This window comes from Staphylococcus pettenkoferi, from assembly GCF_002902685.1.
GTDB classification, from domain to species: Bacteria; Bacillota; Bacilli; order Staphylococcales; family Staphylococcaceae; genus Staphylococcus; species Staphylococcus pettenkoferi.
The window spans coordinates 1-57671 of the sequence record NZ_PPRN01000064.1; the positions used below are offsets into that span (position 1 = coordinate 1).

Sequence of the window (57671 nt, forward strand, 5' to 3'; positions counted from 1 at the left end):
GTTTAATTATTTTAGCCCTTTTTCATTTTTCTATTTTGCTAAAAGTAAGACGAGCGTACGGATGAACGCGATAGTTCTTAATTTCACTTTCTCACTATGAATTAAACGCTATTATTTTGTTATAACTCTAAATTTACCAAATTCAGAGTTTTTCGACTAGAATTATTTTTACCATAAAATAGAAAAACTTCCCAAACGGAGACGAATTCGTTTGGGAAGTACGCTGAAATATAGAATTATTTAATGTCTACAATCTTAACGTTCATTTCTGCACCATTTGGTAGAGGCACACGAACTTCATCGTTAAGATGTTTACCAATCAAGCTTTGAGCCATAGGTGATTCGTTAGAAATCTTGCCGTTGAAAGCGTCTGATTCTGCAGAACCAACGATTTGATAACTTTCTTCTTCATCACCTGGTAGTTCAACGAATGTAACGGTCTTACCGATTTGAACGACATTGTTGTCACCCGTATCTTCAATGATTAAAGCATTACGAATCATATTCTCAATACGTTGGATATCTTGTTCGATGAAACCTTGTTCGTCTTTTGCTGCATCATACTCAGAGTTCTCTGAAAGGTCACCGAAAGAACGCGCCACTTTAATCTTTTCTACAACTTCTGGGCGTTTAACCGTCTTTAATTCTTCTAATTCTTTTTCAAGTTTGTCATAACCTTCTTGGGTCATAGGATATTGTTTTTGGTTTTCCATATTGTCATCTTCCTTTTCTAACTGTTCTATTGTTTACGTATAAGTGATTTAATCTTAGTTGTTAAAATATCGATAGCGACTTTATTACTGCCGCCTTCAGGAATAATTAAATCAGCATATTTCTTAGTTGGTTCAATAAATTGATTGTGCATTGGACGTACGACATTTAAATATTGTGTAATGACGGATTCCATCGTTCGCCCACGTTCAGCTGTGTCACGCATCAATCTTCGGAGAATGCGCAAATCAGCGTCAGTATCTACGTATACTTTAACATCCATCATCTCACGTAATGTTTGATTTTCCAAAGCAAAGATACCTTCAACAATAATTACATCTTTGGGTTCAAAAGTGATTGTAACATCACTTCGAGTATGATTTGTGTAATCATACGTAGGTATCTCTACTGTTTGACCGTCCTTTAGAGATTGTAGATTACTGATTAGTAAATCGTTATCAAACGCGAATGGATGATCGTAGTTCGTTTCTAAACGCTCTTCAAAGCTTAAATGAGATTGATCTTTATAATAATAATCTTGAGCGATGAGTGCAATACTATATCCTTCAAGTAAGGACATGATTTCACTCGTTACACTTGTCTTACCAGAACCTGATCCACCGGCTATACCTATAATCGTAGTACCACTCATCGTTTGAGTTCCTTTCTCATCATATTATTCTTATAAAGCGGTTGGTCCACTTTGATTTGAACGATTTGAAGTGGGTGACGAGCGGCATCAAGTTCATTGCCTTCTTCGTCATATATCGCGTCAACCACTTGTCTAAAGGTATCAATTTCAGGTCCGAAGAATTCGATTTCTTGACCAGGTTTAAAATGATTACGTTGTTGAATGGTCGCAATATGAGAGTCTTCGTCATAATCTAAGACCAGACCACAGAAATCATATGCCGCTTTCTTATTCTGCTCTGCACCAAACATCTGCTCTTCGTAACCAGGTGTACCTTCGAAAAAGGCTGGTGCAGTATCACGGTTCGCACATTTATCTAGCTCGACCAACCATTCAGGTTGAATTTGGAAGTGTTCTGGATCAGCTGCGTAGGCATCTATCACTTTACGATAGACTGAAACGACTGTCGCGATATAATGAATCGACTTCATGCGCCCTTCTATTTTTAAAGAGTCTATACCTATATCCATCATATTAGGGATTGATTCTATCAGTTTCAAGTCTTTCGGACTCATTGCAAACGGTGTGACGTTACCGTCTTTATAGAGTAAATCTAACTCACCGTCGTCTTCGATTTGTAAAAGATCGTAATCCCAACGACAACTTTGGCAACAACCACCACGGTTTGAATCGCGGGCAGTCATATGGTTGCTCAACGTACAGCGTCCAGAATAAGCGATACACATTGCACCATGGATAAAGGCCTCAATTTCGATATCGACTTTATCTTTCATTTCACGCATTTCTTCTGCGCCAGTTTCACGCGCTAATACGACACGATCTAAGCCTTCTTCTTTCCAGAATTCGACAGCCTTATAGTTAGATAATGATTGTTGCGTAGAAAGATGAATTTCTAAACGTGGCGCTACCTTTTTACATGTTTCAATAACAAGTGGATCAGCTACGATGATACCTGTCGCACCTGTGGCTTCTAGTGCTGACAGATAGTCATCTAAACCTTCCATATTCTCATCATGTGCAATAATATTCGTTGTTACATAAATCTTTGCACCGTAACGTTTCGCGAACTCAACGCCCTCTTGAATTTCTGCCATTGTGAAATTATCGGCATTTGAGCGTAGTCCATATTCTTGGCCACCTAGAAAGACTGCATCGGCACCATAATGCACTGCGATCTTTAATTTCTCAAGATTACCTGCTGGTGCAAGCAATTCAGGTTTCTTCATGCGAGGCTTAGCATCAGGTTGCACTTCTTCTAATACTTTCACAGCATGCATCCTCCTTTAATAAACAGTTTGTTTGAATAAGAATCCTTCATCGAATGGGCGATGATCAGGTTGAATGTCTTCAATAGGGTCAACAAGCATAAATTTCTCATCTTCATAGGCTTCAGGATCTTCGTTAAATAAATCGATAGCTTCACGATATTGCTCAGTACATACGTTGATATACTCTTCTGTATGTAACAAGCCGTCTATTTTTATCGCATCGATGTCTGCCTCAAGTAATGGATCTAATTCTTCGATTAGACACATATCATTTGGCGACATAATATGGGTACCATTGTAATCTTCATAGACAGGATATAAATTATCACGTTCTTCATCATAAAGTAATAAATCTTTATCATCGTTCTGACGTTGTATCTTCATCTGACGGTCTTGGAATGTATAATAATTACCGAGTAACATACGTTTAGATTGGAACATACAAGTCATACCATGAACTTGTACTTCAATTTCAACATTCGCATGTTCTTTAATGTTAAGGATTTCCTCTAAGTTTAGCTCACGCGCTAAGACGGCACGTTTCGCCCCCTTTTCTCCCCAATAATTACATTGAAAATAATTGGTTACAAGGGTTTCGGCATCCCAATTCAATGGAATGGGATCTTCCTGTTGTTTCACATACATCACAACTGCTGGATCACCGAAAATGATGCGATCCACTCTGACTTCATGAAGAAATGAGATGTAATCTTCTAACGCGCGTAAATGATAGTTATGGAATATACCATTCACTGCCACGTAGGCTTTTTTACCATGTTCATGAATTAATTGAACGGCCTCAACGAGCTGATCACGATTAAACTCGCCTGCTAAACGTAAGCCGAATTTCTGTTCTCCTATTACAAAGGCATCTGCGCCCTTCTCTATCAATGTTTCAATGTGTGAAATGGACTTGGGTGTGACCAGTAATTCAGTCATTTCAATTCTCCTTTTTTACGGAAATTGCTACTCCGTCATCAATATTAAGAAAGTTTGTCTCGTATCGTGGATGTTGAACCAGCCAATCGTTGTATTTCTGCAGCTTCTTCACCATTTGTCTTACATTTCGAGAATGCACCATGTCGATGTCGGCAACGAAATCGTGATAGAGAATATTATCAGTGATCACAACCCCGCCAAGCTTTAACAATGGCTCATAGGTTTCGAAGAAGCGTTGCGTTTGAGCTTTCGCTGCGTCGATAAATATAACATCAAATGTATTATCTTTAAGCGCTTCAAATTGTTCGCGTGCATCCCCTTTAATCATCGTTATCTGTTGTTGATAACCGAAATGCTCAATATTTTTAGAAGCCCGCGATTGCATCTCTGTATCACGCTCAATCGTCGTAATATGTATATCGGATGACACAGAGGCAAACTGCATTGCACTATAACCGATAGCAGTACCAAGCTCTAATATGTGTCGAGGTTGTTTGAGTCTCAACACCTGCTTAATCGCTTCTAAGCTCATCTTGTCGACAATAGGGACGCGATTCTCTTCGGCATATGTACGCAAACTTTCAATATCATTATTATTATGCTGCATTAATTCTAAGAGATATTCTTGATTCTTGTCCATATCGTCTCTCCCTTAGTTACTCCTCCATAGTTTAGGACGTTGTACGCATTACGTCCGCCCTTTGACTTTTTAAAATGGAGTTGAATTTAACTCAACACATTCTACCACATTTTAATAAAAATATTAAGTCTCTGTTCTTCAGTCGTAGTCGAAGTTATCTCTAATATCAAGTAATTCATATGATCTGTGCAGATTAGCTCAATCAGTGAGCTTAGAATGATAACAGAAAATAGCCCTAGCACCTACTTATGTGTCAATGACATAAGCTAACAGCTAGGACTATTTCGCACTTCATCGAATGATAGTACTAGAAGAATATAATTATTCTTCGTCGTTCATTTCAGTATTTACGATTTCTTCAATCATGTCCCATTCTTCATCAGATTCGACTGGTAAGAATTTGCCACCTTCACCATCTTCATCTGGTTCGTTAATCATTGGAACAAGTTCAACCATATCGTCATCATCTGACTCAGCACCTTCTTCAGCGAGGATGACATATTCTTTCTTGAATTCTGGGTGATAGAACTCAAGTACTTTGCGGTAAAGTACTTCGTTGCCCTCTTCATCGTAAAGTGTTAATAACTCTTCATTATTATTTACGTGTAATTCAGCTTCATTATGCTCTGCCATGATTATGCTCCTTTGTTATTGTATAGAATCCAAATAGCCTTGCAGAATAAATACTGCGGCCATCTTATCAATCACTTTTTTTCGTTTCTGTCTAGAGAGATCAGCTTCTAATAAAGAGCGTTCCGCTGCCATAGTACTTAAGCGTTCATCCCAAGTCTTAATTTCAAGATCAGGGCGTCTTTCTTGCAACGTCTCTTTGTAGTTTAACGAAGCTTCACCTCTAAATCCAATTGAATTATTCATATTCTTAGGGAGACCGATGATAACGGTCCCCACTTTTTCTTTATCAATAATGTCTACTAACTTTTCAATACCTAAATCGCCATTCTCTTCGTCTATGCGGAGTGTATCTAAACCTTGGGCAGTCCAACCCATCAAGTCGCTAATAGCTACACCTACTGTCTTACTTCCTACGTCTAAACCAATAATCTTATGCTTGAGCATCGTTAAACTTCTGAGTGCGCTTTAAGATAGTTTGATACGAGTTCTTCCATAATATCGTCGCGGTCGATGCGGCGAATCTGATTTCTCGCTTCATTGTGACGTGGAATATAAGCAGGATCTCCAGATAAGAGATAACCTACGATTTGATTTACAGGATTGTAACCACGTTCTTCAAGCGTGGTATAGACATTCTGTAGCACGGACTTGACATCTTCTTTCGGGATATCATCATAACTAAATTTCATCGTTTTGTCGAAGTTTTCCATTTTAAGACACGCCTCCCAGTTAGTATAGAATTGAACACACTCTCATTCTACACTACTCAGATGTTGAGTTATAGAGATTTAATATAATTTTTAATAAAACGTAAAGATTCTGTTATGTTCTCAGGTTCGCTGCCGCCACCTTGAGCCATATCAGGACGGCCGCCACCTTTACCGCCTACAACAGGTGCCATTTCTTTGATGATATCGCCAGCTTTCACTTGATCTGTTAGTGATTTAGGCACTGTAGCAATTAATGAAACTTTACCGTTCACATTGCTGACTAAAATGATAATCGTATCTTGTAATTTAGATTTGAAGTCATCCATTGTTTCACGAATCGCTTTAGGATTAGGTACTTCTACTTCAGTAGCTAACACTTTAAATCCATTAATGTCTTCTACTTGTTCAGTGATATCACCCATCTTCAATGAAGTGATTTCTTTGTTGAGTTGATCTACACGTTTATTTAATGATTTTTCTTCGTCGATTAATTGCGTCACTTTATTTACGACTTGGTCATCTGACTTCGCTTTTACTTGACCTTTGATCGTATTGAATTGAGATTGAATATCTTCTAGATACAAGAATGCTGCTTGACCTGTGAGCGCTTCGATACGGCGTACACCTGCACCTGTACCTGATTCACTTACGATTTTAAACAGGCCGATTTCAGCTGTGTTCGAAACGTGAATACCGCCACAAAGTTCAATAGAGAATGGTGCCATGTTGACAACACGCACGATATCGCCGTATTTTTCACCGAAGAGCGCCATTGCACCCATTTCTTTGGCTTCTTCAATTGGCATTTTTTGAATACTTACTTCAATACTATTCCAAATTTCTTCGTTCACACGACGTTCAACTTGTTCTATCTCTTCTTCTTTCATCGGTCCGAAGTGAGAGAAGTCGAAACGCATACGATCTGGAGCAACGAGTGAACCTGCTTGGTTAACATGATCGCCTAGCACTTCTTTTAAGGCTGCATGAAGTAAGTGAGTCGCACTGTGGTTCTTCTGAATTGCACGACGTTCTTTATGATTAACTGATGCTGAGACTTCTGCTCCGGATTTAACTGTACCGAATTGGACTTCACCAGTGTGTAAGTTCTGTCCATTTGGTGCTTTAATCACTTCAGTGACTTGAATTTCGAAATTCTCATTACTAATCGTACCGTGGTCAGCTACTTGACCCCCGCTCACAGCATAGAAAGGTGTTTCTGAGAGGATGAAATAGATTGTGTCACCCGCTTCTGCCTCTTCCACTTGTTCACCATTTGCAATGATATCCGTAATGGTTGTGACTTTATCCATCACATCGTAACCTACGAAAGTACTGTCAGTCGTAATATTCTTCAAAACTTCACTTTGTACTTGCATAGATTCTGAAGATTGACGAGCTTGACGTGCACGTTCACGTTGCTTACTCATTTCAGTTTCGAAGCCAGCCATATCCACAGAGAGATCTTCCTGCGCAGCCATCTCTTCTGTTAACTCAATAGGGAAACCATAAGTATCATACAGTTTGAATGCATCTTCCCCACTAATTTCATTCGTCTGGCCTTTCGCTTTAGCAATGAGATTGTTAAGGATAGACATACCTTCTACCAATGTTTCGTGGAATCGTTGTTCTTCTGATTTCACTACGCGTTTGATAAAATTAGCTTTCTCTTTCACGTTTGGATAGTAAGGTTCCATAATGTCTGCCACGATATCCACTAAGCGATACATAAATGGTTCGTGAATATCCAGTGATTGGCTGAAACGTACAGCACGACGTAACAGACGACGCAATACGTAGCCGCGACCTTCGTTAGCAGGTAATGCACCATCAGCAATCGCAAATGAGATAGTTCTTATATGATCAGCGATAACTTTAAATGCAACATCGTAGTCTTCCTGAGTTAAGTATTTTTTACCAGAAATAGACTCTACTTCATGAATAATTGGCATAAACAAATCTGTTTCATAGTTTGTGCGGACATCTTGTGAAATAGATGCCATACGCTCGAGACCCATACCAGTATCAATGTTTTGGTTAGGAAGTGGTGTATACGTATGATCTTTATTGTGATTGAACTCACTAAATACGAGGTTCCATACTTCTAAGTAACGTTCATTCTCGCCACCTGGATACATTTCTTCAGCTGGATCATCTTGACCATACTCTTCGCCGCGATCATAGAAGATCTCTGTATTCGGTCCAGATGGTCCTTCACCAATGTCCCAGAAGTTACCTTCGATACGGATAATACGGCTTTCTTCTAAACCGATATCTTCATTCCATAAACGGTACGCTTCTGTATCTTCAGGATGGATCGTTACATAAAGTCGCTCTGGCTCCATACCCATCCAGTCATCGCTTGTTAGAAATTCCCATGCAAATTCAATCGCTTCTTTTTTGAAATAATCACCGATAGAGAAGTTACCGAGCATTTCGAAGAACGTATGGTGACGTGCTGTAAAACCAACATTCTCGATATCATTTGTACGAATCGCTTTTTGAGAGTTCACGATACGTGGTTTACGTGGGATTTCACGACCATCAAAATATTTTTTTAACGTTGCAACACCAGAGTTTATCCAAAGCAATGAATCATCATCGATAGGGATCAGTGGCGCAGACGGTTCGACCATATGGTCATGTTCTTTAAAGAAATCTATAAATTTCTGACGTATTTCACTCGCTTTTAAATGCTTCATATTCAATCCTCCATTTTACTCTAATCATCTTTAAGATTATAGATAATACCGCTTCAACCTATAATATTTCTCTTAGCACGAAAAAAACGCTCATCCACAAGGGACGAACGTTTCGCGGTACCACCCTAGTTATAAATTGACGTTTCGCTAGCTATCATAACTCAACAGTCAATTTATCACTCAATAATCGTTATTCACTCTGACATAAAGTAGCGTTCAAACATGTTAGCTGTATCTCTCACCCAACGATACATCTCTGTATGCCTAACATGATTTACTCGTCTTTATGAATTTAATACTATTGTATGGGCTTTCGACTTTAAAGTCAATCACTGTTTCACGAAATCGTAAGGTGTGACTTGGCCCATGTTAATCATCGGATCGATTTGGTAGATCGTTTCTTCGGTAAGTACGACAGATGATGAGTCTTTCTGAAAAGATTCAGCCTCTTGTTGCGTGGAATCAGCTGCTGCACTTTCTGTCGCTGTTTGTGACGCTTGATCTGGAGCGTCTGATTCATTCTCATCCGTTTCTGTAGTGATATTAAAGTACGATTGCACGATGTGGCGTAGTTGGGTCAACCGTGTTTGTCCTTGAGTAGTCAATCCAATATGGAAAGCTTCAGGGTCACCTAATAGCACAAGGGATTGTTTCGCACGTGTAAGTCCAGTATAAAGGATTGGACGTTGTAACATGCGATAATATTGTTTCACCATAGGCATAATGACGATAGGAAATTCAGAGCCTTGTGATTTATGAATCGAAGTACAATACGCGTGTGTAAGCTCTAAGAAATCTTGTTTCGTAAAGATAATTTCGTTACCTTCAAAATCGACGATAATAATATCCTTATCGAGTTCGTTCTCTTTCGCCCAGAAGACACCAACGATGACGCCGATATCACCATTGAAGATATTATCGTTAGGTCGATTGACTAACTGTAAGACCTTATCTCCTTTACGGAAACTAACGTCCCCGAACGCGATTTCACGCTTATCATCAGATTTCGGATTGAGAATATCTTGTAGCACAGCATTTAATCTACGAATTCCTGCTGAGCCTTTATACATCGGTGCGAGCACTTGAATGTCGCTCATATCATAACCTTTTCGTACAGCACTTTGCGCGACTTTCTCAACGATATTTGGAATTTGTTCCGTACCACATTGGATAAAATTACGGTCATGAAACTTCTGCGTTATATCGATTTGTTGACCTAATTTGATACGGTGCGCCAACTCAATGATACTTGAGCCATCTTGTTGACGGTAAACCTCTGTTAGATTCACGCGAGGAATTGCTTGAGAATCAATGAGATCTTTAAATACTTGGCCAGGTCCTACTGACGGAAGCTGATCTTCATCACCTACGAAGATGATTTGCGCATCGAGTGGCACAGCATCCATAAACTGATGGAATAACCATGTATCCACCATCGACATTTCATCAATAATGATTAAGCTTGCATTGATCTCATTATCTAGAATGTCTTCAGGCTGTGTATCTTGATTCCAACCTATCAAGCGGTGAATTGTCATCGCTTCAAGTTGCGTCGCTTCAGCAAGGCGTTTCGATGCTCGACCTGTTGGCGCAGCTAGAACGATAGGATAATCATCTTCTTGATAGTCATCATAGTCTAATGACAGATCATGTATCTCTGCATAAAGTTCCACTATTCCTTTGATAACTGTCGTCTTACCTGTCCCTGGACCACCAGTGAGTAGCATCACTTTAGAATTGATTGCTGTTTCTAGAGCTTCCTTTTGAGATTTCGCATAACTCACGCCTTGGCGTTCTTCAATTTCACCAATGTGCATTTGTAAATCAGATTGTTCGAAGTGTTCGAGCTTTTGCGTGTAAGAGTAATTTCGGTAAAGGTTTTGGCTACTCTTAAGCTCGGAATAGTATAAGCTCGGTACAGCTAATTCCTCTTCCTGTTGAATCATTTTATTTTCTTCTACGAGTTCTTGAACCATTTTACTAATGTGGTCGGGAGTAATTTCGGCCTCTTGAGGATCAGTCAACATATCTATCGCTTCGTCATAAACTCTTGTCTTAGGCAAATATGTATGACCTTGCTTGATACAAGATTCCTCCAGCACGTAGAGAATTCCTGCTTTGAGACGCTCATCATCGTCATAAGCGATACCCATCTTACGTGCGAGTGTGTCAGCTTTGTTAAAACCAATCCCTTTAACGTCATATACCAGGCGATAGGGTTCTTTCTCTATGATTGCTAATGTTTCATCTAAGTAAGTTTGATAAATCGTCATAGCAAGTTTAGGTCCAAAGCCTAAATCATGTAAACGCACAATAATACGTTCTGTTTCTTGATTAGCTTGAATTTGTTCAGCAATTTGTTTACGTTTCTTCTTAGATAAGCCTGAAACCTTGTCTAAGACTGAAGCATCGTCAAGAATATCAGTAATAGCTGTTTCACCTAACGTATTAACGATATTCTGTGCGGTCTTTTTACCTACACCTTTAAACAATTCACTTGAAAGATAACTCACGATGGCTTCTTTCGTTTGTGGCAACTCTTTCTCAAAGGTATCTGCCTTGAGTTGCTTACCATACTTGGGATGAGAGACGACTTGCCCCTTAAAGGTATAAACATCACCCTCAACGATATCCGGGAAGAAGCCGACGACAGTAGCGAGATCATCTAAATCTTCATTCGTCTCAATCGTTTCCACTTTCAATACCGTATAGAAATTGTCCTTATTCTGAAATAAGATTGCGTCAATCGTGCCTTTAAGCATCGAATAGTTAAATAAAGTATCGTCAGCCATTCAAGTCGCCCTCCTTTCTCTTTAAAGTTGTTCAAAGGTTTGTAGTGCATGTTGACTCATGTGATGCTCAGGATTGATGTTAACTGCACGTTGGAAGTAATCCATAGCGAGCGCTTTATCTTCAGTGAGCATATACTGTGCGAGTCCAAGATTGTAAAGCGCATCCACATGTTTCTCGTCTAGTTCAAGCACGTGTTGGAGTTGAGTAACTGCTTGCTCATACAATTCCAAGTGACAGAGGACGAGTCCATATTGAAACTGAACTTCAACGTCTCCTTCGTCATCTAATTCAGCTGCACGCATGAGATATGGCATTGCTTCCTTATGTGCGCCAAGCTGATTAAATGACATGCCAATCATATAGTTGGTATCCACTTGGTGTACTTTAGGAGATTGAAGTGCTTGTTGATATAACTTAATCGCTTCGTTAAAACGCCCTTCGTTGTAGTAAACATTAGCAAGATTGTAAAATACTGCAGCATTCTCAGGGTCAAGTACGAGTGCACGCTGGAAAAATTTTTCTGCTTTTTCTACTTCCCCAGTTTCAGCGATGAGAATACCAGCATTAATGTAGTTCTCTATTTCTTTAGGATTACGTTCGATATTATTAAATAGCGCTTGTAAAGCTTGTTCTATTTCACCTTTTTTTATAAGTTCATAAATCTTTTCTTGTTCCACAAACACTACCTCATTTCATTAGGTCTTTGGTTCTATTCTACAATAACAATTTCATAAAAAGAAAGGGAGAGCAGGACAGAAATCTTTGATTTCGTAGTCCTGTCTCCGCAATTCAAAGATTAAGGTTCGAAAAAGTATTATGAACCTTACCTTTTCGAACCCAAATTTTAAAATATTAAGTACGTTTTTAACTTAACTTCTTAAACTACATAATCTAACTGACCACTATTTTTATAAACATCATCAATAGTAGCACCGCCGAGACAAACTTCACCGTCGTACAATACTACCGCTTGTCCTGGGGTAATTGCACGCACAGGTTGGTCGAAAGTCACGCGAATACTGTCGTCAGATTCACGTTGTACAAAGACCCCTGTATCTTTCTGACGGTATCTAAACTTGGCAGTACAGTGGAAGCCGTTCTCAAGGTCGACTGGATTGACGAAAGACACGTCAGAAGCGATGAGATAATCACTGTAAAGCGCATCGTTATCAAAACTTTGGCCGACATATAACACATTGTCTTCTAAGTTCTTACCTACAACGAACCATGGATCGCCGTCTCCGCCGATACCTAAACCGTGACGTTGACCGATAGTATAATACATTAATCCAGAATGTTGGCCTTTCACTTCGCCATCGAGTGTTTGCATTTCACCTGATTGAGCTGGCAAGTAATTAGATAGGAATTCTTTGAAATTACGTTCTCCGATAAAGCAAATTCCTGTAGAATCTTTCTTCTTCGCTGTAGCTAAGTTCTGTTCTTCAGCAATTTCGCGTACTTTAGATTTCTCAATATCACCGATTGGGAACATTACGTTTGCCAACTGCTCCTGAGAAAGTTGGTTTAAGAAATACGTTTGATCTTTATTATTATCTACACCACGAAGCATTTCTACATGACCGTCATCATGACGGCGTATACGGGCATAATGACCAGTTGCGACATAATCTGCACCCAAGTTTAATGCATGTTCTAGGAAAGCTTTAAACTTAATTTCTTTATTACACATCACATCTGGATTCGGTGTACGTCCTTTTTTGTATTCATCTAAGAAATACGTGAAGACTTTATCCCAATATTGTTGTTCAAAGTTTACCGCGTAATAAGGGATACCAATTTGGTTACAAACGGCGATGACATCGTTGTAATCTTCTGTAGCTGTACACACGCCATTTTCATCTGTGTCATCCCAGTTTTTCATAAAAATACCGATGACATCATAGCCCTGTTCTTTAAGTAAGTAGGCCGTCACGGAGCTATCGACACCGCCTGACATCCCTACGACTACTCTAATATCGCTGTTGTCCAACTAGACTTCCTCCTTTTTAAACTTATGATAAATCTTGTGAAGTTCTGCTACGACTTGTTTAATTTCACGTTCAGTCGTCATTTCGCTAAAACTGAATCGGATAGAGTGGAATGCGCGTTCTTTATCATACATGGCTGAGATGACATGGGAAGGATCAGTTGAACCTGCAGTACAAGCTGAACCTGAAGAAACATAAATATTCGCTAAATCTAATAAGGTAAGCAACGTTTCTACATCAATAAATGGGAAGTATAAATTGACGATGTGCCCTGTTGTTTCAACCATAGAACCATTGAGTTCAAATGGAATCGCACGATCTTGTAAAGCAACTAAAAATTGATTTTTTAAATTCATCAAATGTAGATTATTGTCATCTAATTCGTCCGTAGCCGTTTTTATTGCTTCACTGAGTCCGACAATTTGTGGAATATTCTCCGTACCTGCACGACGTTTAACTTCTTGTTCCCCGCCAAGTTGGCTAAACTGAATGTCCGTGCCATTTTTAACTAATAAAGCGCCGACGCCTTTAGGTCCACCAAACTTATGAGCAGTCAAACTCATCGTATCGATGTCTAGCTCGTGAAAGTCGACGGGTAAATGCCCTATCGCTTGTACAGCATCCACATGGAAATAAATATCTCTGTCTTGAAGTAAATGGTCAATATCAAACATTGGCTGAACTGTTCCTACTTCGTTGTTTACAAACATGATTGATACGAGAATCGTCTCTTCAGTTAAAGCAGATTCAAGTTGTTGTAAATCAACAAGACCTTCCTCATTCACGTCTAAATACGTGACCTTGAATCCTTCTTTCTCGAGTTGCTCAAACACATGCAGAACAGAATGGTGTTCAATCTTCGTTGTAATAAGATGATTCCCTTTATGTCGATTCGCATAAGCGAGCCCTTTGATTGCAGTATTATTAGATTCAGTGGCACCACTCGTAAAGATGACCTCGTTAGGTTGTGCGCCTAACTTCTCCGCTACTGTACGACGTGCGTCATCTAAATACTTACGTGCATCTCTACCTATATTATGGATAGAAGACGGATTACCATAATGATTCTGATAAATATCCATCATCGCTTCAACAACATTTGGCTTTACTGGAGTTGTAGCAGCGTAATCAAGATAAATTCCCATGTTTAAGACACTCCAATCTATATTCTTAACGCTACTATAATAGCACCTCTATACTTAAATTTCTACCGGCCTGTTTTAGTCATTATTGTAATATCTACCGTGTGTATAGGTAAAATGCTCTAACTTGAGCAAGTTAATATCTGAGTTATTGGGGAATTGTTAAAATATGTATATGCATTTAAATGAGGAGGATATCAATTGAAAAATATGAAACTATCCGCTTTAAACTTAGTGCCTATTCGTCAAGGTCAAACAGATCGCGACGCAATTAATGATATGGTGTCTCTAGGCCAACATCTTGAATCGCTTAATTATGAACGCTATTGGATAGCGGAACATCACAATGCGCCTAATCTTGTCAGTTCGGCGACAGTATTACTGATTCAACATATTCTAGAACATACATCTTCAATGCGTGTAGGTTCTGGCGGTATCATGTTACCGAACCATGCGCCACTTATCGTAGCTGAACAATTTGGTACGATGGAGACGATGTTCCCAGATCGCGTTGACTTAGGTTTAGGACGTGCACCGGGTACAGATATGATGACAGCTAGTGCTTTACGTCGTGATCAGCACAACGGCGTGTACGAATTTCCTGAAGAAGTCGAACAGTTAGAAACGTATTTCGGCCCTGCAAATCAACAAGCGTATGTTAGAGCTTATCCTGCTGTAGGTAAAAATGTGCCTTTATATATTCTAGGTTCTTCTACCGACTCTGCACATCTTGCAGCGCGCAAAGGTTTGCCGTATGTCTTCGCGGGACACTTTGCGCCACAACAGATGAAAGAAGCAATTGAAATTTATAAAGAGCTCTTTGAACCTTCCGAGCATCTCGCAGAACCCTATGTTATCGTGTGTCTGAATGCAATCGTTGCAGAGACTGACGAGCGCGCAGAGTACTTAGCTACGACACAAGCACAAACGATGATTAGCATCGTGCGCGGTCGTATGCAACCGGTTCAACCACCTACAGATGATTTACAAGGCCTACTCACTCCGAGAGAGTATGAAATGGCGAAACAGCGTTTAGCACAATCACTTATCGGTTCTGAAGAAACGGTTAAACAGAAATTTGAGGAGTTTGAAGCGACTTATGGAGAAGTTGACGAACTTATGGCAGTTAGCTATATCTATGACCAAGAAGCACAACATGAGTCGTATGAGCGCTTAATGAATATCTTTAATAGTAAAGATGACAAATAATAGTATATGTGTGAACGAAATGAAGTGGCTTTATTCACTTTAAACACAAAAACCGTCAATTTCCTGAGTTACGACTCAACAGAAATTGACGGTTTTTAATGTAAGAAGAAGCAATGATATAACCACTTCTTAAAACGTTTAGACGTTTGAAAGATTATTTATCTTTCTTGTCTTTTTTGTCGTCTTTTTTATCTTCACCTGTAACGGAATCAATTTTATCGCTTACTTCTTTCGCTTTATCATTGTCCGTTTTCTTTAAAGTGTCTGATACGTTTTTAGCTGCATCTTTGGCTTTATCTAAGAAATTTTCACTCATTATAGATAACTCCTTTCGATTAGTACATTACTTAGTGAATTTATCAATCACTTCAGTTGCTTTATCTTTCGCGTTTTCCACGAATTCTTTAGCTTTGCCTGAAGCTTTATCCTCTTTACCAGAATTCTCTAAGTCTTTGTTGTCTGTAGCGTTACCTACTGTTTCTTTGATGTTACCTTTAGCTTGTTCGAATTTACTTTCGTCTGCCATTGCGATGTCCTCCTTCGTTGGTGTAATTCTTTTATACCCCTATCTTTCAGATCTAAACATCTTGATTTGTAAAAAATAGGATTTCTTAGCGATTAATGTTGTTCTCATGTGAATTATTAGTTTTGTTTAAGGACTTATCTAGCTACTATTTCTTAAATATAGAACATATAGCCATCTAAATTGTTTGTTTCTTTATACTCTGCTAAATACTTTAATGTTGTGTTATCTAGAACTTCTCTCACGGCATCACGCATACGGATCCACAATTGCTTTTGTGCTGGTGGTTCTGATTCAATGCTTTCGACGAATGTAATCGGACCTTCAAGTAAGCGAATAATGTCACCTGCTTTAATTTCTTCAGCAGGGACACGAAGTTGATAGCCGCCTTTCGCTCCTCTCACACTGCGAATTAATCCCGCGTTACGCAATGGTCCGACTAATTGTTCTAGATACAAATCACTTAATTGATTCTCTTCTGCGATAGTTTTTAGAGAAACACAACCTTGGCCTTCTTTCTTAGCAAGGGAAATCATGAGTGTTAATCCATATCTGCCTTTTGTTGATATCTTCATTTTATTACCTCACTTAGTTCGAATACTGTTGCAATCTATTGTATCATCTCAAACGTATTATAACATTTATCAACTGTAAGTGTCTGTTTGTGTTATAAAATAAATAAAAAAATTAAACTGAACTCTAGGTCATACGGTTAATTTTACTCTACATAGCTGAACTTAAAATCATCTTCAACTCCCCTAGAGTATGTTAAAATCATAGCGAGAAAGGTGTGAATAACGTGGCAAACGAACCATTAGCTTCCAGAATGCGTCCGAACAATATTGACGAAATCATTTCGCAACAGCATCTTGTTGGAGAAAAAGGTATTATAAGACGAATGGTCAAGACGCGTCAATTATCATCCATGATCTTCTATGGGCCTCCAGGTATAGGAAAGACGAGTATCGCCAAGGCAATTGCGGGAAGTACGGAATATAAATTTAGACAGTTAAATGCGGTAACGAACACGAAGAAGGACATGCAAATGATTGTTGATGAAGCCAAGATGTCAGGCCAAGTCATCTTACTCTTGGATGAAATTCATCGACTAGATAAAGCGAAACAAGATTTCTTACTTCCTCATCTCGAGAACGGTAAAATCGTACTTATTGGAGCGACGACTTCCAATCCGTATCATGCGATCAACCCGGCGATTCGTTCGCGTGCACAAATCTTTGAACTCTATCCTCTCGATGAGGATGATATCTATCGTGCTTTAGAACGGGCATTGCATGATGAGACACGTGGATTAGGCAAATACAACGTTAAAGTTGATGACGAAGCGATGACGTATTTCGCTACGCAAAGTCAAGGTGATGTGCGCAGTGCGTTAAACGCTTTAGAACTCGCTGTCTTAAGTAGTGATGTTTCTCAGGATGATTTGCGTCATATTACATTACGAGATGCCGAAGACTGTTTACAACGTGGAGCGTTTCTAAGCGATAAAGATGGAGATATGCATTACGACGTGATGAGTGCCTTCCAAAAATCTATTCGTGGTAGCGATGTTAACGCAGCACTTCATTATCTTGCTCGTTTAATCGAAGCTGGCGATCTCCCTACGATTGTGCGTCGTTTGCTCGTGATTAGTTACGAAGATGTGGGGTTAGCTTCTCCAGGTGCTGGTCAGCGCACTTTGGCTGCGATTGAATCTGCTGAACGTCTCGGATTTCCAGAAGCTCGAATTCCTCTCAGTCAAGCGGTTATTGAGTTGTCGTTGTCTCCGAAGTCGAACTCCGCAATTACTTCGATAGATGCAGCACTAAGTGATATTAGAAAAGGCCAAGCGGGACAAATTCCAGATCATTTAAGAGATGGACATTATAGTGGTGCTAAGAAGTTAGGACGCGCGATAGGCTATCAATATCCACACAATCATGAAGGTGGCTTTGTTGCGCAACAATACCTTCCAGATAAGCTAAAAAATCGAATTTACTATGAACCTAAGACGACTTCGAAAAGTGAACAACAGTTTAAATCAGTACATGATAATATTCTTGCTGCTCAGAAAAAGTTGTGACAGTTCAATACTATGTTAGTTCTATGAGCCTGGGACATTAATGGAATTTAACTTTTGAGATAAATAAAAAGTAATCTTAAAATAAATTCTTGAGTAAATTTTCAATGTGTACTCGAGACGCTTGATGGAACTAGACCACAACGAAAATCCATTCTTCGAGCTCTTTGAGCGAAAAGAATTAGTTGAGTGTGGTCCTACGCAGTAGAGATCTGGATTCATAAGATGTTCAATTCTTATGAACCCTAGCTCTCCTTACGGGGGAAGCACTACGAAATCATAGATTTCTGTGCTTCTCCCAAGCAAGCGAGAGTTTTAACATTGAAAATAAATAAGTTTTAATTTTGTTCCAGGCGCTTATCTCTATTTGATATCTAAGCGTTGCTTTCCTAATTTTACAATACACGAATTATAAAATTGGCGTCGTTCATCCTCCCCTTTTATGAAAGGAATCAACCAATGTATTTTACACATAAGAAAGCCCTTACGCACTACAACCTATGGTATAATAAAGTTGTAAAAGATATATTCAACAACTTAAAGGGTGTGAACACACATGAGCAGAAAAAAGTATCAATTATTGGTGGCGGTAATACGGGAGCAACACTCGGATTTATTACTGCGACACACGAATTAGCGGATGTCGTACTCGTCGATATTCCTCAAGTCGAAGATCCGGTTAAAGGTAAAGCATTAGATATGTTAGAAAGTAGTCCGATCTTTGGCTTTGATGTCAATGTAACGGCAAGTTCAGATTACGAGAAGACGAAAGATTCAGATATCGTAGTTATCACTGCAGGTATTGCTCGTAAGCCAGGTATGAGTCGTGATGATTTAGTTCAAACGAACGAGAAAGTCATGAAAGAGGTTACGCAACAAATTGTTAAATATTCTCCAGACTGTACGATTATCGTGTTAACTAACCCAGTCGACGCGATGACTTATACTGTATATAAAACATCTGGTTTCCCTAAATCTCGCGTCATTGGTCAATCAGGTGTGCTCGACACTGCGCGCTATCAAACATTTATCGCTCAAGAGTTAGGTGTTTCTGTGAAAGATGTTCGTGGTCTAGTTCTTGGCGGACACGGTGATACGATGGTGCCACTCGTACAATCTACAAATGTAAATGGTGTGCCAGTGACAGAATTGATTGCTAAAGATAAACTTGATGCGATCGTTGAGCGTACACGTAAAGGTGGCGCTGAGATAGTAGGATTATTAGGAAATGGTTCAGCATATTACGCTCCTGCTGCGGCGATTTACAATATGATAGAAGCGATCTTAAAGGATCAACATCGTTTACTTCCAAGTATTGCCTTACTTGAAGGCGAATATGGTTTCAATGACATTTACTTAGGGGTACCAACGATTTTAGGTACAAATGGTGTAGAGCAGATCGTTGAATTAGATTTGAGTGAAGAGGAACAAACACAGTTGAAAGCTTCTGCAGAGGCAGTTAAAGAAGTTAAAAACGCATTAAGCTTCTAAACTCTAACGTGATTAAAAAGTACAAATATAAGGGTCACTTTCTCTTTGATGGGAAAGCGACCCTTATTTGATCTAGATACAAGATAGTTTATATCGTATTTCTAAGTTTCTTCATTATTCACAAATAGTTATGTGATTATTGTCCTTTATCTTTAATTCGGGTTACTGGAAAATCTTTCAGAATATCATTAACCACGTAACTTGCGCAGATAAGTCCTACTGTACTCGGTACGAAAGCATTTGAAGATGGAGGCATCTGCCCTTTTCTTGTCGCAGCATTCGCGTCGCCTACGACTTCTTTAACATCTTCACGAATAACGATTGGACTTTCGTCAGAAAATACGACTGGTACACCCTTTTTAATCCCATCCTTTTGTAATTTACGTCTAATGATACGCGCGATAGGATCAGTATGTGTTTCAGAAATGTCAGCAATCTCAAATCTCGTAGGATCCGTTTTATTTGCTGCTCCCATGCTTGAAATGACTTTAATATTGCGTTTCAAGCACTCCTTCATTAAATGCACTTTATACATAATTGTATCGCTGGCGTCTACAAAGTAATCGATATCATAATTATTAAATAAATCTTCGTACGTTTCTTCAGTATAGAACATATGTAATGATGTGACTTTGCAATTTGGATTGATGAGTTTAATTCGTTCTTCCATTAAAGAAACTTTACTCTGACCGATGGTTGTTGTGAGCGCATGAAGCTGACGATTGACGTTTGTGATATCGACATCGTCTTTATCAATCAAAATAATATGACCAATGTTTGTACGTGCGAGTGCTTCAGCTGCGAAAGAACCTACACCACCTACACCTAGTACGACGACAGTCTTGTCATGTAATCTCTCAATACCTTCTGAACCATATGCAAGTTCATTACGTGAAAATTGATGTTTCATGTTCAAACTAACTCCTATTCCTACCAACTTCTGTTATTAAAATCAAAAAAATACGCAAGGCGAACGCCTTGCGCATGATAGAATCCGTTCGTGCCGTAGTTGTAAAAAGCTTGATCATTCGGCCTGCTAAGTACAGGTGGGTGCCCTGTTTCTTGGTTTGCAAGTCCTCAGAACGAGGCATGTGCGCCGCAAGAAAACCTATTGGGCTCCCGGATCAAAGAGTGTTAGGCCCAAATAAAAAGCAAACTTTCGAACACAACAGGTTCTATCTCTATGGTTTAATAGTACCACATTGACTGGCGCATTGAAATTAATTAACTCAAGATTGGACACACTGCCTAGTAATCTTAAATTAATGTTTAATGCGTAGTGATAATTCGTCTAATTGTTTATCAGACACTTCGCTTGGAGCGTCAGTTAAGAGACATGTTGCTGATGCTGTTTTAGGGAAGGCAATTGTATCTCTTAAGTTAGTGCGACCTGTAAGTAACATTACGAGGCGGTCTAAGCCAAGTGCAATACCACCGTGTGGAGGCGCACCATATTTGAATGCATCGAGTAAGAAACCAAATTGTTCTCTCGCTTGTTCTTCAGTAAATCCAAGTACTTCAAACATTTTAGCTTGCAAGTCTTCGTTATGAATTCTGATTGAACCTCCGCCGAGTTCATAACCGTTAAGCACAATGTCATATGCATTTGCTTGTGCATTTTCAGGTTCAGAATCTAATTTAGCAATATCTTCTTCTTTCGGTGAAGTGAATGGGTGGTGAGCGGCTACGTAACGTTTAGCATCTTCATCATATTCAAGAAGTGGCCAATCTGTTACCCATAAGAAGTTTAATTTAGATTCATCGATAAGATCGAGTTCACGCGCAAGTTTCAGACGTAAAGCACCTAAACTTTGTGCTACTACTTTAACTGAATCTGCGACGAAGAAGACGATGTCGCCAGATTTCGCTTGAGTTAATTCGCTTAGGCGTGACACGTGTTCTTCTTCAAAGAAACGCGCAATCGGACCGTTGAGACCATCGTCTGTAACTTTAACCCATGCGAGACCTTTAGCACCGTAGATATTCACAAATTCCATGAGTTTATCAATATCTTTACGTGTATATTTGTCTGCAGCATCTTCCACGACGATCGCTTTAACTTGACCGCCACTGTTTACAGCATTGCTAAATACTTTAAAGTCCATTGTTTCACCGAGTTCAGATACGTCAATGAGTTCCATACCGAAACGTGTATCCGGTTTGTCAGAACCGTAACGTGACATCGCTTCAGCGTAAGTCATACGTGGGAATGCACCTTCAAGTTCAACGCCTTTCACATCTTTGACGATTTTTTGAAGAAGTTCTTCTCCCATTTCAATCACGTCTTCTTGGTCTACGAAACTCATTTCGATATCGACTTGAGTGAACTCAGGTTGACGGTCCGCACGTAGGTCTTCGTCACGGAAACATTTAACGATTTGATAGTATTTGTCGAAACCACTGATCATTAATAATTGCTTAAAGATTTGTGGTGATTGTGGTAAGGCGTAGAATTCACCTTCATGAACACGAGATGGAACGAGATAGTCACGTGCACCTTCTGGAGTTGATTTCGTTAATACTGGTGTTTCAACGTCATAGAATCGAGCACCATCTAAATATTCACGAATTGATTTAGTTGTTTGATGACGCATTTTGAAAGTTTGTGCGAGTTCTTGACGACGTAAGTCAAGGTAACGATATTTCAGACGTACGTTTTCGTCTACATTAATGTTCTCTTCGTTAATCGCAAATGGTGGCGTTTGAGATTTATTGATGATTTCAATGTTAGAAACTTGTACTTCTACGTTACCTGTTTTGATTTTAGGGTTGACTGTTTCAGGGTCACGCTTTTTAACTACACCTTGAACTTCTACGACATACTCTGAACGAACTGTTTCAGCCACTTGAAGGGCTTCTTCAGAGAATGAAGGGTTGAAGACGATTTGAACATGGCCTTCACGGTCTCTTAAATCTACGAAAATGAGACCACCAAGGTCACGACGGTTGTGTACCCACCCTTTCAATGTTACCTCTTGTTCTAAATATTCTTCTGTGATTAAACCACAATATGTTGTACGTTTAGACATTCTATCTACTCCTTATTTAGTAAAAAATTCAGCGATTTGATTTAAAGCTATTTCTTCAGATTCACCTGATTGCATATCTTTAATTGCAATGCGTTGTTGTTCTAATTCTTGATCTCCGATGACGACAGTGTAACGGGCATTCAGTCGATCAGCTTGTTTCATCTGTGCTTTGATTTTACGATTTAAATAATCTTTATCGACACTGATACCTTGCTTTCTTAAATCATTGAGCAAGCGTACAGCATAACGATCAGCTTCATCACCCATTGTCACGACGAAGAGATCTAGAGGTTCTTCGTCAACGAGCTCGATGCCCTCTTGTTCCAATGCCATTAACAAGCGTTCAATACTTAGTGCGAAGCCGATACCTGTTTGATCTGGTCCATCAAGTAATTGTAGTAGTCCATTGTAGCGACCGCCACCACAAAGTGTAGTGATCGCACCATCGTAATCAGGATCGTCAATCATCAATTCGAAAGCCGTATGCGTGTAATAATCTAAACCACGAACAAGGTTAGGATCTTCTTCGTAGCGAATATTCAAGTCATCTAAGTGAGCTTTCACTTGGTTGTAGTACGCTTGAGACTCGTCATTGAGATAATCTGTGATTCGCGGTGCAGTCTTCACTGCTTCTTTATCGCGATCCACCTTACAATCCAGAATACGCATAGGGTTAGTGTGTAGTCTTGATTGACAATCTTGGCAGAAGTCGTCGATTACAGGTTCAAAGTGTTTCACTAATGCTTGATTATATTCTTGACGAGAATCAATATCACCAATACTATTGATGACTAGTTTTAGATTTTTTAAGCCGAATGATTCGTATATATGTACGACCATAGCTAGTACTTCGGCATCAATGCTTGGATCTTCTGAGCCGATCGCTTCAACACCGAATTGAGTGAACTGACGATAACGGCCCTTTTGTTTGCGTTCATAACGGAACATGGGCCCTACATAATAAAGTTTCACGGGTTGATTCGCTTGCCCCTGCATTTTCTTCTCTATATAAGATCTCACTACGGCAGCTGTACCTTCTGGTCTCAAAGTAAGGTCGCGATCACCTTTATCTTTAAAATTGTACATTTCTTTCTGTACAACATCAGTGGAATCGCCAACACCTCTGGCAAAGAGATCTGTACTCTCAAAGATAGGTGTGCGAATCTCTTGATAGTTATACAGCTTCATTAATTTTTCAAGTCTGGATTCGATAAATTGCCATTTCTTCGTTTCTCCAGGAAGTATATCTTGCGTACCTCTTGGTATATTAATCATAGAATCTCTCCTCTTCTACATTAAAAAAGCCCTTGCGTGATACCATTAATCACACAAGGGACGAATTTCCGTGTTGCCACCCTCATTGGTTACATTTGACATATAACCCACTCTCGACGTTTATCGGACGTCACGCGCTTTACTCTCGTAAAGTACCTCTTCTTGTGTTCCACCTACAAGTTACTCAGCGTCTTCTTTCAGCTATGAATGACGTCTCTACAAGTTCTTCGATTAAAAAGCAATGTCAACATCTACGTTCATCGCATCAAAGAACTTTACCTCTTTCACATGTAGTTATCAAGAATATTAACGGTCAATACTATTAGATTCAATCTATATATTAAAGGCTTTCGTGGTTGTTTGCAAGTATTAGTTACTAAAATATATTTTTAGTCCATCAACGACTGCTTCTTCTACAACATGACGATGTAACTTATCAGTAATCATATCTTCGTCAGTGGGATTACTAATGTAGCCTAATTCTAGTAATACTGCAGGCTGATTGGTTTGTCTTAATACTTGGAAATTCTCTTGCTTGGCTCCTCGATTACTAAGCAAGGCTTTTTTCTGAATGCTTTGATTCAACGTCTCGGCTAAACTTTCTTGACTATCACGATACCAGTAGACTGTGCCTCCGTTGGCTTTCGTCGAATCGAGTGAGTCATTATGTATACTGATATACGCATCACCTTTTAAATTGCGGTCACTCAAAGAGACGTATGAGTCGTCTTCACGCGTCATTTTAACATGTGCGCCTTCACGCGTAAGTAGTGACTTTAACTCCTTAGCTGTTTTAAGGGTATAAACTTTCTCTAAGCTCTTTTTTTGAGTACGACTTGAAGCGCCCTGATCACTACCACCGTGACCAGGGTCGAGGACAATCGTCTTACCTTTTAAAGAATCTTTGCTCGCAGTGACATCTTTCTTAATATCTAGATTCGTATGCCAACCGGCGATCCAACCCTTTTCTTTCTTATTATGCGATTCAACTTGAATCCATTTACCAGATTTACCTATTTTATGAAAGTTATCACCTTTATGCACGGGATAAAGTTCTGGGTAAGCAGCATTCGGACCAGTGCGTAACTCAGCATCTTGCGTCACATAAATCGTACTACTATTCTCATCGTTGTGATTCATCACCATAAATAAGAAGATGACGAAGATTAGAAAAAGTACTAAGGCAATGAGTGTGGGCAGATTCCACATTCGATGTTTACTCAGCCATCTACGTACTCCTGTCATAGAATCTTACCGTCCTGACTTTCATAAATAACCGTTACAGGGCCATCATTAGCGATATCCACTAACATGTCTGTTCCGAATTCGCCTGTCTTAACGGTAATCCCATAACTTTCTAACGCTTGGTTAAACTTCTGATACATCTCTGTAGCCTCGTCTGGCGGCATAGCGTTAGAGAAACCAGGGCGATTCCCTTTTTTCACATCTGCATATAACGTGAATTGCGAAATAGATAAGATTTCACCTTCAACTTGCTGAATGTTTAAGTTAAGTTTCCCATTATCGTCTTCAAATAAGCGTGCATGCGCTATTTTTTTGGCTATTGCTTCTACGTCTGCTTGTGTAGATGCTTTGCCGAGACCTACGAGTAGACAATATCCTTGTTGAATCTCATTGTGTATTGAGTCATTTGAGACACTCGCATGTTTCACACGTTGTACTACTACTTTCATCTTTATATCACACCTCTAATTCCACACACGTGACACTGTATACACGTCACCGAGTTGCTTAATCTTCTCTACAACTTTGAAGACTTCGTTGACGTTCTTAACCATCACGCTTAAGTTAATAGTTGCATTCTTCTCGACATCAGATTTACCTGAGACTTTGACGAGATGACTCGTCGTTGAGTTAACTGCCTGTAAAACTTCGTTAAGTAGTCCGTTACGATCATATGCTGAAATCTCTAAGTCGACTTGGTAACGTTGCATAGCATCTTTTGATTTCACCCATTCTACATCAATTAAACGCTCTTGTTCGTTTCTGATATTTGGACAGTCAGAACGGTGAACTTTGATACCATGTCCCTTAGTGATATAGCCTACAATATCATCGCCAGGAATCGGATTACAACATTTAGAAAGTTTGATGAGTACGTTGTCTAAACCTTCAACATACACACCACTTTCTGTCGTAATACTATCTTTAATCGGCACCGTTTTGCTAACTTCTTGAGGGTCATTTAAAGCTTTCTGTTTGTCGAGTACCCGTTGTTTTTCAGATAACTTATTGACGATTTGTAAAGCAGTCACGCCACCAAATCCAACCGCGGCAAATAAATCATCACTGTTAGAGAAATTATATTTTTCGTTCACAACTTCGATATTTTCTTCAGTTAAAATATCTTCGACTCTATAGCCCTGATCTCTTATTTCAGCTTCGACCATGAATTTACCTTTTTCAATGTTAGATGAGCGATCTTGCTTTTTGAAGAAGCTTCGGATCTTACTTTTAGCACTGGAGGATTTTACGATTTTCAACCAGTCACGGCTCGGCCCATAAGAATGTTTACTCGTTCTAATTTCAACGATATCGCCGGTCTGTAACACGTAATCAATCGGTTCAATCTTGCCATTGACTTTCGCGCCGATCATCTTATTCCCTACTTCGCTATGGATAGCATAAGCGAAATCAATAGGGACTGCACCATAAGGTAGCTCGATGACATCACTTTGAGGCGTAAAAGCATACACTTTATCACTTTGTAAGTCGAATTTAAGGGATTCCATAAATTCTTGAGCATCTGAAGTCGTCTTGTCTGTTTCAGCAAGTTCCTTTAACCAATTGAGTTTATTCTGGAAGTCTTGGGTCTTGCTATTCACTTTCTTACCTTCTTTATAAGCCCAGTGTGCAGCTACCCCGTGCTCAGCAATTTCATGCATTTCGTAGGTACGAATTTGAATTTCTAGTGGATCGCCGTTCGGTCCTACCACAGTAGTATGGAGTGATTGATACATATTCTGTTTAGGCATAGCGATATAGTCTTTGAAACGACCTGGCATCGGTTTCCACAATGTATGAACCAAGCCTAATACTGCATAACAATCATTAATACTGTTCACGATGATACGAATAGCAAGTAAGTCGAATATTTGATCGAATTGTTTCTTCTGCTTCACCATTTTACGGTAAATGCTATAAATATGTTTCGGACGACCATTGATTTCGCCTTGAATATTCATTTGTTGCATTTCTGAATTGATGTGATCAATCGCATGCTCGATATAAGCTTCACGCTCACTCCGCTTTTTCTTCATTAAATTAACTATTCTGAAATATTGTACACTATCTATATAGCGTAATGCAGTATCTTCGAGTTCCCACTTGATCGTATTGATACCAAGACGATGTGCTAATGGCGCGTAAATTTCTAGCGTTTCCTTTGAAATACGGACTTGTTTATCACGCGGCATAGCTTTCAAAGTACGCACGTTATGTAAGCGGTCTGCAAGTTTAACTAAGATCACGCGCACATCTTTAGCTAATGCGATAAATAATTTGCGGTGATTTTCAGCTTGTTGTTCTTCTTTCGAACGATATTTGACCTTTTTTAGCTTTGTCACGCCTTCAACTATGACTGCGACTTCTTCGTTAAAGATATTTTTCACATCGTCGAAGGTATAAGGTGTATCCTCGATGACATCATGAAGAAAGCCAGCAACAATAGTTGGACCGTCTAAGCGCATTTCAGTCAGTATTCCTGCTACCTGGATGGGATGCATAATGAAAGGCAAGCCATTTTTACGGAACTGGCCTTCATGAGCTTCGTAAGCGATATGATAACTTTTAAGTACATATTCGTAATCATCTGGAGAAAGATACGATTTCGCTTTGGATAATACTTCGTCTACGCTGTATGGATATTCGTTATTCAAGTTAGACACCCCTATACCTTATTACTGAAATTCCTTATTGTACGTCATTTATTCTATATTGTAACTTACCAGACTGGCTTCACGTCAACTGTCCTCGTTCAATAGAATATTAGTTCTATCATACTACAACTTTTCACAGAAATAAATCACTTCAATTACAAGATAGATTGAGAAGTTAAAATACATTAGCGAACAGGAACCATTATGAGTGTTTAACCTCCCTTTTACCCTGACAAGCTAAAACAAACTCGCTCCAAAGTAGAATGAGTCTACCTTAAAGCGAGTGCTTATTATACGTATGGAATTCAATGAATGACGCAGATGCGCTTATTCATCATATGAAATTAAACGATAAACGTCATAGTCTTTAATGCGCTCAATACCATTTAAATACTTGAGTTCAATTAAGAAAGCGATACCCACGACGATGCCACCAAGTTTCTCGACTAAGCCAATCGCCGCCTCAATCGTACCACCAGTAGCAAGTAAATCATCAGTGATAAGGACACGTTGACCAGGTTTGATCGCATCCTCATGCATCGTTAAGACATTCGTGCCATATTCGAGTTCGTATTCATAACGGATGACTTTACGTGGTAACTTGCCTTCCTTACGAACAGGAGCAAATCCAATGCCCATAGAGTAAGCGACAGGACAACCGATGATAAACCCGCGAGCTTCAGGTCCAACGACCACATCTACGTCACGCTCTTTCGCATATTGGACGATTTGATCTGTAGCATAACCAAATGCTTCACCATTGTCCATTATCGTCGTGATATCTTTAAAGCTTACCCCTGGTTGTGGCCAATCTGGCACCTCTGATACGTATCTTTTTAAATCCATAAGATTTGCCTCCTAATTATTGTTCATTTCTGCTTTAATCCAGCTTTTTAGTTTATTAAAATCTTCATATAGAAGCAATTGTTCTACTTCAATTCGAGACTGACGTGCTTGGTATAGTGAGCTTGAGTCAATTGCCTTCGTTGTTGAATCAGGGTTAATCACGATGAGGTCTTCTTCATTTTTGATAAAATTCAAGTCGTAGAAGACGCGTAAAATAAATTTCAGATGATCGGGTTTGATTCTCAAGTACTCACATAATTGCATGCCTTCAGACGCTAAATTTAAATTTCCTTTTTGATAAATCGCTTTATAGCAAGCTTTAAAACTTTCTATCTTCGGAATACCTTCAAAGTACACAGAATGCTGGTGCGTTAAAACTAAATAAATTTGTGCATTATTAATCTGTTTCAATGTTTTTTGCATCGCTGATAGCGTTTCTGGCAACTCCATCAATACATATTTCTCATAAGGCTGTTGGAACGTTTCACCATAGTAGTAATGGTGTTCTGAAGGTTTATCTTGCTCACTTCGAATGATATAGGCGACTTCATTACTATTTTCAAAAGAAATATGCTTGTTTTTACTACGATAATCCAAGATTTGTAATTGATTGCTTGCTAAATCTTGAATCATCAATTGTGGAGATTGATGACCGTTCCACTCATTAATTTCAAGCGTACCAATTAAATCAAGTGGTTGGCTTTCACCGAGTTCCGATGCTAACTGGCCATGCTGCCAGTAAAGCGCTTGAAGACGATCTGCGCCAAGCGTCAGCTTTAAATGACGTTTCTCTTGACCGATGCCTTTCGCTTGAATCACGTTAATATCACTCAGTTTAAAGCACGGCATAGCAAAATCGGTACCGAATGGACGTAGTTTCTGTAAATCTCTTATATTATTAACCGAAATATCAGATTCTGCTATCTCAACATCGACTTTCTTCGTTGGAACGAGTGAGACTTGTTTAGCTAAAGCTTGCATTGTTTGATCTAGTGCTTGATGTAAAGGTTCAATATTCTCAATCGGTAAAGTCATACCCGCTGCCATGTGATGACCGCCAAATTTCGTAATCAAATCGGATTGTTCGCTCAAGATTTCAAACATAGAGACTTGATCAATACTGCGAGCAGAACCTTTCGCATGATTCTGAGCTTCATCGATATTTAAGATTAACGTCGGTAGATGATAGGTTTCCACTACACGAGAAGCGACGATCCCTAACACGCCCTCATGCCAATCTTGTTGGGCTAACAATAAGAACTTCGAGCCTTGTTCAACTTGCTCTTGCGCCATTGCCATAGCTTGATCAGCAATAGCTTGCACGATATCTTTACGTTCATTATTAAAATATTCAACTTGCTCAGCTAAAAATTGAGCTTCTTCCATTTCATCTGTCATCAATAACTCAGCAGCAAGACTCGCATCTTCTAATCGCCCTACCGCATTTAAACGCGGCCCGATAATAAAACCTATCGTTTCTTCTGTGATCGTTTGATCGAAACCCGCTTGTTGCAACAAAGCTTTGATAGGAACCGGAAGATGTTCATTGAGAACTGCTAGACCTTCTTTGACTAAAGTTCGATTCTCATCCGTCATCGAAACCAAGTCTGCAATTGTTCCTATTGCTACTAAAGCTTTGAAATAGCTAGGAGGATGCTCTAATAATGTTTGTGCCAGTTTATAAGCTACACCAGCACCACATAAGTATTTAAATGGATAATCGTAATCTGGATGCATCGGATGTACTATGGCATATGCTTCTGGTAACGTGGGCCCTATTTCGTGATGGTCAGTCACAATAACGTCAACACCTTGGTCTTGTACGAGTTTAATTTCGTGATGACCTTGAATACCATTATCGACTGTAATGATCAGTGAGACACCTTCATCAACTGCATTCTGGAAAGCTAATTCGTTAGGTCCATAACCTTCAGAGAAACGGTTAGGTATGTACCAACCGACGTGAGCACCTAATTCTCTCAGTGTTTTTACAAGAATGGTTGTTGAGGTTACCCCATCAGCATCATAATCCCCATAAACGAGGATGGTTTCATTGCGATCCAGCGCTTGATTAATCCGTTCGACCGCTTTAGTCATATCACTCATTGTTTCAGGATCATGAACAAATTGTCCTTTGAGCAAGCGTTCAATCTCTTCTGCTGTAGTGATTGCTTTACTTTCTAACACTTGTTTCATGATAGGAGTCAATTTAAATTGTTGTGCGATGTCGTCAGTAATTTGATTGTCGTTCGTTTCTGATAAAAGCCAATTGTATTTCGGTTTAATCATTTTTACGCCCTCATTTCCACAAGTCATTATACAAGACAACCGCGTAAATAAAAAGTATCTCTTCTTCGTTCAAACGATATTTCAAAGAGAATGCGCCTGGGATGTTAATAGAGATGATCTTCTGAGATCTATAAAAACTAAGCTTAAAATAAATTTTCAATGTGTACTCGAGGTTCCTGTAGTCCCTATGATTTCCGAATATATATTACAGTACGCTAGTAATGTCTTAAATATATTGCCTACCTCATTAATGGATAGAATCCATGTATGAAAGTATGATTACGTTCAAAAATAAGTTCTACCATAGAAACCAAAAAAGCCCGTAGACGAAGTTGTCTACGGACTCGATATCAAAGATTATACTAAAATCTTTTCATCATTTGATTTTTTCTCTTTGTGAACGACAAGTTTACCATTATTTTTCTTCAACTCGCGTTTTTTCATAATACCCCAAAGAGGTACGGCGATGAATACAGATGAAATCACACCTGAAACTAAGCCGATGAGTAATGCGAGTGAGAAGTTAAAGATACTTGTTGCACCAAAGATGAGTAATGCGATAACCACAACGACTACAGTGAGCACTGTGTTAATAGAACGTGTCATGGTTTGTCTAATTGATCTATTGACGATGTCGTCAATTTGTTCAGGCTCGCGAATGACTTTCACTTTCTGCAAGTTCTCACGTACACGGTCAAAGGTAACGATAGTATCGTTGATTGAATAACCGACAATCGTTAAGACGGCTGCGATAAATGTGATATCTACTTCTAATCTAAAGATACTGAATACCGCAACCATGATAAAGACGTCGTGGAGTAAAGCGAGAATTGCGGAAAGACCCATGCGCCACTCGAAACGTAGTGTAACGTAAATAATGATACCGATCGAAGCGAGTGCGAGAGCTTTCATCGCGTTCTTAGCTAACTCTTGACCAATGAGTGGTGAAACAGTATTGACTGTTGGATCATGGCCGAATTTATCATGAACCATATTTTTCAGTTTAGAAACTTGGTTTTTATTTAAGTCATCTTTGAATTGCACGGTAACATTTTTACCACTTTCGCCAATTGAGATTTGATCTGGCTTGTAATTCGCTTTATCAAATGTCTCAGTGACTTTATCTTGTTTCACTTTGTTATCTGTAGTGAAGTCCACACGTGTACCACTTGAGAAGTCGATACCTAAGTTCAATCTAAAGATGAAGAGAATGACTGCACCGACGATAACGATAAGCACACTTAGTGTTAATAGTGGTTTCGCTAATTTCATAAAGTCCAGACGTTCATAAGGCGTCTTGAGATCATGAACATCTTTACCTTCGTTAATATCGTGGCGATCTTTCTTAGACACACCGAATAGCCAGTATGATTTCTTGAAGTAGTTTGAAGAAATCAGTAATGACATTAGAATTCTTGATAAGAATACAGCAGTCACGAAGATCATCAAGATACCGAGTAAGAGTAACGTTGCGAAACCTTTAACTGAACTTTCCCCGAAGAAGAATAGTACAGCAGCAGCGATGACCGTTGTTAAGTTGGCATCGACAATCGTTAAGAACGAGCTCTTATTCGCTTTCTTATAAGCCTGTTTCAATGTTCGTCCGACTTTCAATTCATCTTTAATACGCTCGTACATGATAATGTTGGCGTCCACTGCCATACCTACACCGAGCACGAGGGCTGCGATACCTGGCAATGTGAGCACACCAGAAATAAAGTTGAAAGCGACGAGAGTTAAATAGATATATGCAGTTAATGCGATGTTAGCGACTAAACCTGGAAGTCTGTAGAAGCCAAGCATAAATAAGTACACTACTGCAACACCAACAAGAGATGCAAAGAGTGTCTTGTTCAACGCATCTTGACCAAATTGTGCGCCGACTGAGTTAGAGTAAATTTCTTTCAAGTCGACTGGAAGTGAACCTGCATTGAGTAAGTCAGCAATTTGTTTTGCACGTTCTACGCCTTCCTTACCATTGAAGCCACCAGAAATTTCAACACTATCACTGTTGATTGGTTGATCTACATTGGCTGCAGAAACGTACTTCGGTTTCTTACCTTCTTGTTCTTTCTTAGACTCTTTATGGTAAGAATCGCCTTTTTCATAGTCTAACCAAACGACCATGACATTCTCTTTTTTCTTAGAGATTTCTTCCGTAACCTTTCTGAACTTATCAGAATCTTTCACTTTGAAAGTAACGGTTGGTGAGTTTGTGTTTTGTTTAAATTCTTGTTTCGCTGTCCCTTGTTTCAAGTCTTTACCTGTAAGTTTGACGTTATCATCAGCGTCACGTACAGTGAGTTTCGCTTTAGAAGAGAGGATGTCTCGTGCTTGCGATTGGTTCTTGATACCAGCAAGTTGTACACGAATACGGTTCTTATCCTCTACTTGAATCTTCGGCTCGGATACACCGAGAGAGTTGACACGGTTCTCCAACGTTTTAGATGTGGATTTAACCGCTTTATCGTCAATCTTATCACCTTTGTCTAGTGGGTTAACTTGATAGAGGACTTCGAATCCCCCTTGCAAGTCTAGACCTAAGTTTACGTTTTTAACTACGCTCTTATATGTAAGTCCCATACCAGCGAATAATAATACGACTAACAGTATAAACGCAGCTATTCTACTTCCTTTCTTCACATGAACACCTCATTGTTAACTAATGTCTTAATCATACTTGATACGTATGCGTTAGTTCAAGCTATTATCGGTCTTTCTCTTTGTCTATGACCTACTTATAATAACATACAACATTTATAATCCAAACTATCAAAGTATTTCACAATCTATTATGTATCTTTGTTCAGTTGAAGTCACTAAATATCTATACGAATAGTAAGATTCCACTTTTAACCTTTCTCAATAGATTAAAAAAAGGATTCAAGTTGATACTGTCCAGTACATCTTGAACCCTTCCTCATTCCATGACGTTATGTCATAGTGATTAATTATGATGGATCAATTTGTTTGATCGCTTGTTTCTCTATAGCGAGTTCTTCGCCTTTATCGTTTAACACGAGAACGACAACATTGTCATCAACGCTACGTACTTTCGCTTTGATACCACCTAAAGTAGTCACATGTTGACCTGACTCGAGTTGTTTTAACATTTCACGATGTTGTTTCTGTCTCTTCTGTTGTGGACGTACCATGAACAAATACATCACAAGGAAGAGTACAACGATAATTATAATTTGCACAGTTAATTAACTCCTTTATTGATCAATATTTGTATAATTAAGACGGATCCACTTGCTTGATTGCAGGTTTTTCCATAGTAATTTCTGTGCCTTTGTGTAACTTGAGCACGACTGTTGTTTCATCAACAGAGTGAACAGTTCCTTTAATGCCACCAATTGTAGTTACTTTTTGACCTTCACTTAATTGTTGCACCATTTCACGATGTTTCTTCGCTCTTCGTTGTTGTGGAATAATCATAAACACAACTAAGACGATTAATAGAATAATAGGAATGATAAGACCCATTACTGAACCCATTGTTATATTCCTCCTCAGTATTATTAAAAGTTTTTAGGGTTATCTACATTGAGACCATATTGTTCAAAGAATTCTTCTTTGAAATCTAATAGTCGATCTTCTCTAATCGCTTGTCGAATTTGCTCCATCAATTTGAGAAGAAAATGTAAATTATGATAAGTAGTAAGACGGATTCCGAATGTTTCTTCTGCTTTTACTAAATGTCTGATGTAAGCACGACTATAATTACGACAAGTATAGCAATCACAGTTTGAATCAAGCGGTCCTAAATCATCTTTGTACTTGGCATTCTTAATGACGAGACGTCCGTTAGAAGTCATACAAGTACCGTTACGCGCTATACGTGTTGGTAGCACGCAATCGAACATATCCATACCACGAATACTACACTCAATTAATGCATCTGGAGAGCCTACTCCCATTAAATAGCGTGGTTTATCAAATGGCATAAATTGTTCGGTATACTCAACCATCTCGTACATTGTCGGCTTCGGCTCACCAACTGATAGTCCTCCAATCGCATAGCCTGGGAAATCAAGTGCAACGAGTTCTTCAGCACTTTGCTTACGTAAGTCTTTGTACTCGCCACCTTGTATAATACCAAACAATGCTTGGTCCTCTGGTCGTTGATGCGCTTCTAAACAACGCTTCGCCCAACGCGACGTACGTTCGATTGAATCCATAACATATTGATATTCAGCTGGCATGGGTGGACATTCATCAAAGGCCATCATAATATCGGAACCTAAATCATTCTGTATTGCCATAGATTTCTCAGGGCTCAAGAATAGTTTAGACCCGTTTTTATGGTGACGAAATGCGACACCCTCTTCAGAAATTTGTCTTAAATTACTCAAACTAAAGACCTGATAACCACCTGAATCTGTAAGGATGGGACCATCCCAATTCATAAATTGATGTAGTCCCCCACTCTTTCTGATAATATCATTTCCGGGTTGCAACCACAAATGATAGGTGTTCCCCAAGATAATCTTAGCCTCCATTTGATGCAACTCTTCAGGACTCATCGTTTTAACGGTAGCTTTCGTTCCCACAGGCATAAACATGGGTGTTTCAAATGAGCCGTGTGGAGTGTGAACGATGCCTAGACGTGCACCTGATTGTTTACAAGTCTTGATATGTTCGTATGTAACAGCAGGCATGACTGTTCCTCCCTATTAAATAATTAACATTGCGTCGCCGAAACTGAAGAAACGATACTGGCGTTCTACGGCTTCACGATATGCGTTAAGTACGTTCTCTCTCGTACTAAAAGCTGAGACGAGCATGACTAAAGTCGATTTCGGTAAATGGAAATTCGTAATGAGACCATCAATCGCTTTAAACTCATAGCCAGGATAAATAAAAATATCTGTCCAACCACTCGCCGCTACAAATTGATCGTGTTGAGATCTCACCGTTTCTAAAGTGCGCGTTGTAGTTGTTCCTACAGAAATGATACGGCCACCTTCACGTCGCGTTTTATTAAGAAGTTGTGCGGTATCTTCTGAGATTTGATAGTATTCACTATGCATTTCATGATCGTCAATATTGTCTACACTGACTGGACGGAATGTACCTAGTCCTACATGGAGCGTGATAAAGACAATGCGAATACCTTTCGCTCTAATTACTTCGAGTAACTCATCAGTGAAGTGTAAGCCAGCTGTGGGTGCTGCAGCAGAACCACTTTCCTTAGCATACACTGTCTGATAACGATCAGGGTCATCTAAACGTTCTTTAATGTAAGGTGGCAAAGGCATTTCACCGAGTTCGTCTAAACGCTCTTGTAAGATACCTTCATAATGAAGACGCATGATCCGACCGCCTTGATCAAGTTCCTCAATACATTCAGCCACGATCTTACCTTCACCAAACGACAAACGCTGACCGACTTTAATGCGCTTAGCTGGCTTTAATAAGACTTCCCAATCATTGTCCTCAAGATGCGTTAACATCAGCATTTCCACTTTAGCTCCAGTTTCTTCCTTGATACCGAATAGACGCGCAGGCATCACTCGTGTATCGTTGAGTACTAAAGTATCGCCCTCTTTGAAATAGTCAATCACATCCGCAAAGTGTTGATGTGTCGTCTTCCCAGATTCTCTACCCATGACGAGCAAGCGACTTTGGTCACGATGCTTTAATGGTGTTTGAGCAATGAGCGATTCTGGCAAGTCATAGTCAAATTCCTCAATATTCACTTTGGTCCCTCTTTTCTCCTTTTTGAAAATGCTTATAAGCTAATGCTGTCGCACGACGTCCCCGTGGCGTACGTTCAATAAAGCCTTTCTGAATAAGGAAAGGCTCATACACATCTTCAATAGTAATGCGTTCTTCGCCGATAGAAACTGCTATCGTGTCTAATCCTACAGGCCCACCGTTATATTGATCGATAATACAATTGAGCATCTTGTGATCGATATAGTCTAATCCATGATCGTCTACTTGGAGTAAATTCAACGCTTTCTTTGTCGTTTCGATATAGATTTGATCATCCTCGTTCACTTGTTGGAAATCTCTAACACGTTTTAATAAGCGGTTCGCTACACGTGGTGTACCGCGGCTACGTTTAGCTAACTCGAGTGCACTTTCCTCATCTATTGCAGTATCTAATACTTCAGCAGTGCGAGTAATGATTTCTTTCAATTCTTCTTCACGATAGTATTCAAGGCGTAGATGGACACCGAAACGATCTCTTAACGGCGCAGTTAAACTACCTGCACGTGTCGTTGCTCCGACAAGGGTAAAAGGCGGGAGATCAATACGAATACTTCGTGCTTCTTCACCTTTGCCAATCACAATATCTAAGAAGAAATCCTCCATAGCAGGATAAAGCACTTCTTCGACCACGCTACTGAGACGATGAATTTCGTCAATAAACAATACATCACCAGGTTGTAAGCCAGATAAAATAGCTGCCAGATCGCCAGGTCTTTCAATTGAAGGACCCGAAATTGTACGGATATTGACATCCATTTCATTTGCGATGATATTAGAGAGCGTCGTCTTTCCGAGCCCAGGTGGTCCGAATAGTAGGACGTGATCCAATGGTTCTTCTCTTAATTTAGCGGCTTTAATGAATACTTCTAAATTCGATTTAATCGAGTTCTGTCCGATGTACTGTCGTAATCGTGTTGGACGTAAGGATAACTCGAACGAAGATTCTTCGTTATGCATATATTGATCGACCATTCTGTCGTCCACTGAGGTACCTCCTTTCTATCTCACAAGAAACGTTTTAAGATACGAGCATTTGTAAGCCTTGGCGCACAGCGTCATCTACACTATCAGGTGTCTCAGCCACTAATTTTTTCTCAACTTTCTTAAGTTCACGTTTTGAATAACCTAAAGCTTCTAAAGCAAGTAACGCTTCTTTGACAATACTTTGTGATTCATCTTGAGATGCAGTTGGTTGTAATAAGTCCATTTGACTTTCATCTGTGATTTCAACTTTTCCTTTTAAATCAAGCACAATTTGTCTCGCTGTCTTTTTACCGATACCTGGAAATTGAGTTAAATAGGCATCATTCTCGTTCTCAATCGCGCGCTTCACGTCATTAGGTGAACTACTTGCTAAGATGGCAAGTGCAGATTTCGGACCTATACCTGTCACTTTGATTAAACTTAAAAACATCGATTTCTCTTCTTCATCGTGGAAACCATATAGCAACTGAGAATCTTCACGTACAATGAGTGAGGTATAGATCGTCACTTCTTGATCTAAATGACGTTGAAAGCGATATGAATTAGGCGTCTGGATTTCGTAACCTACTCCGCCCTGTGCTTCAACTACTACATGAGTAGGAAAGAGCTGCGTTAATGTTCCTTTAATATATGCGTACACAATTACACTTCCTCTTAAATCGTCATACTAATAAGTTCAACTTTGGTCACATTATCGATTTCTTTCAATAAATCGACAACATCATCAAGTTCAAGGTCTGTATCCGTCGCGTCGAGCGAAAGCGTAATCGTCGCTCGATTTTTCATCGGAATACTTTGATGGATAGTCAGTACCGATAGATGCCAAGTGGATAATTTGTTTAACACGTTTGCTAACATACCTACGACATCATTCACATATAGGATAAGTGTGAATTCTTTCGTCGTCTGCATCTTTTCTTCGACTGGGAAAATCGTGTCACGATATTTATAGAATGCACTTCTGGATAAATCAAATTGTTTCACTGCTTCAAAAATCGACATATCCGGATCCTGTTTGAGTGCTTCTTTAATTTTTAAAGTTTTCACTACAGATTCTGGCAGCACATCTTCTCGAATGAGAAAGAACTTTTTATAATCCTTATTGTTCATTTACGCCACCTCTATTCGACAAATTCAAATTCTCCACCTAGAATTCTAACGATATCACCGTTTTCACAACCACGTTCACGTAAAGCTTCGTCAATACCCATAGAACGCATTTGTCTAGCAAAGCGTCGTACTGCAGGATCACTGTTAAAGTCAGTCATCTTGAATGTACGTTCAATGGCTTTACCTTGAACCACATAAGCACCATCATCATCACGTGTAATCGTAAAGTGATCTTGACTTGGTGTATGTTTATAAAGCACACGGTTTACACCGAGATCTTCTTCTGTCTTGTAGAAGTCAATATCTTTCACTTCTTCAAGTTTATCCGCAATCGCAAACAAGAGTTGCTCAACATTGTAATGCGTAACTGTAGATAATGGAATGATTTGCACATCTTCGTGACCATCTTCCTTAAGTTGCTCTTTAAAGAGTTCTAATTGATCTTCAGCTTCTGGTAAATCCATCTTGTTCGCAACCACGATTTGTGGGCGATCTTCTAAGCGCTGTTCATAAGCCTTTAACTCTTTATTGATGATTTGGTAATCTTCGTAAGGGTCTCGTGCTTCTGATCCGCTCATATCAATCATATGAACAATTACTTTCGTACGTTCTACGTGTCTCAAGAATTGATGACCTAAACCGACACCATCGGATGCACCTTCGATAAGTCCTGGCAAGTCTGCCATAACGAAGCTACGTTGATCAGGTGTGGATACTACACCTAAATTAGGTTTAATTGTTGTGAAGTGATAATTACCTACTTTCGGCTTAGCTTTCGAAACGATGGATAGTAATGTAGATTTACCTACGCTTGGGAATCCAACGAGACCTACATCAGCTAACAGTTTAAGCTCGAGCGTAACTTCAATTTCTTCACCCGGTTCTCCATTTTCACTAAAGTCTGGTGCTGGGTTGCGGGGTGATGCGAAACGTGAGTTACCTCGGCCACCTCGACCGCCTTTAGCAATAACTGCTCTTTGTTTATGCTCCACTAGATCTGCTAATACTTCTCCATCTTCAACATCTTTGACGATTGTGCCTGGAGGTACGTGTAGCACGAGATCTTCAGCATTTTTACCATGCATGTTACTACTTTGGCCATTATCGCCTTTTTTAGCTTTAAAATGACGTTGGTATCTGAAATCCATTAACGTGCGCAGACCTTCGTCTACTTCAAGTACCACTGAGGCCCCATTACCGCCGTCACCGCCAGCAGGTCCGCCAAAAGGTACATATTTCTCACGACGATAGGCAGTGATTCCATTACCACCATCACCTGCTTTGAGTAGAATCTTTACTTGATCGACAAACATCGTCTCACCTCTTTTTCTTAAAATGTATCCTAACAATTATATCATTAACTTAGCACTTAGAAAATAAAACAAAAAATTAACACCAGTGGTCGAAACCTACTGGTGTTAACATAGACAAGTATTATTCAGCTGCTGCGTAAACAGAAACTTGTTTCTTGTCACGGCCTTTGCGTTCGAATTTAACAACGCCATCAATTTTAGCAAATAAAGTATCGTCTTCACCACGACCAACGTTTTGGCCTGCATGGATTTTAGTACCACGTTGGCGGAAGATGATTGAACCTGCAGTTGCAAATTGACCGTCAGCACGTTTAGCACCTAGGCGTTTAGATTCAGAGTCACGACCGTTTTTTGTTGAACTTACCCCTTTTTTAGAGGCGAAGAATTGTAAATTTAACTTTAGCATAGGGTTTACACCTCACTTATAATTTAATCTTATATTATCATGATATTCTTCTTCAATCGTTTGTAATGAAACGAGCATCGCTTGTAATATCAATTGAGCTTGTTCATTATTCGTATCAACACTTCGAACGTGGAAGTGTCCTCCATCATCATCGTAATCAATGTCAGGTTGTTCAGCTGTTAAGCCCATGATGGCATTCACACTGCCGAACACGACTGCAGAAGCACCGGCACACACGATATCATGTCCATATTCGCCGTGGTCTGCATGACCATCCATGACTACATCCGTCACTTGACCTTCATCATTCAAAGAAATATCAACAGTAATCATAATTAAGCGTTGATTTTGTCGATAGTTAATTTAGTGTACGGTTGACGATGACCTTTTTTACGTTTAGAGTCTTTACGACGTTTGTAAGTGAATACAGTGATCTTACGGCCACGGCCTTGTTTGTTAACTGTAGCTGTAACTGAAGCACCATCAACTGTTGGCGCACCAACTTTAACTGAGTCTCCACCTACAAATAAGACTTTATCAAATGTGAATGAGTCACCTTCGTTAGCATCTAATTTCTCAACGAAGATTTCTTGACCTTCTTCTACTTTGATTTGTTTTCCACCTGTTTCGATAATAGCAAACATACTTTGCACCTCCTATAATCTAAGTCACGCCAATTTCAGGTGACAGTCTTGTACTTAAACCTGAAATCGAGCGGTTGTATGTAGCTATAAACTACTCAACTTCTGCATTTTAGCATTACCCATGTAGATTGTCAATCTTACGTTGAATTTTTTTGAAAAACTTGTATAAGATCGGAAATAAAATAATCAGCAATATCAAGTTGAGAATTAGGGTTGGTATGATACGGAAAAAGATAAACGACACAATGTTAAAGTCGATAAGACCGAGTACACCGTAAATAATCGCTGAAAATATTTCAAAACCTAACGTACTGAGTAACACCAAAATAAACAGCATTGACTTGTCGCGATAGAATACTTTGAACAGCTGATCAAATAACACGACAAGCAGTAAGTATCCAAATAGATAGATACCATAAATCGTACCAATCGTCACATCTGTAATGATGCCAATAATGATAGATAATATCAAAGTTACGTTGAGACCGCGATAAATACAAATCATCACTAAATACATGAGCGTGAGATGTGGGACGAAAATAATACTTGTGTGACCGATATGCATAGGGATAACTAAACTGATAGCGACGTCAATATAGAAAAGTAAGAGACCGATTAAGAAGTAATAAAGCGCGCGCATTACTTATCCCCACTTTCGCTATCTGCTGAGCTCGCTTCACGTTTAGCCACGTAAACATGATTAAGATCACTAAGCTCTGAACCTGTCTTCACACGAACTTGTTTCGCTAAGCCGTAGCCATCGTTCTCCACTTTCGTTACCTCACCTATGTACAACTTACTAGGCAACTGATCTGCGAGTCCGCTTGTAACGACCTTATCTCCTTTTTTGACCGAATCTTTATTATTAATATCACTAATCACGAGTTCTCCAGTCTTATCATCATAATGATCGATTAATCCAAAGACGTTAGTGTCTTTATGTTGAATATTTACCGATAAACGATTATTTCGTGTATTTGTAGAGATGAGATCGACTTGTGAAGAGAATTGGTTCACTTTCGTAATACGACCCACAAGACCCTCTGAAGTCATGACAGCCATATTATTTTTGACGCCATCCTTTGCCCCTTTATTAATGACGATCGTGTTCATCCATTGATCTGGATTTCGTCCGATAACAGTACTTGAAATAGGATCATATTTAGAAATATCTTCAACATCTAACTCTTTTTTATATTTTTTATTTTCAGCTTCTAGGCTTTCGTTTTTAGCCTCGAGCTGTTTGATTTTATTTTTAGTTGCTTTAGACTCATCTCCAGAGAAGACCTTTCCGATTGAGCCTGCCACAAATTGAACAGGATAGCTGACTATACGTTGCCCTGCTGATGATGAGTCCCCTATGTATTGTTCAACAGAAGATTGCGACTGCGAACGTATAGACAAGCCGATAAGGGCGATAAATACGATGATAGAGCATAATATCACCACTAGCTTGTTATTCTTGAAAAACTTTGACAACCTAAACACCTCTAATATAACCCGAAATTTAATGTTCTTTATTTATTTTATCTAAATGGTGTTCCTAAATAAAGTACAAAGTCTAAAGTTTACGTGAAGTTTGAGAAGAGTGATTGACGATTCGAATTAATAAATACAAAGAAAGGGTTTAAGTTGAAGTTACTTCATCATCAACCTAAACCCTTGCAATCATATTCGAAGACGTTATTATGCTATTTTAGTCATCTTTATTTTGATTGTCTGAATCCGTTTCTTCTTTCTCATTATCTTTTTCGTCTTCTTTATATAAAGTTTCGTCTTTTCTCCAACGTGCGAATAAATTTTGAGCTTTTGCTTGTTCATCCGCTTTTTTCGCTTTAGATTGTTCACTCATTCTTAGACACCAACCTTTATTAGCTTAATACAATATTAGGCTAACGCATTTAATTGCGTATTTCAAATACTCTATTCAAAGCATGAAGCAGGTTTGAGCTCAATATCTTGGCCGAGCTGCTTTAAATCTTGTTTCATTTCAATTTCAGTAGCATAGACGCGCATCTCATCTGAACCAAATTTATACATAATGAACTGCTCGTCTCGCTGGCCGATGAGGAACTCATCATTATATCCCATCTTAGAAAAGCCAGTGACAGACATAAACTCTTTCTTATCTATCCAGTTGAAGACATTTTTAGTTTGACTTAATGGGACATTATTTAAAATATCATTCTTTTCTAGACTATACCGTTCACCGTGTTGAAGTTCTGGTGGATTATCACTCTGAATCATAGAGGGCGTATGATGATTCACAGGGTTCCAATCCTTGTCTTTTAAGAAGGGTGCGTATTTTAAAGCGACAAGAACAATTGCTATAATAAGCACAATTGCTATGATGTTTTTAATAATTGAAAAGATAAAACGCATGCGACACCCTCCTATATGATTACACTCATTATACCTAAAACGATATGAAAGTAAATCCGTCTTAAGCACGACATAAACAACTGCTCAAGACCGATGCACAACGAGTCTTCAACTATTATAATATATTATAAAGGAGTGAACTACATGAATGTACTTGCGATTATATTAATTGTTTTCCTCGCAATCATCTTATTTAAAATCGGCATACGTTTATTACGTTTCATTATATCGCTGGGTATTCTCGCATTGTGTATATATCTTATTTATCAAGGTATCTTGTGGATCTCCGAGAATTACCATCAATTTCTAAATTAGATATACGTATTGCAGTTCGATAATTATATATTATTTATGGTTCGACAGTCTGTTTAAGCACTAGTTATAGATTCTTAAATAGGCTGTTTATTTTGTTTAATTATACGCATGATAATACTATTTTCTTTCCACTACCCTTCCAAATAACCCTCTTCAACTAAACTTGTAAACTGATTATCACCTATGATGACATGGTCAAGGAGTTCGATGCCTAACAGCGCACCACAATGAATAAGTCGTTTCGTGGTTTCGATGTCTTCAGTTGACGGTCTTGCGTCGCCTGAAGGATGATTGTGCAGTACAACAATAGAGTTACAAGCAATTTTTACCGCTTCATTAAACACTTCTCTAGGATGCACAACTGAAGAAGTAAGCGTACCGCGAAAGATTTCTTTTTGTTTAATCACAATATTTTTAGCATTCAAGTACAGAACGACAAATTGTTCTTGTGAAAGATGCTGCATGCGTCCCATCGCAAATCTAGCCACGTCTTCCGGACTCTTAATCTGAAATTTCTCAGAAGTATCTGCCGAATGCATGCGTTCACCGAGCTCAAAGGCAGCTTTTAGTATGATCGCTTTATACATACCTATTCCTTTAATTTCCATGAGTTCATTAATCGATAACTGTTTTAACGCCTTTAAAGATTTCGTCTGTTTCAACAGTTCTCCAGCGATTTCAACGCTTGAGTAACCCTTTCTACCTGTGTTTAAAAGTATCGCCAGTAATTCAGTATGTGATAGTTTATCTGCCCCGTAATGTAATAAACGTTCACGAGGTTTTTCAGTGGGTGCGAGTTCTTTGATTTTCATAATAATTCTCCTCCAAATAAATAAGAATAAGTAGCCATTACAAAGCAGAAGGCACTAAAGATAAAAGGAACAAGTGGAATCATCAGGCGTCGGCGGTAGTAGCCACAAATGATGACGATAATCGCAAATAGCCCTGCAAAAACAAAAGTAAATAATAAAATGTAAGTAAATAAATAAAAAGGTAAAAATAAAGCGAGAAAATTGATTAACAGTATATCGCCATAACCGATACCGAAACGAAAGATAAAAAATAAAAAGTGAGAAATAAGTAGTACTATTAAAAATTGAAGCCAATCACAATGAAATAATACGACACACATCAACAAAAAAACAAAAAGTAGATTGAGTGAAATCGTTAAGCTTGCGAGATCACTTATAGCTGAAGTGAGTAACAACAAAAAAAGTGTGATAAATAGCGAGTGTGAAATCGGGAGTTCCCGAGCAAGTAAGAAAGCACCAGCTAAAGCTGAGCATTCTCCAATAAGGTAATAGACAGATAATCGTTCCCCACAGCATGAGGTTCTCCCTCTCTGTACACAAAAACTAAGTATAGGAACTAAATTAAAGAATTTTAAAGGTTGATGACAGTGGTCACAAGTAGAACGTTGAAGTAGATATTTGAACGATAGTTGTTCTTCAGTAGAGAGTTGATACAAGAAACTGAACAGTATAGGTAACATTATAAAAGCTGAAATCATGCGAACCTCCTCGGAACGATTATAGCACGACTTAATATTAAATAACAAATTTATATTTTTTATAAATTACACAATAAATCACAGTAAATTATAGAAAATACGCCTAATTGCTCACCAAACATAAAAAAGTAGTGCCATTTTCATCCAATAAAATGAAAACAGCACTACTAAAATTTTTTTGCCAAACCTCAGTTGATGATGAAGCTGATCTATCTATTAACCCTCAAAGTCGATCTTAGACTTCACTTCACTGATAAAATATAAACTTCCTGTAATGAGCAAGGCCTGATCTTGATAATTTTTAATAAAATTGACGTAATCCTCAACAATTTGCTTGTTCTCGCCTGGAACCGCTTCTATAATCTCTTCACTCGGCAAGGCTTTAGGAAAATCAAAATCAGTCACATAAAACTGACGTGCAATTCCTTTTAGTCGACTGACCATGTCGTCGATAGGTTTGCCTTTAATTGCTGAGAAGAGTACATCAATATCTTCAATATGATAATAATGTTGCAGCGTATCAATCAACGCATCAACACTCTCGCGATTATGTGCCCCATCGATAATAATCAATGGTTCATCTTGAACACGCTCAATACGACCTGTCCACTGCACATGTTCAATACCGTCAATCATTTTATTAAAATCAAGATTAACGTATCCCGCTTCGTTCAACTCAATCAAAGCGGTAATCGCAAGTGAAGCATTCTCTTTTTGATGCTCCCCGACCATATTTAACGCCAACGTTTCAAGTTCATAATCTTTATAGCGATAAGTGAATTCGTCGTCTTCAGACACAATTGTGATATCACGATCGAACTCGATACCTTTCGCCTCAAGCTGTTCAACTTGATCACGCATAATTTTTAAAGCTGCTTCGTTCTTCACGGCGTAAATCACGGGCGTGTGAGGTTTGACGATCGCACTTTTATCCTTAGCGATGTCCGTATAACTATCGCCGAGAATTTCAGTGTGATCGAGACCCACACTCGTTAGAATCGTCAAGATTGGATCAAAGACGTTCGTTGAATCATTCTTCACACCGAGTCCTGCTTCAATCACGACGAAATCAACAGGATGAAGTTCTCCGAAATAGAGATACATCATTGTGGTAATAATTTCAAATTCAGTCGCCGTACCGAGTTCTGTCTCTTGTTCTAGCTCTTCACTTACAGGTTTCACTTTCTGAACCAAGTCAACAATGGCGTCATCAGCAATGGGTTGCCCGTCGATACTAATACGTTCATTAAAGGTTTCAATAAATGGAGAAGTAAAGGTCCCCACTGTGTAGCCGTTGTCATTAAGAGCTGCTCTTAAGTAAGCAACCGTTGAACCTTTACCGTTCGTCCCACCTACATGGATGCCACGAATATGACGTTCAGGATGCCCTAAACGCTCTAACATCCACTCCATACGTTTCACACCTGGCTTGATGCCAAATTTCGTTCTTTCATGTATCCAATATAAGCTATCTAGGTAATTCATGATAAGGACTCCTACGATTTTAATTGTTTGATTCTAAGTTTCACACCATCATATTTATCTTGATAGTTCTCTTTCTTCTGACGCTCTTCGTTAATAATCTTCTCTGGTGCTTTATTGACAAAGTTCTCGTTTGCTAACTTGCCATTAACGCGATCTAATTCTTTCTGCCACTTGTCTAATTCTTTCTCAAGACGTGCGATCTCTTTATCCATATCAATTAATCCTTCAAGTGGAAGAACGACATCCCCTGCCGTAGTTACGGACGTCATTGCTTTTTCAGGGATATCAATTGTTGTTTCAATGACTAACTCGCTAGGGTGACAGAAACGATCAATATAGTTTGCATTCGCTTCAAGCGTAGATTTGATATTCTCATCTTTAGCTTGGATATAGATTGGAATGGCTTTAGAAATTGGCGTATTCACCTCTTGACGAGATTGACGTACAGATTTGATGATTTCTACAAGTTGTTCCATTGTTTCCTTACTTTCTGTAAAAGTCAACTCATCTTTAACTTCTGGCCAACTTGCAGTCACAATTGTTTCGCCAACATGTGGGAGGTTCTGCCAAATTTGTTCAGTAACGAAAGGCATGAATGGATGTAGCATGCGCATTGTATTATCTAACACATAAGTTAATACTGAACGTGTCACTTGTTTTTGCTCTTCATCATCACTGTTCATAGGGATTTTACTCATTTCAATATACCAGTCACAGAACTCATCCCAAATAAAGTTGTAAAGCGCACGACCCACTTCACCAAATTCATATTTATCGCTTAAATGAGTGACAGTTTGAATCGTTTCGTTTAAGCGAGTAAGAATCCATTGGTCTGCAAGAGATAAGTTGCCTGATAAGTCAACATCTTCTACTTTAAAGTCGTCACCAATATTCATAATACTGAAGCGTGCTGCATTCCAAATCTTGTTAATAAAGTTCCAAACTGATTCGACTTTATCAGTGGAATAACGTAAATCTTGACCTGGTGAAGATCCTGTAGCTAGGAAGTATCTTAAGCTATCTGCACCATATTCATCGATTACATCCATAGGATCCACACCGTTACCAAGAGATTTACTCATCTTACGTCCATCTTCTGCTCGTACTAGACCGTGAAGTAACACATCATTGAATGGGCGATGATCTGTAAACTCAAGACCTTGGAAGATCATACGTGCAACCCAGAAGAAGATGATATCGTAACCTGTCACTAAGGCATTTGTTGGATAATAGCGTTGGAAATCCTCATCACTAACATCAGGCCAGCCTAGTGTTGAGAATGGCCACAATGCACTAGAGAACCATGTGTCGAGCACATCTTCGTCTTGTGTCCAGTTCTCAGCATCTTCAGGTGCATCCATACCGACATAAAGTTCGCCCGTTTCGTTATGATACCAAGCTGGAATTTGGTGGCCCCACCATAGTTGTCTAGAAATCGTCCAATCACGAATTTCTTCCATCCAACGATTAAATGTTTTTTCAAAACGTGGTGGAACGAAGTTTACACGATTATCAGTATCTTGGTTATTTAAAGCTTGTTCAGCGAGCGGTTTCATCTTCACGAACCATTGTGTTGATAAGTAAGGTTCAACAACCGCACCAGAACGTTCTGAATGACCTACAGAGTGTTCGTGATCTTTGATATCAATCACTAAGTCTTCCGCTTTAAGATCTTCAACGAGTTGTTTACGACATTCGAAACGATCTAAGCCCTCGTATTTACCTGCTTCTGCATTCATTTTACCTGCTTCGTCCATCACGACAATACGTTCAAGATCGTGACGATTACCAATTTCGAAGTCGTTAGGGTCATGAGCTGGCGTTACTTTCATCGCCCCACTACCGAACTCCATATCAACGTATTCGTCAGCGAGAATAGGCAATTCACGATTAACGATTGGCAGTACTACTGTTTTACCAATCACGTCTTGGTAGCGCTCGTCATTTGGATTAACCACAATTGCTGTGTCCCCGAGCATCGTTTCTGGACGCGTCGTCGCAATTTCGATGTAGCCATCACCGTCTGTGTAAGGATACTTGAAGTGATAGAACTTACCTTGCACATCTTCGTGAATAACTTCAATATCAGATAACGCGGTTTGCGCTTCAGGGTCCCAGTTGATGATGTATTCACCACGATAAATAATGCCTTTATTGTACAAGTCAACGAAGACTTTACGCACAGCTTTACTGAGCCCTTCATCTAGAGTGAAACGCTCACGGCTATAATCTAAACCTAAGCCGAGTTTCGCCCACTGCTTACGAATAAATGTTGCATATTCTTCTTTCCAGGCCCAGGCTTTTTCTAAAAATTTCTCGCGGCCTAAATCATGACGAGAAATTCCTTCCTCGCGTAATTTCGCTTCAACTTTAGATTGTGTCGCGATACCCGCATGGTCCATACCTGGTAAATATAATGTGTCATAACCTTGCATACGTTTCATACGCGTAATAATGTCCTGTAGCGTTGTATCCCATGCGTGGCCTAAATGCAGTTTACCCGTAACATTTGGGGGCGGAATTACAATCGTATAGGTTTCTTTCTTATCATCTTCAGCCGCTCTGAAATAGCCTTTATTCACCCACTCTTCATAGCGGCCTTGCTCCACTTCACGTGGATTATATTTAGGTTTCATTTCCATAGCATTTCCTCCTTAACGTAAAAAAATCCGTTCTATTAACTTAATAATAGGACGGATCTTCCGTGGTACCACCTAACTTCGTAAGGTCACGATGTATCGTCGCAATAACTTACGCACTTGTTTGCATGATTAACGCTCAATTCACGCTTTAGCCTAGTGGCGACATTCGCTTTCAACTAAAGTTTAATCGGGCTACCTTCACTACACTCATATGTATACTTTCAGCTCATGTATACTCTCTGGAAATATGAAGTCGTAGTTACTCTTCCCACTTACGTTATTATATTTACTTTAATTATAGTATAATGGAACGCACAATAAGTCAATGTACTGGAGGGAAATTTATGAACGCTTGTGCTTTCAATGCGACTGATCCGCTATATATTGACTATCATGATCATTACTGGGAACAACCTCATTATGACAGCCTTGAACTCTTTAAGTTGCTGGCTTTAGAGTCGCAACATGCCGGTTTGTCTTGGTTAACGATTTTAAAAAAGAAAGAAGCATACGAGGAAGCTTTCTATGACTTCGACCCTGAGAAAATAGCGGAAATGACTGATGAAGATGTGGACGAGTTAATGGACTTTCCAAATATTGTTCATAACCGTAAGAAATTAGAAGCGATTATCGGGCAAGCACGTGGTTATTTACAAATTGAACAAGATTATGATAGCTTTAGTGATTTTTTATGGTCGTATGTCGATCATCAACCGCTTAATATGAACTATCATTCAGCTTCAGAACGTCTTACTGTAGACGAACGTGCGACCCAGCTTTCGAAAGATTTAAAGCATTATGGATTCAAATTTTTAGGCCCAGTGACGGTGTTTTCATTTTTGGAAGCGGCGGGTTTATATAATAGTCATTTAGTCGATTGTCCTTATAATCCGAAGAATCGATTAACTGAACCTGAAAGAGAATTGTAAGGTTTAAGCATAGATTGAACTATTAGCATGAGACGATTTCGGAAGACGTACAATCTCATAATTTAATAAAGGTGCACCCTATTAAAGTGAATGACTGTTAGGGTGCACCTTCATTTATTCTTTAATTTAAATTTCAAATTTAGTACTTGACCTTATGGTGTAAATCAATTTCTCGTATTGCATTATTCCTTTTACCCTCTATCAGCTAACGTCGTGCCCGATATTTTAAATAATAATTAATCAACGGAGCGATGAGGAATAAAATGAAGAATACACGGAAGATGTTATAGCTCGAAATCATCGCTACATCTGCCCCAGTTTCCATCGCAACGAGAATGATTTGACTCATTCCACCTGGAGCTGCTCCAAGGAAGAGATCGTTAATTGGATGATGTGTGGCATAACCTATAATGCAAACCATCACGAATGCTACAAGGATAAGCATAATATTTTGGAAAGCAATTGCTACTGCAATACGTCCCTTCAGTTGATCAACAAGTTTCGAAATTTGAATACCGATGCGAATCATATACATCACTTGTGCTGCCGCAATGAGATAATTATCCAAAGTGAACGTAATGCCTGTAATTAAGTTCCATGCGATTAACACGACGATAGGCGCTAACATTTGTTTCGTCGGAAAGTTAATCTTAGCCATGATGAAATATACGATCGCAATAGCTGCAACGAGTATTAAGAAATTTGGAAGATTAATCGCTTGCGTAAAATCAGGTTGCACTGCGCCTTGACTGGATTTCTGTCCACTTGATGTACTTGTGAAATAAGAAATAAATGGAACAAGTATAACTACGAAGATGATACGTGATGTCTGCGTTAAACTCACCACCATGATATTGGCATTCTTATCTTCTTCAGCCATGAGTAGCATTTGACTCAAAGCCCCAGGAATGACACTTAAAATAGCGGTTTCTGTATTCACTTTAGCTATTTTCTTAAAGAAGATAGAAACGATCAATGCGATGACGAGTAATAATACCGATATCAATACCACAGTAAGCCAATCATCTTTGATATCGCCGATAACACGTTGGGTAAAACTTGAGCCAATTTGTACACCGAGCAAGATTAAACCGAGCTGGCTAATCCAAAATGGCCATTTGACTTCCATCTTGAACAGCTTGACGCAGATCAATGCTGCAATAATCGGGCCGAACATAAACGGAAGTAACATATGAACTGCTTTGAGTAGTAAACTGATTACAATAGCAAGCAGTAATACGATGAGATTATTTAACCAATTACGTTTCATACTTATCACTACTTCCCTTATTGTTGTTACCTTAAAAGTGACACAAAACGCGCACTGTAGCAACAAAAATGCAATGAGACGTATACAATATAAATAAGTCTAACTTATCAAATTAGCACAATCACACTAAGTATAAGTTATGATTTCGATTGTTAATAATAAAAAATAAGGAAACCGAATAATGATAGATTAAAGTGATAAGTAAAATAAATCATTTTACTTTCAAGCTATCAACATCCGATTCCCTTAAAATCAACTTATACTATTATTTTGTAATGCGACCTAATGCCGTATCAAAGGCTTGAATTGTTTGCTTAATATCTTCTTCTGTATGTGCCATAGATAAGAATGTACCTTCGAATTGAGATGGCGGTAAGAAGACACCTTCTTTGGCCATTTCACGATACATTTGTCCAAAGAGTTCTAAGTCACTCTTATTCGCTTGATCGAAATTAGTCACAGGTCCCTCGTTTAAGAAGTAACCAATCATAGAACCTGCACGGTTAACAGTAATTGGCACATTGTGTTTTGCGAACACTTCTTTGAGACCTTCTTCAAGTAAATCACCTAAATGATTGAAATGATCATAGGATTCTGGAGTCAATTGACTAAGTGTTTCATAACCGCTCGTCATCGCAAGTGGGTTACCTGAAAGTGTACCTGCTTGATAGATATCTCCTACTGGGGCGATGTGATCCATGATTTCTTTTTTACCACCAAAGGCACCTACTGGAAGTCCACCACCAATAACTTTACCTAAGCAAGTTAAGTCAGGAGTGACATTAAAGTAACCTTGAGCACAGTTGTATCCAACGCGGAAACCTGTCATGACCTCGTCAAAGATCAAGAGTGAACCATATTCTTGAGTAATATCACGTAGGCCTTGTAGGAAACCTTCTTGAGGAGGTACAACACCCATATTACCTGCCACCGGTTCAACGATGACCCCAGCAATGTCGTCTCCAAAGTTCTCGAATGCTGTTTGAATAGCATCTAGGTCATTATATGGAACCGTAATCGTATTCTTAGCAATGCCTTCTGGCACACCTGGAGAGTCAGGTAGACCTAAAGTGGCTACGCCTGATCCTGCTTTGATTAAAAGTGAGTCACTGTGACCATGGTAACAACCTTCAAATTTAATAATCTTGTTACGGCCAGTGTAACCTCTAGCCAAACGTAACGTATCCAATGTGGCTTCTGTACCAGAAGAAACCATACGTACTTTCTCAATAGATGGCACTCGGTCAATAACGAGTTGCGCGAGTTTATTCTCTTGCAGTGTTGAAGAACCGAAACTTGTACCTTTATCTACTGCTTCATGTAACTTCTCAATCACACGTGGGTTTTTATGACCTAGAATGAGCGGCCCCCAACTTAAAACATAATCAATATATTCATTACCATCAATATCATAGATATGGGAACCTTCACCATGATCCATGAAGATCGCTGGTGTATCTACAGAGTTGAATGCACGCACTGGGCTGTTTACGCCTCCTGGCATAAGCGGCTTAGCTTCTTCCATTGCGCGCTCTGATTTAGCGTAACGAGACATCGTAATCCTCCTTTATTGTTGATCTAAATATTTACAAATATCTTTCGCAAAGTAAGTGACGATTAAGTCAGCACCTGCACGCTTCATAGAAATCATTTGTTCCATGACAACAGCTTCTTCGTCAATCCAACCTTGAAGGGCTGCTGCTTTCGTCATGCTATATTCACCGCTCACGTTGTAAGCGACAACTGGAACATTTGTATGATTACGCACATCGCGAATAATGTCTAAGAAACTCAATGCTGGTTTAACAATCATCATGTCTGCACCTTCACGCAAGTCACTTTCGAGTTCACGCATCGCTTCACGACGGTTCGCTGGATCCATTTGATATGTCTTGCGATCACCGAACTGTGGTGTTGATTCCGCTGCGTCACGGAATGGGCCGAAGAAACTAGATGCGTATTTAATACCGTAACTCATAATCGGTACATTTTCATAACCTGCATCGTCAAGACCTTGACGAATTTCAGTAACGAAGCCGTCCATCATATTACTTGGCGCGATGATATCCGCACCTGCTTCAACTTGAGAAATCGCTGTTTTAACTAAATAAGTTAATGATTGATCATTGTCCACATCTTTCGTCTCGTGATTGATGACACCACAGTGACCATGATCTGTATATTCACATAGGCAAGTATCTGCAACGATGAGTAAATCATCATACATCGCCTTTGCCTTACGTGTCGCTTCTTGAATGATACCGTTATGATCGTAGGCACCTGAGCCTGTCGCATCCTTCTCGTTAGGTACGCCGAAGAACATAATAGCTCTAATTCCTAAGTCATAAGCTTCTTTCAACTCTTCTTCCAAGATGTTTAAACTTAATTGATAAATTCCTGGCATAGATGGAATTTCTTCTTTCACATTATCACGTTCAACGACGAAGATAGGATAGATTAAATCTTCCTTGGTGATACGTGTTTCAGTTACCATATTACGCATTGTTTTAGAACTACGTAAACGTCTATGTCTATCGAATTTCATACTTTACATCCAACTTTCTTTAACTTTTTCAATTAATCCATCTAATGTTTGTTCGTCTGCTACTTTAGCCTCTACCCCATATTCTTGGATTGTAGACAAAGTTTGTTGTCCTATTGCATAGTAGTTTGAAAACGCTTTCGTCATTTCAGGTTGTGAACGATTGAAGAAAGCATCTACAGCTGAAGAACTCGCAAACGTGATAGCGTCTACTTTATTCTGAGCTAATAGTTGATCAATATCCGTAATATGAGTAGACCACGTACTAGGTTTGTAGAGATCAATTTTAGTAACTTCGAAATCTCTATCTCGCAAAGTATCGACGAGTAATGGTCGAGCAGCTTGACTTGAAGGTACAAGAATCTTTGCGTTCTCTTGTGCTTCAAAGTCAGCAAGAAAGCCCTCTTGTGAATAGTCATTGGGACAGAAATCAACTGCTATACCTTGTGCTTCGCAGTACGCTTTCGTCTTCTTGCCTATGACGGCAATATGACGATGTGCTGTCTGTTGTAGGTAGGGATAAAAGTATTTCACAGCATTTTTAGATGAAAAAAGAATCCAGTCATAGTTTAACTTTAACAAGTCTAAATTAAAAGAAAGTGGCTCAATCTTAATCAGTGGTTTGTGAATAATAGATAAGCCGTCCTGACTATAATTACTTGTCTGTGTCATTACTATAACTGAATTCATATTCGTCATCCTCTTATAATTCTTCGTTGAGCTTGCGAATAATTTCGTAAGCCCCTTGATCTTTCAATACTTGACTTACTTCTTGACCTAATTGGACTGGATCATTACCGCGTGCTGTATGTTGGTAGCGTTCTTTACCATCTGTAGACATGATGAGGCCGGTAAACTCTATCGTACCATCTTCATCTTTCGTCGCATATCCACCGATTGGAACTTGGCAACTACCATCCATTTGCTTTAAGAAAGTACGTTCTGCTGTGACACAATCGGCTACATTCTGATTGTGCACTTGATTTAATAAATCGAGTAGTTCTTGGTCATCTGAACGACACTCGATTCCTAATGCGCCTTGACCTATAGCAGGAACAAGCGTTTCTTTGTCTAGATAACTTGTGACAATATCATCTGACCAACCCATACGCTTTAACCCAGCAGCTGCCAGGATAATCGCGTCGTAATCTTCATCTTGTAATTTCTGTAAACGCGTATCAATATTACCACGAATCCATTTAATCTCTACGTGAGGATATTTCGCTTTAATTTGCGCACCGCGTCTTAAAGAACTTGTACCCACGATACTTCCTTCTGGTAAATCTTCAAGCGCAACATGGTCATTTGCTACATAGGCATCAAATGGATTCTCACGATCAGGTATACAGCCTAATGTTAATCCTTCTGAAATGACGCTTGGTACGTCTTTTAAGGAATGAATTGCCATATCGATTTCATGGCTGTATAATTCGTTCTCTATTTCTTTAACGAATAAGCCCTTACCACCTACTTTGGATAATTGCTTATCAACGATCTGATCCCCTTTAGTCACAATTTCTTTAATTTCAATCTCTAGTGATGGATCTATCTTTTTAAGCGAATCAATAAATTGTCGGCTCTGAGTCATAGCTAATTTGCTACGTCGTGAGCCTACGACTAGTTTACGCATCGCGCGCAACCTCCTAAATAAATATTGTTAATTATAATGACGTCCACTGATGGAAATTCGGTATATGGGATGCGAAAAGCAAGTTTACCATACATAATCCAAACAGAACGATGTTGAAATAGATTAGCAATTGTTTATTCAATAATTGCTTCACTCTACAGAGAAGATATAAACCGTACATGATGATAATAACGATAGAGAGAATCATCTTAGAGTCGATAACGAATTGATGATCTAAAGAATTCACGCCCCATTGCGCACCTAGAATAGTGCTGACAATGAGTAGAATGAAACCTATCAATGAGCTATAGAACACTGTCTTCTCTAACGTCGCTACGCTACCTATACGGAAATACTTCTGAGTAAATCGTTTCTCCTTTAGATTACGATATTGAATCAAATACAACAAGCAATTCACGAATGCAAATGCAAACACAGCATAACTTAATGTCGCGAAGCAGACGTGCACGATAAGCAACTCGTTGATGAGTGTTAATTTCTGACCTTCAGTTTGATTGTAGGTCGGCTGAAATGTATTGAGCGCAAGCAAAGTAAACCCGATAATATTGAATAAAAATATCGAGAAGTTAAGTTGCTTGATGACGCTTATGACAATAGAAATTGAAATGATGAGCCATGTCAATGCGAAGAACACGTCAAAGATATTATTTAACGGTACGTGTCGCGTCATGTTGATATAGATAGACAAAGAGATTGTTTGTAATACCCAAACAATCCCTAAAGTGATGAACCCAAAATTTCTTATTCTATAATTTTTATTTAGAAAATCATAAAAATAACAAGCAATACTGATTAAATAAACGAGTAAAATGAGTTCATGAAAACGAATGAACAACGTATCTTGCATATCATCACCATATTAGCTTGAGCTTATTCAAAACTTAGAATTTGAGTGCGAAGATCTTGTTTAGAACTTTGGCGTCGCTCTTTTTTCTTAGGAAGCGCATCTTCTGCTTCGATATCGAAAATATTTTGGAATAGCTCTAGTTTTTCATTACTTTTCTTCTCATTACCTAGCTCTTTCGCTTGTTTAATAGGATCTTTCAACATTTGATTAATGATACTTTTAGTGTGCTTAGAAATAACCTTTCTTTCACGTTCTGAAAGATGAGGTAACTTTCTATCTATGCTATCCATAGTTTCAGATTGGATGTTCATTGCTTTTTTACGTAAAGCACGAATGACAGGTACAACACCTAGCATATTCACCCATTCGTTATGTGCGTCAATTTCTTGTGGGATTTGTGCAGCGATAGCATCCGCAGCAAGTTGACGCTCTCTCAAGTTAGCATCTACTAATCCTTTAAGATCATCTACATCATAGTTAAAGACATCCGTAATTGCGTTAATATCGGGTTCCACGTCACGTGGCAACGCAATATCGATGAGTACAAGTGAATCATTTTTACGTTGAGATGCAATACTTTGCATCATACTATTAGTTATAATATAGTCACTTGAACTTGTTGAGCTGATAACCATATCAGCATCTGTTAATAAAGCTGGTAATGAATCAATTGAAGCATAAGAAACACCATGATTATTTGCAAGTGTTTCTGCTTTTGAAACAGTACGGTTAACGATTGTAATATCATTAACACCTGAACCTTTAAGATTTAAGAGTGAGAGTTCACTCATTTCCCCTGCACCGATGATGATTGCCTTTTTATTATCAATCTTACCGAAGATTTTCTTACCTAATTCAACAGCCGCATAAGACACACTAACGGCATTATCCGCAATATCTGTCTCATTATGCGCTTTCTTCGCGAAAGTAATTGCTTGTTTAAATAAGTGGTTGAAAATCGTTCCCGTCGTATCTTCTTCTTGCGCGATGAAGAACGCATTTCTCATTTGACCAAGAATTTGCGTCTCACCAAGTACGATGGAATCTAATCCAGAAGTTACACGCAATAAATGATTTACTGCTTCGTCCCCCACTTTAACTTCT

General features: G+C 39.0%; 55 protein-coding genes, 1 other RNA gene and 2 other annotated features (1 of these 58 running past the window's edge). Of the genes, 4 read left to right on the forward strand and 52 right to left on the reverse strand.

All coding sequences use genetic code 11. The features are described from left to right. Window positions 1–236 precede the first annotated feature (236 nt). From greA to CD126_RS10235, 13 genes are all read right to left on the reverse strand, one after another. The gene (gene greA / locus CD126_RS10175) at window positions 237–713 is read right to left on the reverse strand and encodes a transcription elongation factor GreA (protein ID WP_002471052.1); all 477 of its coding nucleotides are present in this window, start codon (window positions 711–713) and stop codon (window positions 237–239) included. A gap of 26 nt (window positions 714–739) precedes the next feature. Continuing rightward, window positions 740–1363, reverse strand: coding sequence for a uridine kinase (udk, locus tag CD126_RS10180; protein ID WP_049405579.1), 624 nt, complete (start codon window positions 1361–1363; stop codon window positions 740–742). Beyond that, window positions 1360–2589: a peptidase U32 family protein gene (locus tag CD126_RS10185; RefSeq protein WP_249663581.1), complete on the reverse strand. Its 1230-nt coding sequence runs from the start codon at window positions 2587–2589 to the stop codon at window positions 1360–1362. Before CD126_RS10185 ends, udk begins: the two co-directional genes overlap by 4 nt. Before the next feature lie 57 nt (window positions 2590–2646). Continuing rightward, window positions 2647–3570, reverse strand: coding sequence for a peptidase U32 family protein (locus tag CD126_RS10190; RefSeq protein WP_103370448.1), 924 nt, complete (start codon window positions 3568–3570; stop codon window positions 2647–2649). Window position 3571: 1 nt separating this feature from the next. Next, a complete protein-coding gene (locus tag CD126_RS10195; RefSeq protein ID WP_049405573.1) occupies window positions 3572–4210 on the reverse strand; it encodes an O-methyltransferase in 639 nt (212 codons plus the stop codon). Window positions 4211–4531: 321 nt separating this feature from the next. Then, the gene (locus CD126_RS10200) at window positions 4532–4843 is read right to left on the reverse strand and encodes a DUF1292 domain-containing protein (protein ID WP_002471066.1); all 312 of its coding nucleotides are present in this window, start codon (window positions 4841–4843) and stop codon (window positions 4532–4534) included. 15 nt (window positions 4844–4858) lie between these two features. Continuing rightward, window positions 4859–5287, reverse strand: coding sequence for a Holliday junction resolvase RuvX (gene ruvX, locus CD126_RS10205; RefSeq protein WP_103370449.1), 429 nt, complete (start codon window positions 5285–5287; stop codon window positions 4859–4861). 2 nt (window positions 5288–5289) lie between these two features. Continuing rightward, window positions 5290–5553 carry an IreB family regulatory phosphoprotein gene (locus tag CD126_RS10210; RefSeq protein ID WP_002471049.1) on the reverse strand — a complete coding sequence of 88 codons (264 nt, stop codon included), beginning with the start codon at window positions 5551–5553 and terminating at the stop codon, window positions 5290–5292. A 68-nt stretch (window positions 5554–5621) separates the two neighbouring features. After that, complete coding sequence (gene alaS / locus CD126_RS10215) at window positions 5622–8252, reverse strand: alanine--tRNA ligase (RefSeq protein ID WP_103370450.1); 2631 nt, start codon at window positions 8250–8252, stop codon at window positions 5622–5624. Between the two features lie 329 nt (window positions 8253–8581). Continuing rightward, window positions 8582–11044, reverse strand: a complete 2463-nt coding sequence (recD2, locus tag CD126_RS10220; RefSeq protein ID WP_049405567.1) for an SF1B family DNA helicase RecD2 — start codon at window positions 11042–11044, stop codon at window positions 8582–8584. Between the two features lie 21 nt (window positions 11045–11065). Continuing rightward, a complete protein-coding gene (locus CD126_RS10225) occupies window positions 11066–11722 on the reverse strand; it encodes a tetratricopeptide repeat protein (RefSeq protein WP_049405564.1) in 657 nt (218 codons plus the stop codon). Window positions 11723–11922: 200 nt separating this feature from the next. Then, a complete protein-coding gene (gene mnmA, locus CD126_RS10230; protein ID WP_049405562.1) occupies window positions 11923–13035 on the reverse strand; it encodes a tRNA 2-thiouridine(34) synthase MnmA in 1113 nt (370 codons plus the stop codon). Next, entirely contained in the window at window positions 13036–14178 is a 1143-nt protein-coding gene (locus tag CD126_RS10235; RefSeq protein ID WP_103370451.1) for a cysteine desulfurase family protein, read from the reverse strand. Between the two features lie 207 nt (window positions 14179–14385). Between CD126_RS10235 and CD126_RS10240 the strand changes: the two genes are divergently transcribed. After that, window positions 14386–15384 carry an LLM class flavin-dependent oxidoreductase gene (locus CD126_RS10240; RefSeq protein ID WP_169931277.1) on the forward strand — a complete coding sequence of 333 codons (999 nt, stop codon included), beginning with the start codon at window positions 14386–14388 and terminating at the stop codon, window positions 15382–15384. Between the two features lie 154 nt (window positions 15385–15538). On the opposite strand, the gene CD126_RS12180 is transcribed toward CD126_RS10240, so the two are convergent. The 3 genes from CD126_RS12180 to cymR all read right to left on the reverse strand — a co-directional run bounded on the left by CD126_RS12180 (window position 15539) and on the right by cymR (window position 16482). After that, a complete protein-coding gene (locus CD126_RS12180) occupies window positions 15539–15700 on the reverse strand; it encodes a hypothetical protein (protein ID WP_002470877.1) in 162 nt (53 codons plus the stop codon). Between the two features lie 27 nt (window positions 15701–15727). Further along, window positions 15728–15910, reverse strand: a complete 183-nt coding sequence (locus tag CD126_RS10245; protein WP_002470875.1) for a CsbD family protein — start codon at window positions 15908–15910, stop codon at window positions 15728–15730. Window positions 15911–16062: 152 nt separating this feature from the next. Continuing rightward, window positions 16063–16482: a cysteine metabolism transcriptional regulator CymR gene (cymR, locus tag CD126_RS10250; RefSeq protein WP_002470874.1), complete on the reverse strand. Its 420-nt coding sequence runs from the start codon at window positions 16480–16482 to the stop codon at window positions 16063–16065. 224 nt (window positions 16483–16706) lie between these two features. Between cymR and CD126_RS10255 the strand changes: the two genes are divergently transcribed. Both CD126_RS10255 and mdh read left to right on the forward strand, forming a co-directional pair. After that, entirely contained in the window at window positions 16707–17987 is a 1281-nt protein-coding gene (locus CD126_RS10255) for a replication-associated recombination protein A (RefSeq protein ID WP_169931275.1), read from the forward strand. A gap of 456 nt (window positions 17988–18443) precedes the next feature. After that, window positions 18444–19475 carry a malate dehydrogenase gene (gene mdh, locus CD126_RS10260; protein WP_232620121.1) on the forward strand — a complete coding sequence of 344 codons (1032 nt, stop codon included), beginning with the start codon at window positions 18444–18446 and terminating at the stop codon, window positions 19473–19475. Between the two features lie 136 nt (window positions 19476–19611). Here mdh and CD126_RS10265 read toward each other — a convergent pair whose 3' ends face one another. The 29 genes from CD126_RS10265 to CD126_RS10400 form a co-directional block, all read right to left on the reverse strand. Further along, window positions 19612–20385, reverse strand: coding sequence for a tRNA threonylcarbamoyladenosine dehydratase (locus CD126_RS10265; RefSeq protein WP_049405531.1), 774 nt, complete (start codon window positions 20383–20385; stop codon window positions 19612–19614). Between the two features lie 77 nt (window positions 20386–20462). Then, a non-coding RNA gene (ssrS, locus tag CD126_RS10270) (6S RNA) lies at window positions 20463–20653 on the reverse strand. Between the two features lie 84 nt (window positions 20654–20737). Continuing rightward, window positions 20738–22504, reverse strand: coding sequence for an aspartate--tRNA ligase (gene aspS, locus CD126_RS10275; RefSeq protein ID WP_103370454.1), 1767 nt, complete (start codon window positions 22502–22504; stop codon window positions 20738–20740). Between the two features lie 12 nt (window positions 22505–22516). After that, a complete protein-coding gene (gene hisS / locus CD126_RS10280; protein WP_103370455.1) occupies window positions 22517–23779 on the reverse strand; it encodes a histidine--tRNA ligase in 1263 nt (420 codons plus the stop codon). Window positions 23780–24148: 369 nt separating this feature from the next. Continuing rightward, window positions 24149–25024 carry an N-acetylmuramoyl-L-alanine amidase family protein gene (locus CD126_RS10285; protein ID WP_049405526.1) on the reverse strand — a complete coding sequence of 292 codons (876 nt, stop codon included), beginning with the start codon at window positions 25022–25024 and terminating at the stop codon, window positions 24149–24151. Beyond that, the gene (gene dtd, locus CD126_RS10290; RefSeq protein WP_049405523.1) at window positions 25021–25473 is read right to left on the reverse strand and encodes a D-aminoacyl-tRNA deacylase; all 453 of its coding nucleotides are present in this window, start codon (window positions 25471–25473) and stop codon (window positions 25021–25023) included. Before dtd ends, CD126_RS10285 begins: the two co-directional genes overlap by 4 nt. 15 nt (window positions 25474–25488) lie before the next feature. After that, window positions 25489–27678 carry a RelA/SpoT family protein gene (locus CD126_RS10295; protein ID WP_049405522.1) on the reverse strand — a complete coding sequence of 730 codons (2190 nt, stop codon included), beginning with the start codon at window positions 27676–27678 and terminating at the stop codon, window positions 25489–25491. 327 nt (window positions 27679–28005) lie between these two features. After that, window positions 28006–28524, reverse strand: coding sequence for an adenine phosphoribosyltransferase (locus CD126_RS10300; protein ID WP_049405520.1), 519 nt, complete (start codon window positions 28522–28524; stop codon window positions 28006–28008). 12 nt (window positions 28525–28536) lie between these two features. After that, window positions 28537–30813, reverse strand: coding sequence for a single-stranded-DNA-specific exonuclease RecJ (recJ, locus tag CD126_RS10305; RefSeq protein ID WP_103370456.1), 2277 nt, complete (start codon window positions 30811–30813; stop codon window positions 28537–28539). Between the two features lie 357 nt (window positions 30814–31170). After that, the gene (gene secDF, locus CD126_RS10310; protein WP_103370457.1) at window positions 31171–33456 is read right to left on the reverse strand and encodes a protein translocase subunit SecDF; all 2286 of its coding nucleotides are present in this window, start codon (window positions 33454–33456) and stop codon (window positions 31171–31173) included. Between the two features lie 308 nt (window positions 33457–33764). Then, window positions 33765–34016, reverse strand: coding sequence for a preprotein translocase subunit YajC (yajC, locus tag CD126_RS10315; protein ID WP_103370458.1), 252 nt, complete (start codon window positions 34014–34016; stop codon window positions 33765–33767). 37 nt (window positions 34017–34053) lie between these two features. After that, window positions 34054–34314, reverse strand: a complete 261-nt coding sequence (gene yajC / locus CD126_RS10320) for a preprotein translocase subunit YajC (protein ID WP_049405515.1) — start codon at window positions 34312–34314, stop codon at window positions 34054–34056. Between the two features lie 23 nt (window positions 34315–34337). Continuing rightward, the gene (gene tgt, locus CD126_RS10325) at window positions 34338–35477 is read right to left on the reverse strand and encodes a tRNA guanosine(34) transglycosylase Tgt (protein ID WP_103370459.1); all 1140 of its coding nucleotides are present in this window, start codon (window positions 35475–35477) and stop codon (window positions 34338–34340) included. Window positions 35478–35492: 15 nt separating this feature from the next. Beyond that, window positions 35493–36518: a tRNA preQ1(34) S-adenosylmethionine ribosyltransferase-isomerase QueA gene (gene queA, locus CD126_RS10330; RefSeq protein WP_103370460.1), complete on the reverse strand. Its 1026-nt coding sequence runs from the start codon at window positions 36516–36518 to the stop codon at window positions 35493–35495. Beyond that, complete coding sequence (gene ruvB, locus CD126_RS10335; protein ID WP_049405509.1) at window positions 36508–37521, reverse strand: Holliday junction branch migration DNA helicase RuvB; 1014 nt, start codon at window positions 37519–37521, stop codon at window positions 36508–36510. Before ruvB ends, queA begins: the two co-directional genes overlap by 11 nt. Window positions 37522–37555: 34 nt before the next feature. After that, window positions 37556–38161 carry a Holliday junction branch migration protein RuvA gene (gene ruvA, locus CD126_RS10340; protein WP_049405507.1) on the reverse strand — a complete coding sequence of 202 codons (606 nt, stop codon included), beginning with the start codon at window positions 38159–38161 and terminating at the stop codon, window positions 37556–37558. Between the two features lie 14 nt (window positions 38162–38175). Then, window positions 38176–38631 carry an ACT domain-containing protein gene (locus tag CD126_RS10345; protein WP_002471528.1) on the reverse strand — a complete coding sequence of 152 codons (456 nt, stop codon included), beginning with the start codon at window positions 38629–38631 and terminating at the stop codon, window positions 38176–38178. A gap of 11 nt (window positions 38632–38642) precedes the next feature. Next, on the reverse strand, window positions 38643–39944 hold the full coding sequence (obgE, locus tag CD126_RS10350) for a GTPase ObgE (protein WP_049405505.1): 1302 nt from the start codon (window positions 39942–39944) through the stop codon (window positions 38643–38645). A 121-nt stretch (window positions 39945–40065) separates the two neighbouring features. Further along, on the reverse strand, window positions 40066–40350 hold the full coding sequence (rpmA, locus tag CD126_RS10355) for a 50S ribosomal protein L27 (RefSeq protein ID WP_049405503.1): 285 nt from the start codon (window positions 40348–40350) through the stop codon (window positions 40066–40068). Window positions 40351–40362: 12 nt separating this feature from the next. Then, window positions 40363–40683 (reverse strand): ribosomal-processing cysteine protease Prp, encoded by a 321-nt coding sequence (locus CD126_RS10360; RefSeq protein ID WP_002471537.1) that lies wholly within the window; start codon window positions 40681–40683, stop codon window positions 40363–40365. Between the two features lie 2 nt (window positions 40684–40685). Continuing rightward, entirely contained in the window at window positions 40686–40994 is a 309-nt protein-coding gene (gene rplU / locus CD126_RS10365) for a 50S ribosomal protein L21 (protein ID WP_002471542.1), read from the reverse strand. A gap of 12 nt (window positions 40995–41006) precedes the next feature. Continuing rightward, window positions 41007–41080, reverse strand: a sequence feature (ribosomal protein L21 leader region). 29 nt (window positions 41081–41109) lie between these two features. Continuing rightward, a complete protein-coding gene (gene mreD / locus CD126_RS10370) occupies window positions 41110–41634 on the reverse strand; it encodes a rod shape-determining protein MreD (RefSeq protein ID WP_049405501.1) in 525 nt (174 codons plus the stop codon). Further along, window positions 41634–42473, reverse strand: coding sequence for a rod shape-determining protein MreC (gene mreC, locus CD126_RS10375; protein ID WP_002471543.1), 840 nt, complete (start codon window positions 42471–42473; stop codon window positions 41634–41636). The genes mreD and mreC overlap by 1 nt, the downstream gene beginning before the upstream one ends. Before the next feature lie 217 nt (window positions 42474–42690). Continuing rightward, on the reverse strand, window positions 42691–42846 hold the full coding sequence (locus tag CD126_RS12185; protein WP_002471526.1) for a hypothetical protein: 156 nt from the start codon (window positions 42844–42846) through the stop codon (window positions 42691–42693). A gap of 71 nt (window positions 42847–42917) precedes the next feature. After that, window positions 42918–43376 carry a DUF4930 family protein gene (locus tag CD126_RS10380; RefSeq protein WP_049405500.1) on the reverse strand — a complete coding sequence of 153 codons (459 nt, stop codon included), beginning with the start codon at window positions 43374–43376 and terminating at the stop codon, window positions 42918–42920. Window positions 43377–43822: 446 nt separating this feature from the next. Continuing rightward, complete coding sequence (radC, locus tag CD126_RS10385) at window positions 43823–44503, reverse strand: RadC family protein (protein ID WP_103370461.1); 681 nt, start codon at window positions 44501–44503, stop codon at window positions 43823–43825. Next, the gene (locus CD126_RS10390; RefSeq protein WP_103370462.1) at window positions 44500–45201 is read right to left on the reverse strand and encodes a prepilin peptidase; all 702 of its coding nucleotides are present in this window, start codon (window positions 45199–45201) and stop codon (window positions 44500–44502) included. The genes radC and CD126_RS10390 overlap by 4 nt, the downstream gene beginning before the upstream one ends. 216 nt (window positions 45202–45417) lie before the next feature. Beyond that, window positions 45418–46686 carry a bifunctional folylpolyglutamate synthase/dihydrofolate synthase gene (locus CD126_RS10395; RefSeq protein ID WP_103370463.1) on the reverse strand — a complete coding sequence of 423 codons (1269 nt, stop codon included), beginning with the start codon at window positions 46684–46686 and terminating at the stop codon, window positions 45418–45420. 11 nt (window positions 46687–46697) lie between these two features. Further along, window positions 46698–49328 (reverse strand): valine--tRNA ligase, encoded by a 2631-nt coding sequence (locus CD126_RS10400; RefSeq protein WP_049407327.1) that lies wholly within the window; start codon window positions 49326–49328, stop codon window positions 46698–46700. Window positions 49329–49372: 44 nt separating this feature from the next. Further along, window positions 49373–49613 (reverse strand) — a binding site (T-box leader). Between the two features lie 59 nt (window positions 49614–49672). Between CD126_RS10400 and CD126_RS10405 the strand changes: the two genes are divergently transcribed. Continuing rightward, entirely contained in the window at window positions 49673–50257 is a 585-nt protein-coding gene (locus tag CD126_RS10405) for a DNA-3-methyladenine glycosylase I (protein WP_103370464.1), read from the forward strand. 205 nt (window positions 50258–50462) lie between these two features. Here CD126_RS10405 and CD126_RS10410 read toward each other — a convergent pair whose 3' ends face one another. The 7 genes from CD126_RS10410 to hemA form a co-directional block, all read right to left on the reverse strand. Further along, window positions 50463–51527: an AbrB family transcriptional regulator gene (locus CD126_RS10410; RefSeq protein ID WP_103370465.1), complete on the reverse strand. Its 1065-nt coding sequence runs from the start codon at window positions 51525–51527 to the stop codon at window positions 50463–50465. Window positions 51528–51792: 265 nt separating this feature from the next. Then, window positions 51793–53082 (reverse strand): glutamate-1-semialdehyde 2,1-aminomutase, encoded by a 1290-nt coding sequence (gene hemL / locus CD126_RS10415; protein WP_103370466.1) that lies wholly within the window; start codon window positions 53080–53082, stop codon window positions 51793–51795. A 12-nt stretch (window positions 53083–53094) separates the two neighbouring features. Further along, on the reverse strand, window positions 53095–54072 hold the full coding sequence (gene hemB / locus CD126_RS10420; RefSeq protein ID WP_049407334.1) for a porphobilinogen synthase: 978 nt from the start codon (window positions 54070–54072) through the stop codon (window positions 53095–53097). A 3-nt stretch (window positions 54073–54075) separates the two neighbouring features. Next, window positions 54076–54759, reverse strand: a complete 684-nt coding sequence (locus CD126_RS10425) for a uroporphyrinogen-III synthase (RefSeq protein ID WP_103370467.1) — start codon at window positions 54757–54759, stop codon at window positions 54076–54078. Window positions 54760–54772: 13 nt separating this feature from the next. Beyond that, window positions 54773–55699 (reverse strand): hydroxymethylbilane synthase, encoded by a 927-nt coding sequence (gene hemC, locus CD126_RS10430; protein ID WP_049407338.1) that lies wholly within the window; start codon window positions 55697–55699, stop codon window positions 54773–54775. A gap of 31 nt (window positions 55700–55730) precedes the next feature. Further along, on the reverse strand, window positions 55731–56567 hold the full coding sequence (gene ccsA, locus CD126_RS10435) for a cytochrome c biogenesis protein (protein ID WP_049407340.1): 837 nt from the start codon (window positions 56565–56567) through the stop codon (window positions 55731–55733). A 23-nt stretch (window positions 56568–56590) separates the two neighbouring features. After that, window positions 56591–57671 carry the 3' portion of a glutamyl-tRNA reductase gene (hemA, locus tag CD126_RS10440; protein WP_103370468.1) on the reverse strand. The gene runs 263 nt beyond the window's last position, so 1081 of the gene's 1344 nt are visible here — the last part of the coding sequence; its start codon lies off the right edge, out of view — the gene reads right to left on this strand; the stop codon is at window positions 56591–56593.

What these genes read in the sequence shown, in the direction of transcription:
- greA (WP_002471052.1), bottom strand. Translation starts at nt 713, where the DNA reads ATGGAAAACCAAAAACAATATCCTATGACCCAAGAAGGTTATGACAAA.
- mreD (WP_049405501.1), bottom strand. Translation starts at nt 41,634, where the DNA reads ATGCGCGCGCTTTATTACTTCTTAATCGGTCTCTTACTTTTCTATATT.
- CD126_RS10210 (WP_002471049.1), bottom strand. Translation starts at nt 5,553, where the DNA reads ATGGAAAACTTCGACAAAACGATGAAATTTAGTTATGATGATATCCCG.
- CD126_RS10245 (WP_002470875.1), bottom strand. Translation starts at nt 15,910, where the DNA reads ATGGCAGACGAAAGTAAATTCGAACAAGCTAAAGGTAACATCAAAGAA.
- cymR (WP_002470874.1), bottom strand. Translation starts at nt 16,482, where the DNA reads ATGAAGATATCAACAAAAGGCAGATATGGATTAACACTCATGATTTCC.
- dtd (WP_049405523.1), bottom strand. Translation starts at nt 25,473, where the DNA reads ATGAAAGTAGTAGTACAACGTGTGAAACATGCGAGTGTCTCAAATGAC.
- radC (WP_103370461.1), bottom strand. Translation starts at nt 44,503, where the DNA reads ATGAAAATCAAAGAACTCGCACCCACTGAAAAACCTCGTGAACGTTTA.
- ccsA (WP_049407340.1), bottom strand. Translation starts at nt 56,567, where the DNA reads ATGCAAGATACGTTGTTCATTCGTTTTCATGAACTCATTTTACTCGTT.
- mdh (WP_232620121.1), top strand. Translation starts at nt 18,444, where the DNA reads ATGTATTTTACACATAAGAAAGCCCTTACGCACTACAACCTATGGTAT.
- hemB (WP_049407334.1), bottom strand. Translation starts at nt 54,072, where the DNA reads ATGAAATTCGATAGACATAGACGTTTACGTAGTTCTAAAACAATGCGT.
- CD126_RS12185 (WP_002471526.1), bottom strand. Translation starts at nt 42,846, where the DNA reads ATGAGTGAACAATCTAAAGCGAAAAAAGCGGATGAACAAGCAAAAGCT.
- aspS (WP_103370454.1), bottom strand. Translation starts at nt 22,504, where the DNA reads ATGTCTAAACGTACAACATATTGTGGTTTAATCACAGAAGAATATTTA.
- hisS (WP_103370455.1), bottom strand. Translation starts at nt 23,779, where the DNA reads ATGATTAATATACCAAGAGGTACGCAAGATATACTTCCTGGAGAAACG.
- CD126_RS12180 (WP_002470877.1), bottom strand. Translation starts at nt 15,700, where the DNA reads ATGAGTGAAAATTTCTTAGATAAAGCCAAAGATGCAGCTAAAAACGTA.
- CD126_RS10390 (WP_103370462.1), bottom strand. Translation starts at nt 45,201, where the DNA reads ATGATTTCAGCTTTTATAATGTTACCTATACTGTTCAGTTTCTTGTAT.
- tgt (WP_103370459.1), bottom strand. Translation starts at nt 35,477, where the DNA reads ATGCCTGCTGTTACATACGAACATATCAAGACTTGTAAACAATCAGGT.
- recJ (WP_103370456.1), bottom strand. Translation starts at nt 30,813, where the DNA reads ATGATTAAACCGAAATACAATTGGCTTTTATCAGAAACGAACGACAAT.
- CD126_RS10400 (WP_049407327.1), bottom strand. Translation starts at nt 49,328, where the DNA reads ATGGAAATGAAACCTAAATATAATCCACGTGAAGTGGAGCAAGGCCGC.
- recD2 (WP_049405567.1), bottom strand. Translation starts at nt 11,044, where the DNA reads ATGGCTGACGATACTTTATTTAACTATTCGATGCTTAAAGGCACGATT.
- hemC (WP_049407338.1), bottom strand. Translation starts at nt 55,699, where the DNA reads ATGCGTAAACTAGTCGTAGGCTCACGACGTAGCAAATTAGCTATGACT.
- CD126_RS10410 (WP_103370465.1), bottom strand. Translation starts at nt 51,527, where the DNA reads ATGAAACGTAATTGGTTAAATAATCTCATCGTATTACTGCTTGCTATT.
- CD126_RS10360 (WP_002471537.1), bottom strand. Translation starts at nt 40,683, where the DNA reads ATGATTACTGTTGATATTTCTTTGAATGATGAAGGTCAAGTGACGGAT.
- CD126_RS10235 (WP_103370451.1), bottom strand. Translation starts at nt 14,178, where the DNA reads ATGGGAATTTATCTTGATTACGCTGCTACAACTCCAGTAAAGCCAAAT.
- CD126_RS10200 (WP_002471066.1), bottom strand. Translation starts at nt 4,843, where the DNA reads ATGGCAGAGCATAATGAAGCTGAATTACACGTAAATAATAATGAAGAG.
- CD126_RS10285 (WP_049405526.1), bottom strand. Translation starts at nt 25,024, where the DNA reads ATGACAGGAGTACGTAGATGGCTGAGTAAACATCGAATGTGGAATCTG.
- CD126_RS10240 (WP_169931277.1), top strand. Translation starts at nt 14,386, where the DNA reads ATGAAACTATCCGCTTTAAACTTAGTGCCTATTCGTCAAGGTCAAACA.
- hemL (WP_103370466.1), bottom strand. Translation starts at nt 53,082, where the DNA reads ATGTCTCGTTACGCTAAATCAGAGCGCGCAATGGAAGAAGCTAAGCCG.
- CD126_RS10195 (WP_049405573.1), bottom strand. Translation starts at nt 4,210, where the DNA reads ATGGACAAGAATCAAGAATATCTCTTAGAATTAATGCAGCATAATAAT.
- CD126_RS10395 (WP_103370463.1), bottom strand. Translation starts at nt 46,686, where the DNA reads ATGAATTACCTAGATAGCTTATATTGGATACATGAAAGAACGAAATTT.
- CD126_RS10380 (WP_049405500.1), bottom strand. Translation starts at nt 43,376, where the DNA reads ATGCGTTTTATCTTTTCAATTATTAAAAACATCATAGCAATTGTGCTT.
- yajC (WP_049405515.1), bottom strand. Translation starts at nt 34,314, where the DNA reads ATGGGTTCAGTAATGGGTCTTATCATTCCTATTATTCTATTAATCGTC.
- CD126_RS10405 (WP_103370464.1), top strand. Translation starts at nt 49,673, where the DNA reads ATGAACGCTTGTGCTTTCAATGCGACTGATCCGCTATATATTGACTAT.
- CD126_RS10425 (WP_103370467.1), bottom strand. Translation starts at nt 54,759, where the DNA reads ATGAATTCAGTTATAGTAATGACACAGACAAGTAATTATAGTCAGGAC.
- ruvX (WP_103370449.1), bottom strand. Translation starts at nt 5,287, where the DNA reads ATGCTCAAGCATAAGATTATTGGTTTAGACGTAGGAAGTAAGACAGTA.
- CD126_RS10265 (WP_049405531.1), bottom strand. Translation starts at nt 20,385, where the DNA reads ATGAAACATCAATTTTCACGTAATGAACTTGCATATGGTTCAGAAGGT.
- rplU (WP_002471542.1), bottom strand. Translation starts at nt 40,994, where the DNA reads ATGTTTGCTATTATCGAAACAGGTGGAAAACAAATCAAAGTAGAAGAA.
- rpmA (WP_049405503.1), bottom strand. Translation starts at nt 40,350, where the DNA reads ATGCTAAAGTTAAATTTACAATTCTTCGCCTCTAAAAAAGGGGTAAGT.
- udk (WP_049405579.1), bottom strand. Translation starts at nt 1,363, where the DNA reads ATGAGTGGTACTACGATTATAGGTATAGCCGGTGGATCAGGTTCTGGT.
- CD126_RS10190 (WP_103370448.1), bottom strand. Translation starts at nt 3,570, where the DNA reads ATGACTGAATTACTGGTCACACCCAAGTCCATTTCACACATTGAAACA.
- alaS (WP_103370450.1), bottom strand. Translation starts at nt 8,252, where the DNA reads ATGAAGCATTTAAAAGCGAGTGAAATACGTCAGAAATTTATAGATTTC.
- CD126_RS10345 (WP_002471528.1), bottom strand. Translation starts at nt 38,631, where the DNA reads ATGAACAATAAGGATTATAAAAAGTTCTTTCTCATTCGAGAAGATGTG.
- CD126_RS10185 (WP_249663581.1), bottom strand. Translation starts at nt 2,589, where the DNA reads ATGAAGAAACCTGAATTGCTTGCACCAGCAGGTAATCTTGAGAAATTA.
- obgE (WP_049405505.1), bottom strand. Translation starts at nt 39,944, where the DNA reads ATGTTTGTCGATCAAGTAAAGATTCTACTCAAAGCAGGTGATGGTGGT.
- CD126_RS10300 (WP_049405520.1), bottom strand. Translation starts at nt 28,524, where the DNA reads ATGGATTTAAAAAGATACGTATCAGAGGTGCCAGATTGGCCACAACCA.